Annotated in this window: 42 protein-coding genes and 1 rRNA gene (1 of these 43 running past the window's edge); 22 read left to right on the top strand and 21 right to left on the bottom strand. The window is 43.5% G+C overall.

Features of this window, described 5'->3' with window-relative positions; genetic code table 11:
• Together VRU48_RS10015 and VRU48_RS10010 are read right to left on the bottom strand one after the other, a co-directional pair.
• A protein-coding gene (locus VRU48_RS10015) for an amino acid permease (RefSeq protein ID WP_330107801.1) crosses the window boundary here: on the bottom strand, nucleotides 1–905 show its 5' portion. Its footprint begins 808 nt before the window's first position; 905 of the gene's 1,713 nt are visible here — the first part of the coding sequence; it begins with the start codon at nucleotides 903–905; its stop codon lies beyond the left edge, outside the window.
• 120 nt (nucleotides 906–1,025) lie between these two features.
• On the bottom strand, nucleotides 1,026–3,290 hold the full coding sequence (locus VRU48_RS10010) for a sodium-translocating pyrophosphatase (protein ID WP_330107800.1): 2,265 nt from the start codon (nucleotides 3,288–3,290) through the stop codon (nucleotides 1,026–1,028).
• Between the two features lie 221 nt (nucleotides 3,291–3,511).
• Between VRU48_RS10010 and VRU48_RS10005 the strand changes: the two genes are divergently transcribed.
• The 3 genes from VRU48_RS10005 (at nucleotide 3,512) to VRU48_RS09995 (ending at nucleotide 8,392) form a co-directional block, all read left to right on the top strand.
• Entirely contained in the window at nucleotides 3,512–4,960 is a 1,449-nt protein-coding gene (locus tag VRU48_RS10005; RefSeq protein WP_330107799.1) for an APC family permease, read from the top strand.
• A 187-nt stretch (nucleotides 4,961–5,147) separates the two neighbouring features.
• Nucleotides 5,148–6,095 (top strand): tRNA modification radical SAM protein MnmL/YtqA, encoded by a 948-nt coding sequence (gene mnmL / locus VRU48_RS10000; protein WP_330107798.1) that lies wholly within the window; start codon nucleotides 5,148–5,150, stop codon nucleotides 6,093–6,095.
• Nucleotides 6,096–6,127: 32 nt separating this feature from the next.
• Nucleotides 6,128–8,392 (top strand): family 20 glycosylhydrolase, encoded by a 2,265-nt coding sequence (locus VRU48_RS09995; RefSeq protein ID WP_330107797.1) that lies wholly within the window; start codon nucleotides 6,128–6,130, stop codon nucleotides 8,390–8,392.
• Between the two features lie 357 nt (nucleotides 8,393–8,749).
• On the opposite strand, the gene VRU48_RS09990 is transcribed toward VRU48_RS09995, so the two are convergent.
• Nucleotides 8,750–9,220: an SRPBCC family protein gene (locus VRU48_RS09990; protein ID WP_330107796.1), complete on the bottom strand. Its 471-nt coding sequence runs from the start codon at nucleotides 9,218–9,220 to the stop codon at nucleotides 8,750–8,752.
• Nucleotides 9,221–9,486: 266 nt separating this feature from the next.
• Between VRU48_RS09990 and VRU48_RS09985 the strand changes: the two genes are divergently transcribed.
• From VRU48_RS09985 to VRU48_RS09975, 3 genes are all read left to right on the top strand, one after another.
• Nucleotides 9,487–10,845 carry an ammonium transporter gene (locus VRU48_RS09985; RefSeq protein WP_330107795.1) on the top strand — a complete coding sequence of 453 codons (1,359 nt, stop codon included), beginning with the start codon at nucleotides 9,487–9,489 and terminating at the stop codon, nucleotides 10,843–10,845.
• 122 nt (nucleotides 10,846–10,967) lie between these two features.
• Nucleotides 10,968–12,017 (top strand): porin, encoded by a 1,050-nt coding sequence (locus VRU48_RS09980; RefSeq protein WP_330107794.1) that lies wholly within the window; start codon nucleotides 10,968–10,970, stop codon nucleotides 12,015–12,017.
• Nucleotides 12,018–12,069: 52 nt separating this feature from the next.
• On the top strand, nucleotides 12,070–12,648 hold the full coding sequence (locus VRU48_RS09975) for a DUF4468 domain-containing protein (RefSeq protein ID WP_330107793.1): 579 nt from the start codon (nucleotides 12,070–12,072) through the stop codon (nucleotides 12,646–12,648).
• A 77-nt stretch (nucleotides 12,649–12,725) separates the two neighbouring features.
• Here the strand turns inward: VRU48_RS09975 and VRU48_RS09970 are convergent, their stop codons facing one another.
• A complete protein-coding gene (locus VRU48_RS09970) occupies nucleotides 12,726–13,199 on the bottom strand; it encodes a ribonuclease H-like YkuK family protein (protein WP_330107792.1) in 474 nt (157 codons plus the stop codon).
• Nucleotides 13,200–13,487: 288 nt separating this feature from the next.
• On the opposite strand from VRU48_RS09970, the gene VRU48_RS09965 reads away from it, so the two are divergent.
• On the top strand, nucleotides 13,488–14,795 hold the full coding sequence (locus VRU48_RS09965) for a DEAD/DEAH box helicase (protein WP_330107791.1): 1,308 nt from the start codon (nucleotides 13,488–13,490) through the stop codon (nucleotides 14,793–14,795).
• Between the two features lie 36 nt (nucleotides 14,796–14,831).
• On the top strand, nucleotides 14,832–15,062 hold the full coding sequence (locus VRU48_RS09960; RefSeq protein WP_330107790.1) for a DUF1456 family protein: 231 nt from the start codon (nucleotides 14,832–14,834) through the stop codon (nucleotides 15,060–15,062).
• A 151-nt stretch (nucleotides 15,063–15,213) separates the two neighbouring features.
• Here VRU48_RS09960 and VRU48_RS09955 read toward each other — a convergent pair whose 3' ends face one another.
• Nucleotides 15,214–15,573, bottom strand: a complete 360-nt coding sequence (locus VRU48_RS09955) for a response regulator (protein ID WP_330107789.1) — start codon at nucleotides 15,571–15,573, stop codon at nucleotides 15,214–15,216.
• Between the two features lie 206 nt (nucleotides 15,574–15,779).
• Here VRU48_RS09955 and VRU48_RS09950 point away from each other — a divergent pair, with 206 nt between their 5' ends.
• The 4 genes from VRU48_RS09950 to VRU48_RS09935 all read left to right on the top strand — a co-directional run bounded on the left by VRU48_RS09950 (nucleotide 15,780) and on the right by VRU48_RS09935 (nucleotide 17,730).
• Nucleotides 15,780–16,283 (top strand): GbsR/MarR family transcriptional regulator, encoded by a 504-nt coding sequence (locus tag VRU48_RS09950; RefSeq protein WP_330107788.1) that lies wholly within the window; start codon nucleotides 15,780–15,782, stop codon nucleotides 16,281–16,283.
• A gap of 61 nt (nucleotides 16,284–16,344) precedes the next feature.
• The gene (locus VRU48_RS09945; RefSeq protein WP_330107787.1) at nucleotides 16,345–16,692 is read left to right on the top strand and encodes a hypothetical protein; all 348 of its coding nucleotides are present in this window, start codon (nucleotides 16,345–16,347) and stop codon (nucleotides 16,690–16,692) included.
• Between the two features lie 19 nt (nucleotides 16,693–16,711).
• A complete protein-coding gene (locus VRU48_RS09940) occupies nucleotides 16,712–17,110 on the top strand; it encodes a hypothetical protein (RefSeq protein ID WP_330107786.1) in 399 nt (132 codons plus the stop codon).
• Between the two features lie 236 nt (nucleotides 17,111–17,346).
• The gene (locus tag VRU48_RS09935; RefSeq protein ID WP_330107785.1) at nucleotides 17,347–17,730 is read left to right on the top strand and encodes a hypothetical protein; all 384 of its coding nucleotides are present in this window, start codon (nucleotides 17,347–17,349) and stop codon (nucleotides 17,728–17,730) included.
• 304 nt (nucleotides 17,731–18,034) lie between these two features.
• Here VRU48_RS09935 and ettA read toward each other — a convergent pair whose 3' ends face one another.
• On the bottom strand, nucleotides 18,035–19,714 hold the full coding sequence (gene ettA / locus VRU48_RS09930) for an energy-dependent translational throttle protein EttA (protein ID WP_330107784.1): 1,680 nt from the start codon (nucleotides 19,712–19,714) through the stop codon (nucleotides 18,035–18,037).
• A 142-nt stretch (nucleotides 19,715–19,856) separates the two neighbouring features.
• Entirely contained in the window at nucleotides 19,857–20,090 is a 234-nt protein-coding gene (locus VRU48_RS09925; RefSeq protein WP_330107783.1) for a hypothetical protein, read from the bottom strand.
• A 464-nt stretch (nucleotides 20,091–20,554) separates the two neighbouring features.
• On the opposite strand from VRU48_RS09925, the gene VRU48_RS09920 reads away from it, so the two are divergent.
• On the top strand, nucleotides 20,555–23,092 hold the full coding sequence (locus VRU48_RS09920) for an ATP-dependent Clp protease ATP-binding subunit (RefSeq protein WP_330107782.1): 2,538 nt from the start codon (nucleotides 20,555–20,557) through the stop codon (nucleotides 23,090–23,092).
• Between the two features lie 84 nt (nucleotides 23,093–23,176).
• A complete protein-coding gene (locus VRU48_RS09915; protein ID WP_330107781.1) occupies nucleotides 23,177–23,689 on the top strand; it encodes a CAP domain-containing protein in 513 nt (170 codons plus the stop codon).
• 163 nt (nucleotides 23,690–23,852) lie between these two features.
• On the opposite strand, the gene VRU48_RS09910 is transcribed toward VRU48_RS09915, so the two are convergent.
• The 3 genes from VRU48_RS09910 to VRU48_RS09900 all read right to left on the bottom strand — a co-directional run bounded on the left by VRU48_RS09910 (nucleotide 23,853) and on the right by VRU48_RS09900 (nucleotide 27,290).
• Nucleotides 23,853–24,728, bottom strand: coding sequence for an ATP-grasp domain-containing protein (locus VRU48_RS09910; RefSeq protein WP_330107780.1), 876 nt, complete (start codon nucleotides 24,726–24,728; stop codon nucleotides 23,853–23,855).
• A 135-nt stretch (nucleotides 24,729–24,863) separates the two neighbouring features.
• Complete coding sequence (locus VRU48_RS09905) at nucleotides 24,864–25,937, bottom strand: PA0069 family radical SAM protein (RefSeq protein ID WP_330107779.1); 1,074 nt, start codon at nucleotides 25,935–25,937, stop codon at nucleotides 24,864–24,866.
• A gap of 120 nt (nucleotides 25,938–26,057) precedes the next feature.
• A complete protein-coding gene (locus tag VRU48_RS09900) occupies nucleotides 26,058–27,290 on the bottom strand; it encodes a carboxypeptidase-like regulatory domain-containing protein (protein ID WP_330107778.1) in 1,233 nt (410 codons plus the stop codon).
• 122 nt (nucleotides 27,291–27,412) lie between these two features.
• Here VRU48_RS09900 and VRU48_RS09895 point away from each other — a divergent pair, with 122 nt between their 5' ends.
• From VRU48_RS09895 to VRU48_RS09865, 7 genes are all read left to right on the top strand, one after another.
• Nucleotides 27,413–28,138 carry a LytR/AlgR family response regulator transcription factor gene (locus VRU48_RS09895; RefSeq protein WP_330107777.1) on the top strand — a complete coding sequence of 242 codons (726 nt, stop codon included), beginning with the start codon at nucleotides 27,413–27,415 and terminating at the stop codon, nucleotides 28,136–28,138.
• Nucleotides 28,139–28,166: 28 nt separating this feature from the next.
• Nucleotides 28,167–30,296 carry a tetratricopeptide repeat-containing sensor histidine kinase gene (locus tag VRU48_RS09890; RefSeq protein WP_330107776.1) on the top strand — a complete coding sequence of 710 codons (2,130 nt, stop codon included), beginning with the start codon at nucleotides 28,167–28,169 and terminating at the stop codon, nucleotides 30,294–30,296.
• Between the two features lie 37 nt (nucleotides 30,297–30,333).
• A complete protein-coding gene (locus tag VRU48_RS09885) occupies nucleotides 30,334–30,468 on the top strand; it encodes a hypothetical protein (RefSeq protein ID WP_330107775.1) in 135 nt (44 codons plus the stop codon).
• An 857-nt stretch (nucleotides 30,469–31,325) separates the two neighbouring features.
• On the top strand, nucleotides 31,326–33,011 hold the full coding sequence (locus VRU48_RS09880) for a collagen-like domain-containing protein (RefSeq protein ID WP_330107774.1): 1,686 nt from the start codon (nucleotides 31,326–31,328) through the stop codon (nucleotides 33,009–33,011).
• A gap of 32 nt (nucleotides 33,012–33,043) precedes the next feature.
• Nucleotides 33,044–34,729: a hypothetical protein gene (locus VRU48_RS09875; protein WP_330107773.1), complete on the top strand. Its 1,686-nt coding sequence runs from the start codon at nucleotides 33,044–33,046 to the stop codon at nucleotides 34,727–34,729.
• A gap of 9 nt (nucleotides 34,730–34,738) precedes the next feature.
• Nucleotides 34,739–41,881 carry a hypothetical protein gene (locus tag VRU48_RS09870; protein WP_330107772.1) on the top strand — a complete coding sequence of 2,381 codons (7,143 nt, stop codon included), beginning with the start codon at nucleotides 34,739–34,741 and terminating at the stop codon, nucleotides 41,879–41,881.
• Between the two features lie 3 nt (nucleotides 41,882–41,884).
• A complete protein-coding gene (locus VRU48_RS09865; RefSeq protein ID WP_330107771.1) occupies nucleotides 41,885–43,861 on the top strand; it encodes a fibronectin type III domain-containing protein in 1,977 nt (658 codons plus the stop codon).
• A 150-nt stretch (nucleotides 43,862–44,011) separates the two neighbouring features.
• Here VRU48_RS09865 and VRU48_RS09860 read toward each other — a convergent pair whose 3' ends face one another.
• The 11 genes from VRU48_RS09860 to VRU48_RS09810 form a co-directional block, all read right to left on the bottom strand.
• Entirely contained in the window at nucleotides 44,012–44,788 is a 777-nt protein-coding gene (locus VRU48_RS09860) for an energy transducer TonB (protein WP_330107770.1), read from the bottom strand.
• A gap of 2 nt (nucleotides 44,789–44,790) precedes the next feature.
• Nucleotides 44,791–46,443, bottom strand: coding sequence for a DNA repair protein RecN (gene recN / locus VRU48_RS09855; RefSeq protein ID WP_330107769.1), 1,653 nt, complete (start codon nucleotides 46,441–46,443; stop codon nucleotides 44,791–44,793).
• An 81-nt stretch (nucleotides 46,444–46,524) separates the two neighbouring features.
• Complete coding sequence (locus tag VRU48_RS09850) at nucleotides 46,525–47,979, bottom strand: S41 family peptidase (protein ID WP_330107768.1); 1,455 nt, start codon at nucleotides 47,977–47,979, stop codon at nucleotides 46,525–46,527.
• A 140-nt stretch (nucleotides 47,980–48,119) separates the two neighbouring features.
• Nucleotides 48,120–48,776, bottom strand: a complete 657-nt coding sequence (locus tag VRU48_RS09845) for a DUF6624 domain-containing protein (protein ID WP_330107767.1) — start codon at nucleotides 48,774–48,776, stop codon at nucleotides 48,120–48,122.
• Nucleotides 48,777–48,788: 12 nt separating this feature from the next.
• A complete protein-coding gene (locus tag VRU48_RS09840; RefSeq protein WP_330107766.1) occupies nucleotides 48,789–49,919 on the bottom strand; it encodes a TlpA disulfide reductase family protein in 1,131 nt (376 codons plus the stop codon).
• A gap of 186 nt (nucleotides 49,920–50,105) precedes the next feature.
• Nucleotides 50,106–52,121 carry a M56 family metallopeptidase gene (locus VRU48_RS09835; RefSeq protein ID WP_330107765.1) on the bottom strand — a complete coding sequence of 672 codons (2,016 nt, stop codon included), beginning with the start codon at nucleotides 52,119–52,121 and terminating at the stop codon, nucleotides 50,106–50,108.
• Nucleotides 52,122–52,124: 3 nt separating this feature from the next.
• Nucleotides 52,125–52,502: a BlaI/MecI/CopY family transcriptional regulator gene (locus VRU48_RS09830; protein ID WP_330107764.1), complete on the bottom strand. Its 378-nt coding sequence runs from the start codon at nucleotides 52,500–52,502 to the stop codon at nucleotides 52,125–52,127.
• 138 nt (nucleotides 52,503–52,640) lie between these two features.
• Complete coding sequence (porD, locus tag VRU48_RS09825; RefSeq protein WP_330107763.1) at nucleotides 52,641–53,537, bottom strand: type IX secretion system protein PorD; 897 nt, start codon at nucleotides 53,535–53,537, stop codon at nucleotides 52,641–52,643.
• Nucleotides 53,537–54,733, bottom strand: a complete 1,197-nt coding sequence (coaBC, locus tag VRU48_RS09820; RefSeq protein ID WP_330107762.1) for a bifunctional phosphopantothenoylcysteine decarboxylase/phosphopantothenate--cysteine ligase CoaBC — start codon at nucleotides 54,731–54,733, stop codon at nucleotides 53,537–53,539. The genes porD and coaBC overlap by 1 nt, the downstream gene beginning before the upstream one ends.
• 45 nt (nucleotides 54,734–54,778) lie before the next feature.
• Complete coding sequence (locus tag VRU48_RS09815; protein WP_199140834.1) at nucleotides 54,779–55,105, bottom strand: DNA-directed RNA polymerase subunit omega; 327 nt, start codon at nucleotides 55,103–55,105, stop codon at nucleotides 54,779–54,781.
• Nucleotides 55,105–56,040, bottom strand: a complete 936-nt coding sequence (locus VRU48_RS09810) for an outer membrane protein assembly factor BamD (protein WP_330107761.1) — start codon at nucleotides 56,038–56,040, stop codon at nucleotides 55,105–55,107. Before VRU48_RS09810 ends, VRU48_RS09815 begins: the two co-directional genes overlap by 1 nt.
• Before the next feature lie 1,511 nt (nucleotides 56,041–57,551).
• Between VRU48_RS09810 and VRU48_RS09805 the strand changes: the two genes are divergently transcribed.
• A 16S ribosomal RNA gene (locus VRU48_RS09805) occupies nucleotides 57,552–57,671 on the top strand; the annotation flags it as partial.

Below are 57,671 nucleotides of genomic sequence, written 5' to 3'. Positions count from 1 at the left end.
TGACCTTTAAACAACTCGTAGTTGGCTACGCCGGTCATTACGTGGGCAAATAAGATGTAAAGGATGGTACAGATAAACAACGATACCAAGATACCGATAGGCATGTCTTTCTTCGGGTTTTTGGCTTCTTGAGCTGCAGTAGATACCGCATCGAAACCAATATAGGCGAAGAATACGATACCAGCCGCCCTGATGATACCAGAGATGCCGTACTCGCCAAATTTGCCGGTGTTGTTAGGGATATAAGGTGTAAAGTTTTCGGTGTTGATGTATTTCCATCCCAAGAAGATGAAAATCATTACGATAACTACTTTAATGGCTACAATTAAACCATTGATGATGGCTGATTCTTTGGTTCCTTTGATCAAAATCAAAGACATCAATACCACAATGAATACCGCAGGCAGGTTGATGACACCCGATACGATTGAACCATCGGCCAAGGTAGCGGTATCAAACGGCGACATTACCATCTGCGCGGGCAGGTGTATGTCGAAATACTGCAGGAACTTGACCAGGTAACGGCTCCAGCTGATGGATACAGTAGCTGCACCTACGGCGTATTCCAATACCAAATCCCAGCCAATGATCCAAGCGATAAACTCGCCCATGGTGGCATAAGAATAGGTATAGGCACTACCCGCAACCGGAATCATCGATGCAAATTCTGCATAACATAAACCAGCAAAAGCACAGCCGATAGCCGCAATAATAAATGAAATGGTAATCGCCGGACCTGCGTTGTTAGCAGCGGCAGAACCGGTGATGGAAAAGAGACCTGCACCGATAATGGCACCGATACCCAAGGCTACCAGGTTAACCGGCCCCAGGGTCCGCTTCAGCGTGCCTTCTCCACTTTCCTCCGCCTCTTTTGTAAGTAAGTCGATTGACTTTCTAAAATTCATAGTTTAAGTTTAGTTAAAGTGTTTCAATAAGTTTTTCAGTTTATTAAAGGTTCAAACCTAAATAAAAATAATGTAAAATTAAAGGGGATTTTTCTTCAAAACCCCCTTTATTTGGTAATATTAATGATGTGTTGTTACGTTAGTGCTATTTTTGATAGTGGCAAGCTTTTCACTACCCGAAGCAGCTACGCTCTTTGTTAGCTGCGCTTCCTTGGTAGTTGTGTTGATCGACGCAGTCATTCCGGGTGGCGTTATGCCAACAATATAGGGTGCAATTACTAAAGAAACGATAGACATCAGCTTGATCAAAATGTTCATTGATGGACCTGAAGTATCCTTAAATGGATCGCCGACCGTATCGCCTGTTACCGAAGCTTTGTGCGGTTCCGATTTTTTATAATAGGTTTCGCCGTTGATTTCAACGCCTTTTTCGAAAGATTTTTTGGCATTGTCCCAGGCTCCACCAGCGTTCGATTGGAAAATACCCATTAACACACCCGCTACGGTAACACCGGCCAATAAGCCTCCCAATACTTCTGGGCCAAATGCAAAACCTACAATTATTGGAGTAATCAAGGCAATGGCACCAGGCAATAGCATTTCGCGGATAGAAGCCTTTGTGGAAATGGCCACGCATTTTTCGTACTCTGGTTTGGCTTTATATTCCATAATGCCAGGGATTTCGCGGAACTGGCGGCGAACCTCCTGTACCATGTCCATAGCCGCTTTACCTACCGCCTGAATACACAGGGCTGAGAAGATAAAAGGAATCATGCCACCCACAAACAAACCAGCTAATACAGGTGCTTTGTAGATGTCGATGGCCGAAATACCGGCAATCCCTACGAAAGCCGCAAATAGAGCCAATGAAGTTAAAGCTGCCGAAGCAATGGCGAAACCTTTTCCGGTCGCTGCCGTAGTATTGCCCACCGCATCTAAATTGTCGGTACGCTCACGTACTTCGGGTGGCAATTGACTCATTTCGGCAATACCGCCTGCGTTATCGGCAATCGGGCCAAAAGCATCAATAGCCAATTGCATAGCCGTTGTAGCCATCATACCAGCGGCGGCAATAGCCACGCCATATAAGCCTGCAAAATAATAAGAGGCCATGATACCGCCAGCCAATACCAAAATTGGAATAACTGTCGATTTCATCCCTACGGATAAACCCCCAATAATGTTGGTGGCGTGTCCGGTTGACGATTGTTGAATGATCGAATTTACCGGACCTTTGCCCATCGCCGTGTAGTACTCGGTTACAAAGCTCATAATGGCGCCAACTACCAAACCTACGGTAATGGCATAAAATACGTTAATGCTCGAAAACTGATAACCGCGCAAAACCAAAGTTTCTGGAAGCATCCAGTTCACGATGAAGAAGGAAGCGATCGCAGTAATGATAATGGACGACCAGTTGCCCAAATTCAAGGCGCTCTGAACGTTAGATTTTTCGTCTTTAATGGTCACGAACCAGGTGCCGATAATTGAAAAGATAATGCCCAAGCCACAAATTACCATTGGCAATAGGATAGGCGACATACCGCCAAATTTATCAGTAACGGTAATCTCTTGGCCCAATACCATGGTGGCTAGGATAGTAGCTACGTAAGAACCGAACAAATCGGCGCCCATACCTGCAACGTCGCCCACGTTATCGCCTACGTTGTCGGCAATGGTAGCAGGGTTACGTACGTCGTCTTCAGGAATGCCAGCTTCAACCTTGCCCACTAAGTCGGCACCCACATCGGCCGCTTTGGTGTAAATACCGCCACCAACCCTGGCAAACAAGGCAATCGATTCGGCACCTAGAGAGAAACCGGTTAATACTTCAATGGCGGTTTTCATGTGGATGGTATCGATGCCATCGGGACCAATTACCTTAAACATGGCCAAGAAAACAATAAATAAACTACCTAATCCCAAGATAGCGAGGCCGGCAACGCCTAAGCCCATTACGGTACCACCTGTGAAACTTACTTTCAAGGCTTGCTTTAAACTGGTTCTGGCCGCCTGTGTAGTACGAACGTTGGCTTTGGTAGCGGCTTTCATACCGATATAACCCGCCAAGGCCGAGAAAACGGCGCCGATTACAAAGGCAATGGCAATGATCCAGCTCGAGTGCATCGGACGGCCATTGATTTCTTGAACAGAACCCGAATAGGCCAAAAGACAGCCTGCAATGAGTACAAAAAAGCTCAGAATTTTCCATTCTGCCTTTAAAAAGGCCATGGCGCCATTGGCAATGTGTCCGGCAAGTTCCTGCATGTTGGAGTCTCCTGCATCCTGCTTGCTTACCCATGCGCTCTTAACCGCCATCACCAGGATGCCAATGACGCCCAAAAGTGGAATAGCATAGATTAAATTGTTTTGTAAAAAATCCATAGTTTAATTTATAATTTGGTTGTTTAGTTGTGAAATAAAAATAATACAAGGGTCACAAAAATAATCGTGTTTAGCTAATAACCAAATTTTTATGAAAATGATTGTCAACATTTTCCGATTGCGGTTTGACAACTAAATACATCGTTGGCCGATTATGTGTTTTTTATATATATTAGCCCAATATAAGCTAAACTTAAACCAAAACAAACTAAAAACTGAACATGGAAAAACAAAGGGAAGAAGGTCCTCTGAAGAAGAAACTCGGGCTTTTTGATGGGGCTATGCTCGTAATGGGCTCAATGATCGGAAGCGGTATTTTTATCGTAAGTGCCGATATCATGCGGAATCTAGGTTCTGGCTATTGGCTCATTGTGGTTTGGTTGATTACCGGAGTAATGACAATCGCGGCTGCAATTTCCTACGGAGAACTTTCTTCGATGTTTCCCAAGGCAGGAGGACAATATACTTATCTGAAAGAGATTTTCGGTAAAATGATGGGGTTTCTCTACGGTTGGGGCTTGTTTACCGTGATCCAAACCGGCACTATTGCCGCTGTGGCGGTCGCCTTTGGTAAATTTACGGCTTATCTCGTGCCAGCTTTAAATGACGCCGCTCCAATTTTTCAAAGTGGAAGCTATAAAATTACTTGGATACAGATTTTGGCTATCGCTGTTATTTTGCTTTTAACCTATATCAATACAAAAGGCGTTGAGAGTGGGAAATGGTTGCAAAATATTTTTACTGGATCGAAAATTGTGGCCTTGATTGGTTTGATCATTTTGGGTTTTCTTTTGGTTAAAAGCAATTTCTGGACAGAGAACATGAGCTTGGGATGGAGTGCTTTCAATAACTTGAAAACAGATTCAGGCGGAAGCTTCTTGAAAGCTGGATGGGAATCTATTTCTGGAATGACAATCATGGGAGGGATTGCTGCGGCTATGGTTGGTTCGGTATTCTCTAGCGTGGCTTGGGAAAACGTAACATTTGTTTCGGGAGAAATTGAAAATCCAAAGAAAAATGTAGTGCGCTCTATGGTTTTGGGCACTTCGGTAGTTATGATCCTCTATTTATTGGTGAATTTCGTATACCTCAATACTTTAAGCAGAGATGGTATCGCTTTTGCCCCTAACGACAGGGTTGCTGTGGTAGTTTCAGAGCAGATTTTCGGTAATGGAATTGGAACGATTGTAATGGCTATACTCGTGATGATTTCCACTTTTGGCTGTGTCAATGGAATTGTGCTTGCAGGTGCACGGGTATTCCAAACCATGGCAAAAGACGGGATGTTCTTTAAGTCGGCGCTAGACAACAATAAAAATGGCGTTCCTGAGAAATCACTTTGGATGCAGGGAGTTTGGGCATCAGTGTTATGCCTAAGCGGACAATACGGTAATCTTTTAGATATGATTTCTTTTGTTATCGTGCTATTTTATATGATTACCGTTTTTGGCGTTATCTATTTAAGAATTAAACAGCCTAATTTGGAGCGGTCTTACAAAACTTGGTTATATCCGATTACACCGATTGTTTATTTATTGATTGGTGCCGCATTCTGTATTTTGCTCTTGATTTATAAGCAACAATATACTTGGCCTGGGCTTTTAATAGTTTTATTGGGTGTTCCTGTCTATTTTTACATTAATAGAAATAAGAACGCCGGCGCTGATTAATAGCGAAAACACTTGCGAAGTTTTCAAAACTTCGCAAGTGTTCTTCAATCGTACGCTTTGCGCCATACGCCAATCCCCGTACGCCAAACCCAATACGCGCTACGCTTATCGCATTACTCCATGCACATGACGCAATACGCCGTACGCGCTACGCATTCCGCAACTAATTCCGTACCTTTGTACCTCAATGGGCACAGCATTAGATCTAGGTTTTAAAAGCTACAACAATTACGGCACGCACCTGCGCGAAAAATACAATGGCCAGCGTGTGTTCAAGGTCATTGTTGATGGTGGCTTTACCTGTCCCAATCGCGATGGCAGCAAGGGCTTCGGTGGCTGTACCTATTGCAATGTCGATTCCTTTACGCCCGAACTTTCGCGGAAGTTGCCTACCATAAGGGAACAGGTAGAACAGGGCATCGAAAGAGCACGTAATTCTTATCGTGCCGAGAAATTCATCATCTATTTTCAGCCCAATACCAATACCTATGCACCGGCACATTACCTCAAAATGATGTATGACGAGGCGCTTTCTGTCAACACAAACGATGTGGTAGGCTTTGCCGTAGGCACAAGACCCGATTGCATCGATGCCGAAAAAATCAAGTTGCTCGAAAGCTATACCGATCGTTATGATGTTGACCTGGAAATGGGTATGGAATCCATTTACGACGAAACCTTAACCCAAATCAACCGGGGCTGTAGCCACCAGGAGTTTGTGGATGCCGTAAACCTGGTGCAAAACAGCAAGCTTAACCTTTGTGTGCATACCATTTTTGGCTTTCCGTGGGAAACCCGCGAAATGATGGAGGGCTATATCCACGAGGTTAACCGTTTTCCGCAGATCAAGTTCATCAAGTTCCACCACCTGCATATCGTTGAAGGCTCTATCATGGGCGTTAAGTACAAAAGAAATCCTTTTAAGCTTTTTTCTTTGGAAGAATATACCGATTTGTTGTGTGAATTCCTACCTTTATTAAGACCGGATATAGTGGTACAGCGGCTCTTCGGTATTTCCGATTGGGAATTGTTGATTGCACCAAATTGGGGGCTTAAAAAATCGGCTATCCAAACCTATATGGATAAGGAAATCGAACGCAGGGGCGTGGTGCAGGGGTCGAAGTTCGGCTTGTAGGCTATATCTAAAAACATCTTATCCTATCTAAAATGAAGATAAAATTTTTTATCGCGTTGCTGCTGTGTGTTAAATTGGTAGCGGCTCAACAATCGGCGCCATATGCCATTATCCCTAAACCTGTAAAAATAACCAGTGCTCCGGGAAGTTTTGCATGGAGCGGTTCAACAAAAATTACAATAGCCAAAGGCGGTGCCGACCTGATGCCTGCGCTGAACGAACTCAAGGCCATTGCAGGTGCCATCAAAACCAAAAGCACACAAGCAAATGCTATCGTGTTGCATAAGGATGCTACCATTACAGCCGAAGAAGGCTATCGGTTAACCGTTAACCAAAAACAAATAGAAATACGGGTTGCTGGTTTGCCGGGTGCCTTTTGGGCCATATCGAGCCTCAAACAGCTTATCGGAACAGAAGCTTTTGCCAGTAGTGGCAAAACAATCAAAGTGCCTTGCGTAGCGATAGAAGATCAGCCTCGGTTTGCCTGGCGGGGGATACACTTGGATGTGTCGCGCCATTTTTTCGACTTGCCTTACCTGCGCAAAATGATCGACAGGATGGCTTATTATAAGTTCAACAAATTTCACCTGCACCTTACCGATGATCAAGGCTGGCGCATCGAAATCAAGAAATATCCGGAACTTACCGCAAAAGGAGCTTGGCGCACCCTGAACAACCAGGATTCTGCTTGTTTGGAGCTGGCCAAAACCAATCCTGATTTTGCCTTGCCCGAAAAACATTTCAAAACCATCGATGGCAAAAGAATGTATGGCGGTTTTTATACGCAGGAAGAAATGCGTGCGCTGATTGCCTATGCCTTGGATAGAGGAATTGAAATTATCCCAGAAATAGACATGCCTGGCCACATGATGGCCGCTACCCAGCTCATGCCTTGGCTAACCACGCAGGGCAAAAGTGGCATGGCCAAAAACTTTAGCGAGCCTTTATGTCCCTGCAAGGAAACTACTTTTGAGTTTGCCGAAAATGTATTCTCGGAAATAGCCGCTTTGTTTCCGAGCCGTTACATCCATTTGGGTGCCGACGAAGTAGAAAAGGAAAGCTGGAAGCATTTGCCCGAATGCGAAGAGTTGATGAAAAGAGAAGGACTGAAGAGCGTTGATGAACTGCAGAGTTATTTTGTGCGCCGGATGGAAAAGTTCTTTAACAGCAAAGGCAAGAAACTCATTGGCTGGGACGAAATCCTCGAGGGAGGCGTGTCTTCAACCGCAACGGTAATGTACTGGCGTTCGTGGGTGAAAGATGCCCCGAAAATCGCAGCGGCCAAAGGCAACCGCGTAATCATGACCCCGTCGGCCTATTGTTATTTCGATTACAAGCAAGACAACGGAACCATCAAAACTTTATACGGGTTTAATCCCCTGGCCTTTGGTCTAGATGCCAAAGAACGTGAAAATGTAATTGGCGTACAGGCGAATATCTGGACAGAATATATCCCGACGGAAAACAGGTTGGAATATATGATTTTTCCAAGGATGCTGGCCTTGGCCGAAGTAGGTTGGGGCACAGCCGATGCCGATTGGACAAATTTTAATACCCGTTTGCAGACCCAGACTAAACTATTAGATGCGATGCATATCAATTACAGGATGCCCGACATTTTAGGTTTTACCGAAAAAAGTGTTTTTGTTGATAGTGCTTACCTGTCAGCCCAGAAGCCTTTTGCCGATATGCTGGTTCGTTATACAACTGATGGTACAGTGCCCAACCAATCGTCTAAAATTTTGCCCGACCAGCTGCTGGTCAAAACTTCAACCCACTTTAACGTTGCGGGATTTAGCAAAAGTGGCTATCGTGGCGATATTTATGCCATCGATTATGAAAAACAGGCCTATTTGAAGCCGGAAAATGTAAGCAGCCTGCAAAAGGGCCTTCGCTTTTATTATTATCCAGTCTTTTATAAAAACACTAAGGCGATTAACGAAAAAGATTTGGCTGCCGAGAAAACGACGAAGGCGATCGAAATCCCGGTTGGCCAAACGGCTCCGAGTTTTGCCACGCGCCATGTAGGCTATTTTTATGCGGCAGAAACGGGCGTATATTCATTTGCCCTGCGTTCTGATGATGGAAGTGTGCTCAAAATAGGCAATAAAACATTGATCGATAACGACGGCATGCATTCGTCGGTAGAGAAATCGGCTCAGATTGCGCTCGAAAAAGGCTATCACCCTTTTGAGTTGCTTTTTGTTGAGGGTGGTGGAGGTTATACCTTGCAATTGCAATGCAAAACGCCAAAGGGTAAGCTCGAAGATGTAAACGAAGCTATGTTTTTTCATTAAGTAGCCCTCAAATCTTTGGTTTTTGATAACTAGGCTAAGTGAAATAGATTAACAGATTTTTGTTGCCATATCTGTTGGTTTTAAGCTTAATCTGTCAAGCTGTGGCAAAAAAGGAGTGAGTCGGCTTGTGGTTATAGGTCTGTTAAGGTTGGCCACAGATTAACGGATTTCTTTTGTAGCGTTTTATGTTTGACCTAATCTGTCAATCTGTGGCAAAAAAGTAGTGAATCGGCTAGTGGTTAAAAGTTTGCTGAAGTTGGCCATAGATTGGCAGATTTTTATTGTTAGGTAACTTCGTTTTAAGGCTAACCTGTAGATCTGTGGCTGTTTAATAAGGGGTGATGGCTGGTGTTTTGCTTAAGCCATCACTCCAAAAAGTTCCGTCGTTTTTGCTTTCCTGAAATCGAAAATCTCTTTTAACCTCTTCCTTACAAAAAGACCATGCGCCATTTGTCCAAAAATACCAAGGGGTAAGCCATAGGTTAAAATGTCGGTCATTTCAACGCCGTTGGGTATGGCCCTGAAGTGGTGCTGGTGGTGCCAGAACTTAAAAGGTCCAAAACGTTGCTCGTCTATAAAGTACTTCTCCTGTGCTACTTGGGTAATCTCGGTCATCCAGTTGAGCTTAATGCCCAATAGTGGCGATACCTTATAGGTGATAATCATTCCCGCATACATTTTTTCGTCCGGATCCTGTTTGGAGGTTACGATAAACGCCATATCGCTTGGCGTAATCTGGGCCAGGTTCATCGGCGATGAAAAGAAGTCCCAGGCATTTTCCAGTGAAATCGGAAACCGTTGTTTAAAAGTCAATTGATATGATTTCATGATAAAATAAAGATACGATTAACTTTTTTGATATTGGTTTTTGTGATTTTTATAAAAAGTATAAAAAATTATATATTTTTTGTTTTAAAATTTAGTGTTTTATAAAAATTTACTATTAAAAATGATAAAAATTTATATTTATTCGATATATTTTTATTTTTAAGTATATTTTTTATTGTGTTTATAAATTATTTTTTCATGTTTTTAAAAATTTTATGGTTAATTTTAGGTAATTATCAAAAAATAAACAGAAAAATTGAAAATTTATGGCAAAAATTCTATTTAAACAGTGGGCTCCATTCGCGATTTTAATTTTAATTGCAGTTTTATCTCTTTTTGTGCCCTTGCTTCCTAACTTCGACGAAGGAAAATATAATGCGGCTGATGTTGCATTTATATTGGTTGCCGCCGCGCTGGTGTTTTTAATGACGCCAGGCTTGGCATTCTTCTACGGTGGCATGGTGCATCGCAAAAATGTACTTTCAACCATGATCAAAAGCGTAGTAGCCGCGGGAGTAATTACCGTGCTTTGGGTAGTGGTAGGTTTTAGCCTGGCTTTTGGTACCAGTATTGGTGGCTTTATCGGGGATCCCAAAACATTTTTGTTTTTTCAGGGCGTAAATTCCGGGCCTGCCTGGGGAACTATTCCGCTTTCGCTGTTTGCGGTTTTTCAATTGATGTTTGCCATCATTACGCCCGGACTTGTGGTAGGCGCCGTTGCTGAGCGTATCCGTTTTACTTCGTACATCCTGTTTATTGTATTGTTCGCGCTTTTTGTATATTCGCCATTGGCCCACTGGACATGGTCGCCAAATGGCTTTTTGCTCAAAATGGGCGTGCTCGACTTTGCCGGCGGAACCGTAGTGCATATCTCGGCAGGTATGGCCGCTTTGGCCGGAGCTTTGGTGCTCAAAAGAAGAAAATCGCACTTGGAACATAAAGAAGTGCCGCCAGCCAATATTCCTTATGTGTTAATCGGTACAGGTTTGTTATGGTTTGGCTGGTTCGGCTTTAACGCAGGTTCGGCCTTAAGTGCAAATGCTTTGGCGGTTTCGGCATTTTTAACCACCAATACAGCGGCTGGCGCAGCGGGCTTGTCGTGGATGTTTTTTGATGTTGCCCGAGGTAAAAAGCCTTCGGTATTGGGCTTTTGCATTGGTGCCGTGGTGGGCTTGGTGGCCATTACGCCGGGAGCGGGCTTTGTCAGCATTCCATCGAGTATTTTTATTGGTGTGGCTGCTGCGGTAGTGTCTAATCTGGTGGTTTCGTGGAAACAAAAAACCAGCTTAGACGATACCTTGGATGTTTTTCCTTGCCATGGTGTTGGGGGTATTGTAGGCATGTTGCTGACAGGAGTTTTTGCCACCAAAACCGTAAACAGCGCTGGTGCCGATGGCTTGCTTTATGGCAATGCGGAGTTCTTCTTTATCCAGTTAAAAGGAGCGCTCATTGTAATTATCTTCAGCTTTGTGGTGTCGTTTGTGATCTTCAAGCTGGTTAACCTCATTCAGCCGATCCGCGTAAGCGAAGCCGAAGAAGAGGTGGGGTTGGATGCCTCGCAGCACGATGAAAAATATAGCCAAGGCACTTTGATCGTTGCGGGAAAAGAAGTGGCAAACAACTAGGTAAATCAAACCAAATATTTTGGGCTATCTGCAAAATTGAACCACATTTTGATGTGGATAGTCCGGCTATTGCCTTTTAAGTCGTCAGATAATGGATTAAAATAAACCTCAAACCTAAAATTATGAAAATTAAATCTCTACTATCTACCTTTACCGCCTTAGGATTTACTGCCGCTGCTTATGCCCAAGAATCATCGGGTTCTCCCTTACAGATTTCCGGATCAGTAGATACCTATTACAAGTACGACCTCAATAAGGCAAGCAATATCAAAACCTATTTTGCCAACGAACAGAATTCCGTTTCGCTGGGAATGATAGACCTGGCGCTGAAAAAGGCAACCGGCAAAGCCTCTTTTGTGGGCGAACTGTCTTTCGGGCCTCGAGGCCAATCGCAGTCTGTCCCCAATGCGGCGGGTACCTACGATGAAAAGACCAATAGCTTCCACATCCAGAACCTTTACATTAGTTATGCCTTTACCGACAAATTTAATGTCACTGCGGGCTACATGGGCACTTTTATCGGCTACGAAGTCATCTCGCCCGCGGCTAATTTCAACTATTCTACTTCTTACCTCTTTGGTTCAGGGCCGTTTCAGAATGCGGGCATCAAAGCCAGCTATACGTTTTCGGATAAAGTAAGCCTAATGGCCGGCTTGTTCAACGATTGGAATGTATATCAGGATTTTAATGGCGTATCGCACATTGGCGCGCAACTCACCCTGAGCCCGGTTTCGGGTTGGACGGCTTACCTCAATTTTCTTTCGGGCCGTTCGGCAGGCGTGGCGGGCACGGGCACTATTTTCGATCTGACCACGGCTTATCAAATTACCGATCAGTTTAAATTGGGCCTAAACGCTGCCAATTACACCATTTCGAACAACAATGGAGGTTATGCGGGAGTTGCCCTATATCCGCAATATGCGTTTGCCAAGGCTGTGGCTTTGGGGCTAAGGGCCGAATATTTTAACTATAAAGGCGTAGCCGGTGCCAAAGATGCCGCGGTAGCTTCGTTTACCTTGTCGGGCAATATCAAGTCGGGTGGCTTGACCTTTATTCCTGAGGTGCGTTTAGACAGCGATAAAGACTTTTCGCAAGGCTTTTTAAGGCGAAACGGCATAACCGCGACTAAAAATGCCTCGCAGTTTTCTTTGGCGGCCGTTTATGCTTTCTAGTGTTGAAACCAACGTCGGGCGCAAGTCCGGCGTTTTTTAGGTGCAAAAGCTTATGAAAATTATATTATTGACAGTCCTGTTCTTCTTTAGTTGCAGGGCGGCCATAGCGCAAAGCGAAGGCTTGGCTATTAACGAAAATGGGAAATTCATTTATTACGAGGTGGTGAAACAGGAAGGCACAAGCAAAGATTTGCTAAAAAGCAGGTTAGAGGCCTATCTCAAAAAGCAAAAAAATCTAAAGTTGCAGTCCGTAGGAACAGATAGTACGGTGTTGGCGAAGGGCAAGTTTGTTATCAATAAAACCCTGCTGGTTGTGTCGCATCCCTCTGGCGAAGTGTTGTACAATTTTAATGCGGAGGTGAAGGAAGGGAAGTATCGTTTTTGGCTAAGCGATTTTGGCTTTATTCCCTATCAGCGGGATCGCTATGGAAACTTTGTAGCCACTACGGCCAAAGCCGTCCCGTTGGAAGAAAATCCGGGCAAGCTAAACGAAGGGCAATGGAAAGAATATCGAACGCAAACCGCTCAATATGCCCAAGATTTTGCCACCAAGCTGAAGCAGCATATGGCTAACGAAAAAGAGGCAGAAATTCCTGTGCCCACCCAAAAAGTGGTCAGTAAATCATGGTAGCCAGTCTGAAGTCGTCAGTTCCAAGTCTAGAGTCTAATTCTACTATGGACTATCGACTAAAGACTATTGACTAGGGCCTAATGTACCATCTTATCGGCGCAGGTCGAGCTGGCGAAGGCTTCGGGTTTGGCTTTAAAAATAAAACCCATGCTCAAAATGTAGCCCATAGCCTCGTTTAGAGCCTTGTTGGATTTAAACATCGGATTGGTATTGATGTCGGCATGCACCTCCAAATCTACGTCGTACACATCAAGCAAGTCGCAAACCGAATAGGCAGTTTCGATTGATTTCTGTACTTCGACCAGCATTCTTTCCTTGATACCCATTTTTTGGGTGGTTTTTTCCTGGCTGATGTACATAAAGCCACCATGGTGTTCCCTTAGCAAAACAATGACGGTAGCAAAATCGGTAATGGCGCCTTTAACCTGCGAATCTGTGCCGATGCACACTTTGAGTTTGAAGCCGTTTCCGGTTTCTCTGATAATCGCTTGTTCAACTTCTTCTAAGATTGACGAATGGATTACTTCGCCACTAAATTTTTTCCAGCTCATACGTTGTGGTGTTAAGGTTAACAACCCGTAATCAGGTTTCCTAAATTTAAGCGCTTCATGTGAAATTGCAGTTAACGGTATATTGTTTATTTGCTAACATTTAATTGGTTATCAACAAGATAAGGTTTTTTAGGGAGATGTGGAAGCAAAAATGGAAAAGGGGTTGGTGGGCCGAAGGTAGAAGGAGGGAAGGCAAAAGAATGGAAGATTGGAAACTTTCAAGCCGCTAAACCTGGAACTCTGGACTACAGACTGAGGACTATTGACTAAAATAGCTACCTTTGGACCATGATTCCACAGTCGGTGCTCGATAACCTTAAAATTGCTTCCTTTAACCAAATTCAGGAACAGGCCATAGTGGCCAGCCAAAAAGGAAGTGATGTTGTTATTTTGGCACCTACTGGTTCCGGAAAAACCCTTGCTTTTTTGTTGCCAGTGCTCAATAGGCTTAACAAAGAGGCGAAAGGCATCCAATGCCTTATTCTGGTGCCCTCAAGAGAACTGGCCTTGCAAATCGAATTGGTTTTCAGGCAAATGGCATCGGGTTTTAAAATAACCTGTTGCTACGGAGGCCACGAGGTAAAAACCGAGCTCAACAGCTTAAAAGAAGCTCCCGCGGTTTTAATTGGTACGCCCGGACGGATTGCCTTTCACCTCGATGCGCAGCATTTCGACGAATCGACCATCACCACATTGGTGCTCGACGAATTTGACAAGGCGCTTGAGTTTGGGTTCCAGGCCGATATGGGCTATATCATTGGCGCCTTGCGTTCTTTAACACAACGCATCCTGACTTCAGCTACCAATATGGAAGAAATTCCGGATTTTACGGGCTTGCAAAATCCCGTTACCCTCAATTTCTTAACCCATAGCGAAATAGTACCAGCCGTTACGCTGAAAAAAGTAGCAAGCAAAGCGGAGGACAAGCTAGAAACCTTGTTCGAACTCATCTGTAGCATCGGAAACGAAGCCATGCTGGTTTTTTGCAACCACCGCGAAACGGTCGACCGCATTAGCGATTTGCTCATTGAAAAAGACCTGATCCACGATATTTTTCACGGTGGCATGGAACAAGACGAGCGTGAACGTGCCCTGCTCAAATTCAGGAATGGGAGCAATCTTATTTTGATTACCACTGATTTGGCTGCGCGTGGCCTGGATATTCCTGAGGTAGCGCACATTATCCACTACCAATTGCCACATACCGAAGATGCTTTTGTGCACCGCAACGGACGCACGGCCAGAATGAATGCCAAGGGAACTGCCTATTTGATTTTGGCTCCCGACGAGCAATACCCTTTTCTAAGTGCCGAAATAGAAACTATCGATTTGAAAGGTCCTTACCCCATGCCACAAGATAGTGCCTGGCAAACTTTGTATATTAGTGCCGGCAAAAAAGACAAGGTCAATAAGGTTGATATTGTTGGGCTGTTGCTCAAAAAAGGCGGATTGCAAAAAGAGGAAGTAGGGCTGATCGAAGTGAAAGACCAGGCGGCCTATGTAGCCATCAAAAGAACGCAAATGGCAAAAGTGGTCAAGAAACTGGCCAACGAAAAAATTAAGAACAAGAAAGTTAAAATAGAAGCGGCTTTTTAAGGTCGACGAACTATTTAAGCTGCCAACCATACGATTATGAGCAATAACGATATCATGAAAAAACTAAGGGTAGCCTTATCCTTGAATAGCGATCAGATTATAGAGATTTGCAAACTGGTTAATTTTACGGTAACCAAAAGCGAATTGGGCGATATCTTCAGAAAAGACGATCATCCGAATTTCAAAAAATGTGGTGATCAAATCTTGCGTAATTTCTTAAATGGACTGGTTATTTACAAACGTGGTCCACGCGAAACCCAGGAATAAGGGAGAATTCAGGAACTAAGGAGATGTTTAAAGTTTTAGGCTGCTCTAGGATCTCTATCAAGTTAGCCGCTAAATGGGCTTGCAAAGCAATTGCTTCAAAAAGTTTTAAGAAGCCCCGCTATCAAGAATTAAAAATGGCCAGGTCGGCTTTTTAGTTCACCAGTTTCTCTATTTTACTGAGCAAGACATCCATTTTAAAAGGCTTGGCCATAAAATCGTTTGGGGCGCATTCCATATCCTGTATTTCCCGCAGGTCGTATAATCCAGACATCATCAGGATAGGGATGTGGGTGGTATCTTCATGAGATTTAAGTTGGCTGCAGATAATCCGCCCATCAATTTTACCCAACACTACATCTAGCAATATCAGATCGGGCTCAAACTCGGCGATGCGTTCGAACACGATTTCGGCATCGTTTAAAGGCTCTACATCGTAGCCGCCAATTTCTAAAATCACGGCAATGGTATCTAGCACATCATCATCATCGTCAACAACTAAAATTTTCTTCATAGGTTCAAATATAAAATATTGTACAGTTTAGCTACAGGTTATAACAACTAAAAACCGTGCATGTTTCTTTAAAATTCAATATACAGGTAGAAACTTTAAATCTTGGCCAAAAATAAAATTTTAGCGTACAAAATCGGGGTTTGGCAGGAAATAAAAATATATTTCAATTATTTTTGAAAGTTTGAAAATAAATTCTATATTTGGATATGGATTTCGCTACTGCCAAAAATAAATTTCTGCAAACCTGGGGCGCATTGGGCTCGCAATGGGGCATTAATAAAACCATGGCACAGATCCATGCCTTGCTTATGGTGTCGGACGAAGCCATTTCGATGGAAGACATCATGCAGGAACTACAGATTTCGAGGGGCAATGCCAGCATGAACCTCCGGGCTTTGATGGATTGGGGCATTGTGTATAAGGAAAACAAGCCGGGAGAGCGAAGGGAGTTTTTTATTGCGGAAAAGGATTTAGACGAGCTGGCCACCAAAATTGCCAAAGAAAGAAGCAAAAGAGAGATTAAGCCTGCCTTGAAAATGCTTAAGGAGGTTTCGTCTATCCAGGCCAATGAAACCCCTGCCGAAAAGCATTTTGTGGAGCAGACCAAAAAACTTTACGATTTTGTGGGCCGTGCCGATGAAATGATTGATAAGGTAACTACCTACAAAGACAACTGGCTGGGCAAACTGATGATTAAATTACTGAAATAGGCAAATTTTTTTGATACAAACTTTCAATAATTTCTGAAAATATAGTAAATAAAATATTATTATGAATTACAATCTGCTCGGCTATGCGGTCTTTATCACCTTGATTGTGCTCATCATTGTTTTTGTAGGTCGCAGTTGCTATCGGAACGGCAACCTGTTTGTGGCGGAGCTGTTGCCCGGCCACCTCGATCTTTGCCAGCAAATAAACAAGGTGCTGCTGGTTGGCTATTACCTGGTTAACATTGGCTATTGTGCCATTACCTTGGTTGCCTGGCAGCAAATTACAAGCATGCCCCAACTGGTTGAAGTCATCGCTGTTAAAATGGCCATTATTATCGGTATCATTTCGGTTTTGCATTACCTAAACATCCTTTTATTAACCACCCAGATCCAAAAACTAATCCGCTAACAACTCAATACTCAATAATATGGAAACTACAAAAATTCTGATCGGCTATGCAATTTATGTCCCTGTGGCACTTTTCCTGACTTTTTATGTGTCAAGAACCTTATTCAGGAACAGCAAGGTTTACATGCTCGATATTTTTAAGGGGAGGGAAGAGATTGCCTTTGCCACCAACAAGCTTTTCGAAACCGGTTTTTACCTGCTCAACTTGGGCTTTGCCTTAATGATCCTGCAACTTACGCTCTATAAAAACGACTACCAATCTTTGGTGGAAGCGCTTAGTTACAAAATAGGGACTTTCTCTATTTACTTGGGCCTTATGCTTTTTGTTAACCTCTATTTCTTTTTTAGGGGTAAAAGAAAAGCGAAAGAAAACAGTTTGCCTAAGCCTGGGCCAATGCCTCCAAAATTTGTAGCCTAAAAAGCAAAGGCTCCGCAGTACGGAGCCTTTCTTTGTTTTTTTGCTGTCGTTAATGTCTTTCATCAATGGGTAATATGGGCTTGTTGGTGAAGAACACCAACAAGTGCGATGCGATAAAGAACATCAACAAGAATAATAGCTAGAGCTAGATGCCGAATCGGGATCTATTTGCCATCGTTGGTGTTCTTCACCAGCGATAGGTGGAAAAACAATTAAGGACATTAAATAAAAAATAAATGATAATTAAATTTCTTTCGACGCTTTTATCAAGTATTGTCGGTATTTATTTGTGGGTGACCATCCTCGATTTTTTAACTCCTGTTTACGACTTTAATGAAACATTTTTTGGATTTCTGATTTATTATGGGCCTCTTATGTTTACGCTGCTTGTTTTTACAAAATGTGCGATTTATATAGTTAGGCGTTTTGAAGCTGTCAAAAAATTTCTGAAAAGCGAAACAGGATTATTTCTTACGCTTTTGGGATTAATGAGTTTATTTATCCCGTTGAAAGCTATGATTGTTAATGATTATGATTTCAAAGTCAGTTTTTTGATAGCTTATCTTATTTCTATGCAATTATGTTTTCTATCACAAAAAATCGCAAATAACTATTTCTAAAATAGCAAAGGCTCCGCAGTACGGAGCCTTTCTTTGTTTTTTTGCTGTCGTTAATGTTTTTCACCAATGGGTAATATGGGCTTGTTGGTGAAGAACACCAACAAGTGCGATATTTCGATGCAATTATGTTTTCTATCACAAAAAATCGTAAATAACTATTTCTAAAATAGGAAAGGCTCCGCAGTAAGGAGCCTTTCTTTATTTTTCTTGCTATCGTATTTTTCTTGCTCTTGTTGGTGTTCTTCACCAACGATTTAATTATACAGTTCTTATCGGTGAAAAACACAACAAGAGCTAGTTTTTGCTAGCCTAGTTTTTTATACTTGATGCGATGCGGTGTTACATCGCCGAGGCGTTTCTTGCGGTTTTCTTCGTAGTCAGAGTAATTGCCTTCAAAGAAATAAACCTCAGAATTGCCTTCAAAAGCCAGAATATGCGTACATATACGGTCTAAGAACCACCTATCGTGACTGATCACTACCGCACAACCACCAAAGTTTTCTAAAGCTTCTTCCAAGGCACGCAAGGTGTTTACATCGATATCGTTGGTAGGCTCATCGAGCAACAATACATTGGCACCTTTTTTTAGCGTAATGGCCAAATGCACGCGGTTTCGTTCTCCACCTGATAAAATGCCCACTTTCTTTTGTTGGTCGGCACCATTGAAATTGAATTTCGATACGTACGCGCGGCCGTTAACCGCCTTATTGCCTAACTGGATATTGTCTAATCCATCGGTAATGTTTTCATAAACGGTTTTGTTGGCATCGAGGTCGTTGTGCATCTGGTCTACATAGCCCAAAGCAACGGTTTCGCCTACCCTAAAGGTACCCGCATCAGCTTGTTCCTGTCCGGTAATGAGCCTGAACAAGGTAGTTTTACCCGCGCCGTTTGGTCCGATAATGCCTACAATGCCCGCAGGAGGAAGCGAGAAGCTCAGGTTTTCGAACAAGATTTTATCGCCATAGGCTTTGGTTACGTTGGTAGCTTCGATAACTACATTGCCCAAACGCGGGCCCGCAGGGATAAAAAGCTCCAATTTTTCTTCGCGTTCTCTGCCGTCTTCCGAGGCCAGTTTGTCGTAGTTGGCCAAACGTGCTTTCGATTTCGCATGACGTGCTTTTGGTGCCATTCGGACCCATTCCAGCTCGCGCTCTAATGTTTTTTGGCGTTTGCTCTCGGTTTTTTCTTCCTGTGCCAAACGTTTGGCTTTTTGGTCTAGCCACGAAGAGTAGTTGCCTTTCCACGGAATGCCTTCGCCACGGTCGAGTTCCAAGATCCAGCCTGCTACATTATCTAGGAAGTACCTGTCGTGGGTAACGGCAATAACGGTTCCCTTGTAGTTTTGTAAGAATTGCTCTAACCAGTCGATGCTTTCGGCATCCAAGTGGTTGGTAGGCTCATCGAGTAGCAGCACATCAGGCTCTTGCAGCAACAGGCGACACATGGCCACACGGCGACGCTCACCTCCCGATAGCACGCCGATTTTGGTTTCAGGATCTGGACAACGCAGGGCATCCATGGCTCTTTCCAATTTATTGTCGAGCTCCCAGGCATTAACCGCATCTATTTTGTCTTGCAGTTCGCCTTGGCGCTGCATCAGTTTATCCATTTTGTCGGCATCCGAATAGTTTTCTTCCAAACCGAAAGCCTCATTGATTTCTTCGTATTCTTTTAAGATGGCAGTAATTTCGGCTACGCCTTCTTCTACCACTTCGCGAACGGTTTTTTCAGGGTCGAGCTCTGGCTCCTGCGCCAAATAGCCTACCGAGTAGCCCGGAGAAAACACCACTTCGCCTTGGAAAGATTTGTCTAAACCGGCAATAATTTTCAGCAATGACGATTTACCAGAGCCGTTTAAACCAATTACGCCGATTTTTGCGCCGTAAAAGAAAGAGAGATAAATATTTTTAAGAACCTGTTTTTGTGGCGGATAGATTTTGCTCACCCCCGCCATTGAAAAGATTATTTTTTCGTCTGACATAATTTATAGTGTTTGTGCAAAGATGGTTAAAATGATGGAAAATGTAAGGCGGAAAATGCAAGAGGTGTTTTGGAGGGCTTATCGCATAAAAAAGCCACTTCAATTTTCGAAGTGGCCTTTAAAAGATTTCCGTTCGCTTAGCTTACATGTCTATTGCCGGAGCGCAAGGATCTGGATCGTTCGGCGTTGGATCTACCGGCCTGGCGCATGGGTTCGGTTCGCAAAGGTTAGCCGAGGCATAGGCCAAATAAGCCGATGGATAAGGCCACTCGCACGAACAGATTGGACACAGAGGATGCATCGGCTCTTCGCCGCCACCTCCCAAAACTTTCTTCAGCTCATTTCTGCTGAGTTTTGAAACGGATGATGTTTTCATATTTTATAAATGGTTAAGGTTGAACCTAAATATAAAAAAACAAAACGTGAATCAGGCCGTATGGATACAGAATGTAAAAAAAGTGAACTTTTAAAGCTGGTTGCTGTGGATGCTGATTGAGCCAAGGGAAATGCAACATACTGTCAAAACTGCTCGTTTGCCTATAGCGAATGTAACAATTTGTCAGTTTTTGACGGGAGCTAAAACCTTACAAAAAACCGACAATATCATGGCTCTTTGCACCTAAATTAGATTTTTGATGATAAAAACCTAATTTCTATCGGATTACGTAGATGCTAAAAACAGAAACTTCTTGGCGCAATTTGTTGTTTTTTGTTTAAGCTTGAAGAAACTATTGGTATTATCCACCAAAATGGCGTAATTGTTGATAAAATATAAAAATCTGGAGGCCGTATTTATAAAACAAATTTATAGTTTAGAGTCGTCCCGATTACACACATATTATGGAAGCTAAATTTTCACCACAGGTAAAAGATGTGATTTCTTTCAGCAGGGAAGAGGCCCTGAGGTTAGGACACGATTATATAGGTGCCGAGCACTTGTTGTTGGGCCTTATTCGCGAAGGTGACGGTATGGCCATAAAGATTTTGAAATCATTATCGGTTGATACTTCTAAACTTCGCCGCTCCATTGAAGAGGCCGTTCGCGGTACTTCGAGCGTAACGGTTAATTTGGGAAATATTCCATTGACCAAACAGGCTGAAAAAGTATTGAAGATTACTTATTTAGAAGCAAAAATATTTAAAAGCGATTTGATCGGTACAGAGCACTTGTTGCTGTCTATCTTAAGAGATGACGACAATATTGCTTCGCAGATTTTGTTGCAATACGGCATTACCTACGAAATCTTTAAACAAGAGGTTGAGGTAAACAAAAACGGCTTTAGGGATGAGGCACAGGGAGGCGGTACTTCTAGCGGTGGCGACGACGACTACCAAGAGGAGGAAAGCTTCAGCACGCCTAAAAAAGTTTCAGATATTAAATCTAAAACCCCGGTATTGGATAATTTTGGTCGCGATTTGACCCGTGCGGCCGAAGAAGGCCGTTTAGATCCGATTGTAGGTCGCGAAAAGGAAATCGAGCGTGTTTCGCAAATCCTTTCACGCCGTAAAAAGAACAATCCGATTTTGATTGGCGAGCCTGGCGTTGGTAAATCGGCCATTGCCGAAGGTTTGGCTTTGAGGATTGTACAGCGCAAAGTATCGAGGGTATTGTTCAACAAAAGAGTAGTGACTCTAGACTTGGCTTCGCTGGTTGCCGGTACCAAATACCGTGGCCAGTTTGAAGAGCGCATGAAAGCAGTGATGAACGAATTGGAGAAATCGACTGATGTGATCCTGTTCATCGACGAGATCCACACCATTGTAGGTGCGGGTGGCGCTTCAGGTTCGTTAGATGCTTCGAACATGTTCAAACCGGCTTTGGCCAGGGGCGAAATTCAATGTATCGGTGCCACTACTTTAGACGAGTACCGTCAGTATATTGAAAAAGATGGCGCTTTAGACCGTCGCTTCCAAAAGGTAATGATCGAGCCGGCTACACCTGATGAAACCGTCGAGATCTTGAACCGTATCAAAGAGAAATACGAAGAGCACCACGGTGTTACTTATACGCCTGAAGCCATTAATGCCTGCGTGGCCTTAACTTCGAGGTATATTACTGATCGTTTCTTGCCAGATAAAGCCATCGATGCTTTAGACGAGGCAGGTTCGAGGGTGCATTTGACCAATATCCATGTTCCAGAAAACATTATCGCTATCGAAAGCAAGATAGAAGATATCAAGGTTGAAAAGAACAAAGTGGTGAAGAGCCAAAAATATGAAGAGGCTGCCAAGCTACGCGATACCGAAAAGAACCTTTTAGAGGAACTGGAACGTGCCAAAGCAGAATGGGAAGCCGAAACCAAAACCAAGCGTTACGAAGTAAGCGAAGACAATGTAGCCGAGGTGGTTTCGATGATGACTGGTATTCCGTTGCAACGTGTTGGACAAACCGATAGCGTGAAACTATTGAATATGTACGATACCGTGGCCGAGAAAATTATCGGTCAGGACGATGCCATCAAGAAACTGACCAAAGCCATCCAACGTACTCGAGCTGGATTGAAAGATCCTAAAAAACCAATCGGTTCGTTCATCTTCTTAGGTCCAACAGGGGTTGGTAAAACCGAGTTGGCTAAAGAATTGGCCCGTTTTATGTTCGACAGCGACGATTCGCTGATCCAAATCGACATGAGCGAATACATGGAGAAATTTGCGGTTTCGCGTTTGGTAGGCGCGCCTCCGGGATATGTGGGTTACGAAGAAGGTGGCCAGTTGACCGAAAAAGTTCGCAGAAAACCTTATGCGGTCATCTTGTTGGATGAAATTGAAAAAGCGCACCCTGATGTATTCAATATCTTGTTGCAGGTATTAGACGAAGGTCAGCTGACTGATAGTTTAGGACGCAAAGTAGATTTCAGGAATACCATTATCATCATGACTTCTAACATTGGCGCACGCCAGTTGAAGGATTTTGGTCAAGGTGTTGGTTTCTCTACTTCGGCCAAGGTTAGCCAAAACGATATCCACAGCCGTAGCGTAATCGAGAATGCGTTGAAACGTGCTTTTGCACCAGAATTCCTGAACAGGATCGACGATGTAATCGTGTTCAACAGTTTGGGCAAAGAAGAAATCTTCAAAATTATCGATATCGAGTTGAAATCGCTGTTTGGCCGTGTACACAACTTGGGCTATGAAGTGAAATTGACTGATGTAGCGAAAGATTTCATCGCAGAAAAAGGTTTCGACAGTAATTTTGGTGCCCGTCCGTTAAAACGTGCCATCCAGAAATATTTGGAAGATCCGATTGCAGAAGAAATTCTGAAGGGAGAAATCCACGATGGCGATACTTTGGAGATCGACTACAATAAGGAAAAAGAAGAAATTACCGTAGTGAACAAAAGCAGCGGTAAGAAAAAGAAAAAAGAAGAGGGCGCTTAATACCATGTCAAGCCCCAAATCGTTAAACACCTATCATGAACTTGGTAGGTGTTTTTTTTTGACCTTGCCGAAAGTACTACTGAAATGAAGAGATTTGTTATTTTGTCTGTCGTACTTCTTTGTTTTGCGCTAAGCTGTAAAGACAATAAGGCGGAGGCCAATCCTGATCAAAATGGGGATGCTGATGCGGTAAGTACCAATTTGGATAATGCACTTTTGCTCAAATTGGTCAATCAGGTACGGGCCAGTGGTTGCAATTGTGGTACAATGGCTATGCCTCCGGTACCGGCTTTAAGCTGGAGCAATGTCATTGCGAAAGCCGCTTATCATCATAGCAGCGATATGAACAAAAACAATTTTTTTACCCATGTTTCGTCTGATGGCAAAACCTTATCCGATCGTTTTGATGCGGTTGGTTATCCTTGGAAAGCTATTGCAGAAAATATTGCCAAGGGACAAAAAGACGAACAAACCGTGATGAATTCCTGGCTAAGTAGCGAGGGGCATTGCAAAAATATCATGAGCGCGAATTACAAAGAAATGGGAACTGCCAGAGTTGGAAGTTACTGGACACAGGACTTCGGGGCAAGGCGATAAATGAATAGCCACAGATTAACAGATTATCGGTTTTATGTTGATTAGATTGCAAATCCAAAGTTAGGTAGGTTTAGATTGGGAACTCGGCGAACATGAATAGCCACAGATTAACAGATTTTAATATTTATAACTAATCGGATTTCAAATGCCGACAGGCAAAGGATTAGTTGATCAGCTTTATTAAGGCTTGATAATATCGTTCGCAGGCATTGGGGTCTGTATTTAAAAACAGGAAAGGTTCGATGAGTTCCAGTTCCATCAATAAAAATTCGTCATTTACCACAGTGCCATCAACACGAGCGTATAGGCAGTTGTGGGCAAACTGGTCTACATATTGTTGTGCGTTTTTAAGCAATTGGGTAGGTGCTTCTTGAGGGTGTATGCTGCCACCATGGGCGTGTTGCACCCGGAAATCGCCGGTTTTGGCTTTTTTGAGTAGGGCATGACTAAATTGCTGGTCGAAAAACAAGAACGACCATTCGCCGTTTTCCTCAATCTCGGATAAGAAAGGCTGTACAATAAATGCTTCTTCGTTTATCAATGTGCCCAATTTGACATTAATTTCGTCAACATTGGCTTTGGTTACCTTAAAGGTATTCTTGGCCCCGCCACTTACGCAAGGTTTCACAATGAGTTTTTCAGTCTTAAATTCCTCAAAATAGCTGTTTAAGTTAACAAGGGTATCCTTTTCTAAGAAGATACTCGGCGTAACCAATAATCCTTTGGCTTTGATGTCTTGAAGGTAATGCTTGTCGGCATTCCATTTAACGGTAGCTGTTGGGTTAAGTAACCTCACATTTTTGGCTGTTAGCATTTCCAGCCAGGCATAAAAATCGGTGATGAGGTCGAAATAGTCCCAAGGCGATTTTAAGATGGCCAAATCGTAGTTCTCCCATTGGATTTGAGGATTATTCCAAATTACTTTTTCAATGTTTAAACCTTTATCCTGCAGAAATTCCAACAGTTTGTCGTCTTCGTTTACTACAGTTGGCGAAGCATAGGCTCCTTGATCTTGATAGGTGATTAAAGCAATTTTCATGGAATGGGGTTGAAAATCAAAAGTAGCAAATGGCGGGGTGATGCCCAAGCGGACTTTGTAACGGAATTGCAAAAATGTGGCATGGATTAAAAATTCACAGCTATGGTGGTCGGGAAAGCATTTCCCGACCAGTGGTTAGAACAGGCTCAACTGGCTTTTAGGAACTTTGAACTGGCTACGGTCTAACTGGATTTGTTCCTGGTTCAATCCGTTTAGCCTGCAATGCAATTTAAAGGTATCGCGTATCATTTGGGCAAAATTGCCTTCGCCACGCATCCGCATGCCATAACGGCTATCGTTTACTTCGCCATTGTGGCAGCTTTGTATGGCATGCCACACTTTTTCAAAACGATCGGGGAAATTCTTTTGCAACCAATCTTCAAAAATGGTACTGATGGCTCCGTTCAATCGAACTACGGTATAGCCCGCCGATTTGGCACCATTATCGGCCACCGCCTTTAAAATAGCGGGCATTTCGTGGTTGTTGAGGCCCGGAATCATGGGGGCGGCCATAACGCCAGTAGGCAGACCAACCTTGCTTAGTTCTTCTATAATTTTAAGGCGTTGCTTGGCGGTAGTGGTACGCGGTTCGAGCTTAAGCCTTAGTTTTTCGTTTAAACTGGTTATCGAAACAAATACCATGGCTAGGTTTAGTTTGGCCATTTCCTGCAAAATATCCAGATCCCGTAAAATGAGGGCATTTTTGGTAATCATGGAAATAGGCTGCTTATAGGCCAAGGCAATTTCGAGCAGCTGACGGGTTAGCCTAAACTTGCGTTCGGCAGGTTGGTAGCAATCGGTATTGCCCGATAGGGAGATGGGATAGGCGTCCCATGATTTTTTCTCGAGAAACTTCTTGAACAGTTCTGGCGCATCTTTTTTGACAATGATTTTTCTTTCAAAATCCAAGCCGGCGCTAAAGCCCCAATATTCGTGCGAATTGCGGGCATAGCAGTAAATGCAGCCGTGTTCGCAGCCCTGGTAGGGGTTGAGCGAGTAGGCCATGCCCACATCCGGGCTATCCACCTTGTTTACTACCGATTTGGAAGTGCCGATAATGAAACTTGTTTTGCCACTGGTTTCCTCCCAATCGTCAATAGCTTCTACATGCGCTTTGCTTAAAGAGTTTTTAAGAAACCTATTAACCGTATTGATTTGGGCACCCCGGCCATTAAGATAATCGTCTTTGTTTTCTTCTCCGCTAACCATATTTAAAATTGCTAAAAATATTAGTAATTTTAAATTAATGTTTTCAACAGGGTGGTGAATAACTTTTTGGTAAAAAACACCAACAGATGCTGAGGAATAAAAAGCTTAACAGCTTGGAACCTATTTCTTGATGGTCGAAATGTAATCCATAGGCACCAGGTCGGCTACTTTTTCGTAGGCCCAAAAGCCTTTGTATAAGGTGCTTCGAGGGTCTACCACACCACCGTTGGCATAAAAACGCACAGGAGGTTCGAGCAGGCTTACCACAGAAACCTGGTAGTTTGGCATATCCATTGGTCTGTTTTGCCTGTTTCCCGAAAAATCGTACTCGGGCGTTTCGCGTTCGTTCTTGTAAATCACATACAGCTCGTCCTTAAAGTTCATGGTTTTGATATCGCTGTTGTAGGTTTTGACCAAGGTATCAACCAGTACATCGGCACGGCTAAGCACGCTCATGGTTAGGGGCTCGCGTTTTTGCTTGAGCCAGTAGGCCAGAGAATCGCCACTGGTAAAGGTCAGTGCACGGGTAAGTCCGTTTTGGCCGGTAGTTAGGCGTTTGATGTTGGCATTGATCAGGCTGTCGGGCTTGCGGTTGGTATTGGGAATGGAAACCAGTTTGTTGATCACGAAGCCATCTTGGGCAATGGTATTGTGGTATAAAGATTTAAAGAAATGCTGAATAGAGCCGTTATAGGCTATCTCGCGTGCCTGTTGCCATTTCTTTTGCTTCGATTTGCTGCCCTTCATTTCCTCAAAATAAGGATGTCCTGCATAAAAAACGATTTTTGATCTATAGTTGTATTCAAAATACTCGAGCAGGTATTTAAGTTTATAGCCCAAAGCCTTGTTTTCGATGACGATAAATTCGTTGGTCCTAACGGTCAGCATGCCGTTTTCCCTGTCGTCGTTAATGATGAGCACATCGGTATTCAGTATTTTGCATTGGGCGGCATTAGGCGATTTGCCGATAAAAAAATCCTTAAACAGGGCAATATGCGCCATCCGGTTAGGGTCGGGCTTAATCACTACCTCTTTCAGCATGACGGTATTTTCTTGAAGCAATGCTTCTATGTTTACCGATTTGTCGGCAATGACTACATTTTTTGAATAGGGCAGGTAGCCGATCATCTGTACCAGTACATCGTAGCTTCCGGGAGCCAAATTGGGAATAGAAAACTTGCCTTCGTTGTTGGTTACGGTCGAAATCTTATAGCCGCTGATGTAAATGGCGGCACCAGGCAGGGTTTCTTTTTGGTCTTTTACGGTACCGCTAATGGTATAGGTATTTTGCGCAAAAATATAGTTAGCGCACATGAGCAGCAAAATGAAGCTGGCCAGGAATTTTCTATTCATTCCGTAAATATAACTAATATTTTAGGTGCCTAAAATAAAAATGAACGTGTTCATATCGAAGCAGGTAACATTTTAATGGCTTTTTTTATGTATGTTTATAATAGACAATAGTCCTTTGTTTTATGAGCGTTCCCCTTACTTGCATTATTATTGATGACGACGATTTAGACAGATTGGCGGTAGAGGCCGAGCTTGCTAATCATGGCGATTTAAGATTGATAGGTAGTTTCAGCAACTGCCTAGAGGCCATCTGTTTTTTTAAGCAGCACCAGCCAGACGTATTGTTTACCGATGTAGACATGCCTGAAATCAACGGGATGGAAATGATCAAGACCATTAATCATTTGGGCTCTATCAACGTTATCATTTCTTCCCATCCCGAATATGCCCTGCAGGGTTTCCAGCTCAAGGCTTTTGATTTTATCCTGAAGCCTTTAACCAGCGATCGTTTTGAGGAGAGCATCAAAAGAATTGTAGATTTTACCCAGCTCAAAAGCAAAGCCGATGCCTACGACATTCTGTTCGAAAACGAAAAGATCATCTTTAAGGAAGGGCACAAAATTGTGAATATTAGCGCCAAAGAGGTCATTTATTTGGAGGCCTATGGCGATTATACCAAAATCGTAACGGGAAACAAGGTTTACCTGACCCTGATTACCTTGTCTAGTTTTCTCGAATCGTTGCCGGCAGGCAAGTTTATCCGTATCCATCGCAGCTATGTAATCGCCATAGGCAAGGTAAAATGCCTCAATGCCAAACAGGTTGACATGGGGAACAGCCGTCTGCCCATTGGCAAAACCTACCTGCGCGAAACCCGGGAGGTTTTGAGCAACTACATGGCCAATTGATTACATGGATTGAAATAACAGCTCTTTTATGTTTCCAAACGCTCGTTTTTATTTCGTTTTGTGGTTTTGCTGTTGCTGTCTTCAGTTGCAGGCGAAGCAATCGAATGATGAAAATAAAAAATGGCTGGATTATGCTACGCGTTTTTATAACAGAACTGTTGAAAGGGGCATTTTTAAAGAATTCGACAGTGTAATTGTAGTGGCCCGGAAAGGCGTGGGGCTCACCGCCAAAAACGATTACCATACCCTCTCGGCCTATTCCTTTTTCATTGGCCACACCTATAAGGTACAGCTCAAAAACGACAGCGCATTTTTTTACCTCGAGCAGAGCGCCAGGTACGGCATACTTGGTCAAAATATGGCGTACGAAGTGATGGCACGGCAGCAAATCAATTATTTGAACCGTTACTTGGGCCGTTTTGAAGAAACCAAGCCCCATGTAAAGCGCCTGCATCAATTGCTCCCTTTGGCTAAAGACGATGCCATTAAAGACCGTATCTTATCGGCGTTGAGCGAAGAATATTTAGGCACCGGTGATTATCATAAAGCCATTTCCTATATTCTCGAGTCGCTGCCCTTAAAAGAGAAGATACTGGCTCAAAAGAAAGATTATACCTCGAAAGTAAGTTTGGGTTTGGCCTATGCCAGCTTGGGTAATCTTTACCTGCAGCTGCATCAAAACCAAAATGCCCTCAATAGCTTCAAATTGGCCGCGCCCTATTTTGAACGATATATGGGCGCCAAAATCAGGCTGTACATTAATTTTGAACAGGTTTACCTGAACATGCACAAGGTAGATAGCGCCAAAATCTATTACGACAAGGTGTATGGCGCCATGGTCGATAAAAAACTATTCTATGCCAGGTCCGAATTAAGTGCAGTGAACAGGCTGTTTGCCTCCTATTATTTGGATAAGGATATTGAGTTGGCTAAAAAATATGCTACAAAAGCCTATCAGCTCGGCATGGAATCGGAAAGCAAGGAAGCCATGTTGTATGCGCTCAACCTGATGGGCAACCTGAACTACGAACTGAAGGATTACCACAAGGCCGTAACCTATTTAGAAAAGGCTTTGCCTGGGTCGTATTCCTTTAGCAAGGATGTTTATGCCTCTATTATGCTCAAGCTGGCCCAGAGCTATGAAAAATTGGGCAATAATGGCAAAGCCTTGAAGTATTACAAAGACTACAATGCCTTGTCGAGCAAAATTTACCAAGACAAGTCTGACGAGCAGATTGCCAACATCGAGTTCAAATATAAAAATGCCGAAAAAGAAAAGCAGATTGATTACCTGTCTAACGAACGTTTAGCTGCCAATAAGTTGCTGAAACAAAAGAACCAATTACAATTGGTCCTGATTATTGCCTTTGGCCTTGCCCTGCTTGTGATTATCCTGATTTACCGAAATTATAGAAACAAGAACAAATCAAATGTTTTGTTGCATCGATCCAACGCAGAGCTAGATTTGGCAAACAAAAAACTGGCCGAAGCCAACCAAACCAAGGCACGGCTCTTCGGTATCATCAGCCACGATTTGCGCAGTCCGGTAAGCCAGCTTTTTACTTTTCTTAAGCTGCAGCAAACCAGGGCAGGCTTATTGACCGAAGACCAAATGGCAAGCCATCAAAAAAAGCTGATCCAATCTTCAACCGCTTTGCTGGCTACCATGGAAGACTTGCTGTTATGGTCGAAAACCCAGATGGAACATTTTGAACTCCATCTTTCAAATGTAGCTGTGGCCGATTTGTTTGCCCAGGTGGCTGATTTGCTGCAAAGCCAGGCTGATGCCAAAGAAATACAGCTGGCTCTCGTTGTAGCAAGGGTAGAAAGCATAAGTACTGATGCAAATTTGTTATTGATTATCTTGCGCAATTTAGTTCAGAACGCCATCAATAATTCTTTTGAGCATACAACTGTTGAATTGAAAGCTGGCCTAAACGAAAAGGAGCAAGTTTATATTGCTGTAACTAATAAGGGGGAGGTTATTCCAAACGATCAGCTTCAAATATTAATGGGCAACAAGCAGTTGAAAAGCAAATCTTCGGGTTATGGCTTATTAATTGTTAAAGAGCTTGCAGTAAAAATTAATGCCCAGCTAGCCATGAGCAGCACGGCCGAACATGGCACGGAGATGGTTCTTGTTTTCGGAAAAGAATAGTTATATTTAACTAGTTATAAACTAAGAAATTGATGCTATGAAAAAAAACAACAAATCATTAAAGGCTATTGAAAAGTTCAAGGAAAAAGTTATTGTGTTGACCAAAGATGAACAAAAGAAAATCGTTGGTGGGGCAACTACAACCGAATATGCTATTTTAATAGGCTTGTAAAGTGTTTATGCTGATGAGCATAAAAGCAATTGAACCTTTGATGGCTGGTATCATTACCAGCCATTTTAATAATAACCTTTAAGAAAATTGGTTTGTCGCAAAGGTATTTCCCCTTTTGTCATATGGAACAGACCTAAAATGCATTTCATCTTCTGCAATATTGGATTATAAACGCGAAAATTGTTTAAAGTCGCGTATCAGGGGTATATGAAATAGCCCAACGAAAAGCAAGCTAGTTCTAGGGCAGTTGAAAACGCTGCTTTTTTAGCTTGTAGGTATTTGAGAATCGGATTATCCTGCCAAGCGCTTTGGGCGATACAGCCATTTTATAATTACAAAGCCTTTCAAACTGCCTTAGACTTCGGCAATGAGGCGAAGCAGTTTTTCTAATAGGAAGCTAGCCTCCAGATTGTATGAAGGTATTAATGGCACGTACAAAGGGCCATTTAAAAAGCTTAAACGCTCTTTCAGAGAAGACTAGATAATATGGTTTTGTTGGCTGGTTATAGCAACTTCGGAGAAGCGTTCAATGATCTTGTTGGTTTCATTTCCTAAAAACAGTTTTGCATCATAATAATTATTCAGCAGTAGCGAATTAAAAGGTACCTGTATGCAGGTGCTTTTCGAAAAAGCCTAAGCCAATTTCCCTTTAACGATTATTCCTATCCGTTCGTCGATAATTTGCCGGATGCACCTCCTGGCGGGCTAATTTCATGTATCCGAAAAGATACATTGATGAAGATGCGTTCTCCCATAAAAACAGCCATACGGTTTGCCCCGAGCAACAGGCAATTTTAAGGCTTTATGATTTCGGTTAACGTGTTAAGGCATCAAATTTTTCAAATAAAGGAACCGATATGAAGAACAATTACTTTTTTTTACTGATTTGTTTGGTTGGCATTGTGCTAGGGTCATGCTCCGAGTCGGGTTTGACGGGCCCAGAAGGTCCGGCCGGACCCCAAGGTGCGGCTGGTGCAGCCGGAGCTGTTGGCGCTGCGGGTAAAGATGGCAGTATAATTTATAGCGGTATAGGCACACCTGCCGGAGCCTTAGGCACAACCGGCGATTATTATCTTGATCGTTCTGCAGGAAGTTTGTATGGTCCAAAAACAGGAACAGGCTGGGGCACCCCCATTACTTTGATGGGCGCTGCTGGTACCAACGGCACCAATGGCAGCACTACTTTAAGTGGCAGTGGTACACCGACAGCCTCGGCAGGGGTGGTAGGCGATTATTATTTAGATAAAACCAATTACTTGTTATACGGACCAAAAACAGCCAGTGGCTGGGGCGCACCTATTTTGTTGCGTGGTGCCGATGGTACACAGGGCCCTGCAGGCGCGGCTGGTAAAGACGGCAGCATCATTTACAGTGGCACTGGAGTTCCATCTAATACAATAGGTCTTAATGGCGATTATTATCTGGATAAGAATACGGGCAATCTTTATGGCCCCAAAACAACCGCAGGTTGGGGAGCACCACTTGTTCTTAAAGGCACAAATGGTACAAATGGAACTAACGGTACAAATGGCACCAACGGCAGTACTACTTTAAGTGGCAATGGCGCGCCAGTTGGTGGCATAGGCAACTTGGGCGATTACTACCTGGATAAAACCAACTATTTATTATATGGCCCTAAAGATAATACGGGCTGGGGCGTTCCTATTCTTTTGCGTGGTGCTGCGGGTGCACAAGGTCCAGCGGGTCCGGCAGGTGCAGATGGTACAGTAATTTATAGCGGAGAAACTGCCCCAGATACGGCATTGGGTAAAACCGGTGATTTTTATATTTCTAGACTCCCAGTTATGCTTTATGGCCCAAAAACAGCTGGATTTGGTTGGGGTGTTGGAACGAGTTTAAAAGGCGCTGATGGAAGCAATGGAGCAAACGGTACGAATGGAAATACTTTGCTTAGCGGAACCTACGCACCACAAGACACCACTGGCCGAAATGGAGATTTTTATATCGCGTTATACGATTATAAGATATACGGACCAAAAGCCAACGGAACTTGGCCAGCTGGAGTGTCGTTAAAAGGTGCAGATGGCAATGCCAATGTAATGGCTTTTGAAACTACCGATGCTTCGACATTCGATTTTCCAAGCATTTTTATTGGTGGCTCGTCTAGCATGAATGTGATTTTAAGAATGGACAGGCATGTATTGCCTAACGATACCACCACTGTTTTTAATATTCCGTTAACAGCGGTCGAAGCAGCGAAAAATGGAGTCGTATTGGTTTACATGAGAGTAGTTTCGCCCGGAACAACGAAGAAGTGGGTGCAGTTGTCCTATACCAATACAGAAAGTACTTCAATCCAGTATTATACCTATAAGTTGTTTACCGATACATATTCGGCCGCTGTTCGGATTTATGGAGCCACGGCCAGTACTACAGCATGGCTAAGTGTTGATAAGGTACGGATTGTGGTAACGCCTCCAAGTTCTACAGGGGTACTAAGCCAGGCCAACTTGCAATTGCCTATGCTGCAAACCATGCAACGCCTCAACCTAAAGGAAAGCGATTTTGTAAAACTGAAATAGCTGGCAACCATCCTCAACCATTTAAATAACTAATGATGAAAAGATTAGTGTTGCCTTTTGCTGTTGTGTTTGCCTTGGCTGTTTTGCCAAGTAAGGTGCTCTCGCAAGATTTGGGAACGATAGCCAAGCAAAAGCCCTTTGCGTTGACAGGGTCGTTTGGTTTGGGCATCGGCACCTACCATGTGAGTGGCATACCCGCTAGGCAACGCGAGTTTTCCTATCTTTTGAGCGGTGCGCCTACATTGTCGCTTTATGGTGTTGCTTTTCCGTTTTCGGTAGTGGTTAGCGACCAGCAGAAAAGCTATACACAACCTTTTAACCAATATGGCATTAGTCCAACCTACAAATGGGCAACCTTTCATGCCGGCTGGCGAAGCCTGGAATTTTCGCCTTTTACCTTGGCCGGACATAACTTTTTAGGGGGCGGCGTAGAATTAAATCCTGGCAAGTTAAGGCTGGGATTTATCTATGGCCGCTTTAACAAAGCCATAGAGGCCGATCCCAATCAGCCTTTGGCACTGGCGCAGCAACTGGCCTATAAAAGAACCGGCTATAGTGTAAAGGTAGGCGTAGGCACAGAGCGCAACCACTTCGACCTTATTTTTTTAAAGGCGAAAGACCATGTCAATTCTTTAAGTACTCCACCTTCTGTGGAACTGAGTCCTTCAGAAAACATGGTGCTGGGCTTTTCTTCCAAATTTAGCTTCCTCAAGCATTTTGTAGTCGAAATGGATGCTTCGGGGAGCATTTATACACGTAATGTGTTGTCAGATACCGTACAAAACCTGAAACTTGATAAAATCAGCTTTATTAAAAAACTGATTACGCTCAATGCCTCTACGCAGCTGCTTACCGCGGCACAGACCAGTATCGGCTATAATGCCCAAAATTATGGCATAAAGTTGATGTACCGCAGGGTAGACCCCGATTATAAAAGTATGGGCGCCTATTATTTCGAAACCGATGTTCAAAACTATACCGTAGAAGGCATGTTGAAGCTGATGAAAGGCCAATTGCAAGTGAACGGGAGTTTTGGCATGCAGAACGATAATATTCTGCACGACAAAGCCTATCGCTCTAACCGTAAAATAGGCAGTATCAATGCCTCTTTCAACAAAACAAATTACGGCATCGATGTGCGCTACACCAATTATGGCATTACACAAGACCGCGGCCTCAATCCCATTATTGATATGTTGCGGGTAGCACGTACCAACCATAACCTCAACACGGTGCTGCGGTACAACATCAACCAGGAAAGTATAACGCACGGTTTTATTTTGGTAGGCAATATCCAGTCGCTGGTCGATTTGAACGAATATACCGCGCCAAACAGCAAATCGAACAGCAAGTCGGTTAATTTTTCTTATCAGTTTGGCTTGCCTAAAAAGAGCCTTGCGGCCAATGCCAATATCAATTATACGGTGGCCGATGTAGCTTTTGGCCGTACGGTTTTTTATGGGCCTACGTTGGGCGTAAGCCAAGCGGTTAACCATGGCAAGCTGGGGCTCAATGCTTCGCTCAGTTACCAGTTGCAGCGCAATAACAACCTGAATGCCGGCAATATCTTCAGCGCCAATTTAAATGGATCGTACCGCATAAGTAAGCGCGACGCGGCCAATTTGCAGGTAAACTACCTTAAAAGCAACTCGAAAGACGTTACCCTGCCGTCGTTCAACGAAATCAGGACGAATTTGGGCCTAGTGCACTCTTTTTAAAATACAGCTATGAACAGTTTTAAAAAATATATCGCTTTGTTCGACAGTAAAAATTGGAATCCCTGGTTTGTGGTTTTTGTTTTGGTGCTGCTGCTGTTTTTATGGAATGCCAAAACGGTTTACGCACAAACCAATGCCGTAAACATTACGGTAAACATCGTTCCGCCCTATTCGCCTTATTATTCGGATTATTCTGGGCCCAATGCCAGTAAGGTATTGCTCATTATCCAAAATACCTCGGCAAGCCAATTAAAATTGAAGCTTACCGGTCAGCTGCAGGGCGATAACGGCATTAAAATCTCTACCAAATCTACCTATGTGCCTTTGCAACCTATTATCTTAAATCCCCGGGAAACCAAACAGCTCAATGGATTGGCTTTAAAAGATATTTTCGACCTCAACTCGCTTAATGTTTATGGCATTGACAAGGTAAAATTGGTACAGACTTCGCGTTTGCCAGAAGGCAACTATACTTTTTGTATCCAAGCGGTTGATATGAATACCAACCAGACCGTGTCGGCCACGGCACCTTTGGGCTGTACAACCATCAGCATTGCCTATCCCGATGCACCGGTACTCATCAATCCGTTGGCCAATGCCAGTGTGAAGGCCGTAGATCCGCAACTGCTTGTTTTCAACTGGATCAATGCGGGCTATGCGCCACCCGTTACCCAATATATTTTGCAAGTGGCCGAAATGCCTTTAACGGGCGGAGATCCTAATCAGATCCTGAATTCAACTTCTTTTCCGCTCATCAATAAAACATTGACCAGTACTTCTTATACCTTAAGTCAGCTTGATCCTCCCTTAAGAGTTGGCAAAAGATATGCCTGGCGGGTTCAGGCCATCGATCCAACAGGGCAAACCCTTTTTAAAAACGACGGCAGAAGCGGGGCTCTTGTGTTTACTTATGGCTCGCAGCTTATAACGCAGCAAATTGTAGACGATACCAAGCTTTACTTGATCAATCCCAACGAAAAGGAAAACATCGTTACGGTAACAGAGAAAAGCCCGCTTAATTTTGGCTGGGTGTTGGCCAAGGCAGGCACTTTAGAAGCCTCGGCCCTTAACAATGATAACCTAAAAAGCAAAAGCAAGTCGGCAGAGATAGCTATCGATACCAATCTGTACCGAAAACTAGGTGTTAAGCGCTACTTTTTAATTGTGATGAAAACCAATGCGGCCATTAACGAAGCGCCGGTGCTGTTTACCGCTGTACTAAGGGAAGAGAAAGGCACATTGCTCAGTAACTTTAAAAAATCGAAAAAAGAAGCACTTGCATTGGGCTTTGTAGACAAACAAAAATATACGCTACAGGTACAGGCATTGGATGCAGAAGGCAAGGTGCTTAAAAAATCTGAGGTAATCCCTTTTACCTTTGCAATTGCACAAGACCCCGAAAAGAGATTTTATGTGCAGGTTAAAACCCAATTGCGCTACCGCTTTAAAGATATGGCAGGCGATTATGCCGTAGCCAAAACACCGGTTACGGTTAAGGTTAGCGCAACCATGAAATCGGATAGGGCCATACGCAGCACCTATGTAGAAGGCAGTGCCGAAACCGATGAACAAGGGAATTTGAAATTGGTAGTGGGCATTTCAGAAAAATATAAAGATTGGAACCTTGATGCCTCCATGAGTATTGCCAATGCCTACTATGGCAGCGACAGCCTCAAAAAAATCCCTATTCCGGCCTTTAAATCAGATACCAATTATGTCGATTTGGGCAAGCAGTTTGCCAATGTTTTCGGCTATGGACTTAAACTCTATGTGCAAAAGGAGTTTCCCGTTTTTAAAATCAGTGGACAAGGCAAGTCGTGGCTGGCCGGAGGCAATGAACAAAACGATTTTGGCTATGACGCCGGAGGAAACCTGGTGTATCAGGTCAAAGCCAAACAATACGAAGCCGGAATCAATATCAGGCTATACCGCAAGGGCAAACAGACCTATATCCCGCCGGGAGAAGGCTCGGTCGTAAAATTGGGCCTCATTAAAAAAGAAAATGATGTGTTTGTAGCCGAAGGCAAAACACAGCTGGAAACCGTTGGCGGGGTAACCAAATCATTCGTGAAATTTGAAAAGCTCTTGTGCAATATTTATGAAGGCGACGAATATTATGCGCTGGCCATAGATGCAACCAATGTACTTAAAACGGCTCAAGCTGGCGGTACGAGCAAATATTACATTGCCGATGCCAGCAAGGCTACTTTGGGCGATGGCTATACCGCTACCGAGAAAACCCTTAAGTTTTTGCCTAAGCAAAAGATTGCTTATTCGCAATTTGAAGACACTTACGTTATCTTGTCAAACAAGCCACCACAATCGGTGATAAGCGGCCGTATTTCCTATCAATGGATGGGTAATCCCGATAAGGTGAAAAGAGCCTATGCCAATCAGCATTTCCATGTGGAGGTGGCCTATCGGATGAAATACAACAATGGTAAAACCGAATATATCGGGCCAAATGTAAGCAAGGAGGGCGAAGAGAATTATTTTGTAAAGGACTTTAATGGTGCCGATCAGAGCCTGGTATTGCTGCGCGATGCTGGCGTTGTTGCCGGCGAGGGCATTACCGATGCCACAGGACGCTTTACGCTACAGATAGACAATCTGGGGCCAAAAGGCGATGTTGGAAAAGGTTTCATGAGCCGTTCAAAAAACCCATTGGAAAATTGGCAAAAAAACAAAGAGAAACAACCGCCAAAACCAACTGTAGAGAGCATTTTGGGCCTGTACAACAAAGGTATGGAAGATCCTGATTGGGGAACAATGATTGGAGGCATAGGTGGCATGGTTACCTTGCCGGCCGACGGCCAAGATGCTATGGGCAAAAATACGGGTATGATCACTCAGCTATCAGGAGGGTTGAACATCACCCAAAGTGCAAATACTTTTGGCCAGTACCAAGTTGGAGCGGCTACCAAAGGCGTAAAAGCGGCAAGCCTGGGTGTTGGTGCGCTTCAGAAAGGCGGTCCGGCAAGTGCCGAAGATGAACAGCTATACGAAGAAGGAGCGGGTACTTTAGAAAGGGTATTTATCATTGTGCCCGATAACTACCACTTATGGGAGGCACAAGAACCTTTGGTGGTCCAGCCTTTCGAAGCCAAAGACGGGGGCGAGTTTACTTCGGCCGTTTGGGAAACCCAGCTAAAGGTTTTGGCTAAAGGCAGCAATGGCAACGTACTCAAAGGCATGAAGGTAATTTTCTTCAGAACCAAGGAGCAGAAGTTCCCGAATATGCCATTGGGCGAGGGCAATAATCTATATAAAACGGGCAAGCTGATCAATCCGCAAACCTTTAATGTTTCGAACGTAAACATGAAAGGCAATAAGCTGTCGGCTAACGGAATTTACAACCAGGAGTTCGAAAAGCTTTGGGAGGGAGAAACTCTATCAGACGGTACTTGCCTCATTCCCTATGTATTGGCTGGAACCGATTATTACATGCAGGTAACCAGCGATCCTGCCAAGGGAACAGAAACTTACGAGTCGTACATTACCTACATCGACAGGATATACAGTGATATCAGAAACATGACAGTAGTGCTCAACCCCTTAACCTCGCGTGTGGCAGGGCGGGTACTCGAAGATGGCCAAAGCTCGCAACCTGTAATGGGGGCTGCGGTATTGCTCAATGGCCAATGGTGCAGCACCTCAGATAAAGATGGCTATTTTGAAGTATTAGCCAGTAAAAAGAATTTTCCTTTGCCTGCCAATAAGCTAAAGGTGCTTGCCAATGGTTACGCCGATTATGAAAAGTCAATCCCCCCTATTACCAAAACCACCGGACAGCAATTTTCAGAACCAGTGTCGTTGAAACTGGGTGCATTGGCCAAAGGCTGGGTTGGTAATAGAGACCTGTTTGACATATTTAGCGGCAAACCTATAGGCGTACAGAGCTATATTCGCAGAAAAAATGGAGCAATGGTGCTCAGCGGAATGGATGGGGCTTATGCTATTAATATCAAATCTGGATCGCCTGCCGAAAGACTCGAAATCATTCCATTGGATGTGGCATTTTTCCGTGATACCATCGATGCCCATCCAGACTTGTCGTTCCTAACCGGAAAACGATATTACGACTTGGTGGTTTCGCGCAACCACCGCATGAATTTCGTAACCGCAACGCTCGATGGCAAAGGAGGACTTAAAACCGTTCCAGATATCAACATACAGGTAGACGATTATAAAAAAGTAACCAACAGCAGCGGAAGGGCCGATTTCAATTTCCAAAACGTATCGGTTAATAATTACAATGTGATCCTTACCGGCAACCCGAACGATAACTGGATTCCTCAGGTGTACAATGTTACCAATCAGGAAAGCAGAGACCCGGTATATTATTACATTAGCATGAAAGCCGGAAATACGATCAAAGGCACGGTTACCTTAGATGGCAAACCCGTAGGCAATGCCAAAGTATACCTTGAGTATAAAGCTAACAAAAGCGGTTTGCTGAGCAGCAATGCCACCTTGGTAGAAACGCGCTCGGGCAAAGACGGCAAGTTTACGTTAACCGGTATTCCGATAGATCCTTCGAAAGCCTATGTCATTGCCACTTTGGACACCAATTTTACGGTTACCGGCAATAAACAGCTGGCCTCAAGCAATGGTGCAAACGGACCTGTGTTGGCGCTTACTTCGCTCAAAGGCACCTTGGTTAAATCGTTGCATGGTTTCCCGCTTTCGGTTGAAGAGCTCAAGCCGGGCTCTAACAACGAATTTTTGGTAACCGGTGTGATCGATCTTACCAAAGGCTCTACGCCGTTTAAAATACACCAAGAAGATGCGATGGTGAGGGTGAGAGACGTGCGTTATAAGATTGATGGCGATAAAATGGTAGCCGTTAACAACGAGGTGCCGATAGAAGGCGTGAGCAATATTTCGCTCAAATACTTAAACCGCTATAACGTATTGCTCAGCAAGGCCGGAGGAAGCCTTAACGAACTAACGATCGCCAAAAATGCTGCCGGCAAAGGCGAGATTTTGGGAACCGCAAAAATTATAGACAACTCGTTCAACTATCCGGGTTCTTACCTCAACTTTACCAAGGGCGAAGATTTTTACCTGGCCGATAAGGTGAATGAAACTATCAATACCAAAATTGCCAGCATGACGGCCGTCTCCACAGATGCTGCATACCTGAGCTCTATCAAAAGCGGTATGCCTATTTTTTACAGCATGGTTAAAAAGGATTTCCAGATCAGCAATGCTTTGGGAGCACCAATCAAATTTAAGTTTATAGATTTTGATGCAACCGCCAATCCATTGAATTCTTATGTGGCCACCGATGGAAAAATACACCTTAACGTTAATCTCGATTGCAACATTGCCAATTCTAAGCCCAATAAATTTACGGTCGACCTGAAAGACGTGGTGCTCGACAACGACAAGGTATATCCGGGTACTGGTGCCCCGATAGAACTGACCTTGGAAAACTGGAAACTGATGGTGAACAACTGGACCTTTGATCCTCAAAAAGGAGGAATCTATTCGGCTACTTCGGTTATCAAAACCAATAAAATGGATATTCCGATCAAGTTTTTCAACCTGCGTAGCGATATGATGGCTATTGACGAAATAGATGTGAAGAACTTTGCCTTAGGTGGCGGGGTAACCAAATTGCAAAATATCGACGATAAAAACGCCGTGCTGATTTACGATACCAAAACGGGCAGCGACATGAGTCCGCATTGGCGATTGAGCATTGCCGGCAATACCCCTAAACCCGCCGCTCAGCTCATTGGCCTGCAGGGTTTGGGTAATCTGGATGTAAGCTATGTACAATTGCTCAGCAACGACGAAAGTATTTTGAGCTTGGCGCCAGTAACAAATCCAAGAATGGTTTTAGGCAATAAAATGGCGGCTTTTATGCCGTCGACCGTAACCAACGGCCCTGATTTCTTTGATGTAAATGGTACGCTCGATTTAAAGGCACCCAGAATGGCACCTTTTGCCATGGGGCTTAGCTATGGCAAAAACGGCCTGTCGTTTACCAAAGTCGATACAGAATTTGAAGGCAAAGGCTATGTACACTTTGTAGCGGCCAACAGAAACATTAGCATTACCCAAAACCAGGTAAAAATAGATGGCGACGTACTCGAAAAACCAAATAAAAGTTTCGAAACCATGCCAGCAGCATTCTATGCCGAAAGCAATGGCTACCATGTAGATTTGCAAACCAATTACATGTTGCCTTTAACGCCCGATAAAAACCAGCAGTTCCAGATTGCTTCTGGTGGCATGAAGGTAACCGATAACGATTGGAGCATCCTCTCTTTTACTGGCAAGATGGTTTCGGCTACAGAAGGCGTAAGAGATAACAAAATGACCTTTAACGTGTATGGCGATGTACAAGTTGACGGCGATAAGATCCAAACCGGCACCGACACCGAATTCGGGAAGTTCAAAATGGTTTACGATTTCAAGAAGCAAACCCTGCAGGGATCGCTCAATTTTCCGGAGACAGAATTTGGTGCCTATAGAATGGCTGGCAATTTAGAAATGATGATGGGCTCGAAAGGCTTTTATTTCTTGGGCAGCGGCAAGCTCAATACGGCCATCCCGGTAGTGGGTGGTGGCTATACCGTAGGCTTTTTGGTGAGCAGCTATAACGACAACGGAACGACCATATCGGAAAACACCTGGAACACTTTGCAGGCTTTCCAGCTCAATAAGAACAAGTGTTTTTACGAAAGCCACAAAACAGATTTCAAGGGCTTTTACCTTACGGCCGGCCGGAGCCTGATCGATTACCAGAAAGACTTTGATTTTGTGTTAGTCTCGGGTTTTGTAGAGGCCAAGGCTGCTGCAGAATTGAGTATCTGGGCTACATTTGGCGGAACCACTTCTATTGGTGCATCTATCGGTGCCACTGGAAGATTACGGGCTGGTATGTCGGCCATTACAGGTACCAGCATGTCGGGAGGTTTCGAAGCAAAAGGTGCTGCGATAATGAAATATGAGAATAAAAGCTTTAGCATAGCCGCCGAAGCCGAAGCCAGTTTTGATGCCCATGTTAAACAAAGCCTCCTATTTACCTCAATTAGCATAGATAAACACGTGGCTGCCCGTTTGCACCTCGGTACCGATGGCTATTCGCTCGAATTTTCGTCGGGAACCAAGCTACCCGATTGTCCACCAAAAAATTAGAACATGAGAACGCTAATCTATATTTGTCTTTCCTTCGTTTCCCTTGCTGCGTTTGCACAGCCCTCGGCTAGGCCGGCCAGCAAAGGCATATACCTAAACCTAGGCAATGAGCTACCCGTTAATTTTCGCTATGTGATCAGTCGCAAGGCAACAGGCGATAAAACTTGGAAACAGGTGGGCGAAACGTCTTTCCCCAATTCGAGCATCATGCTCAAAGCGAGGCTGATGACCGCAGATCCGATATTGAGACAGGGGCAATTGATTTCAGACACCGCCGTAAAAGTACTTTGGCGCAGGGCAGAAGGCGCATTGTTTACCGATTCCATCAGGCCCTATCACGAAATGCCATTGTACGCCTCGGCCGTTGGCGTTGGCTATTTAGATACGACTGCCACACCAGGCGCTTACGAGTATCGGATCTACAAACGCGATGCCGACGATGCCAATATCGATTCGGCCACTTTGGCAATAACTTATCGACCGGCAAAACTGCCTAATTACCTAATTCCTGTCAGCTACGAAGCAGCCGACGAAGCGGTATCTATTTCCTATCAATATCCCGGTACCGAAAAACTGGGTGGCATTAAGGTGCTAAGGAGCAGATTTGGCTACAACCAATTTGAGCAGATACCTGTGTTTACCATCTTCTCTAAAGTAAACGATTCGCTGACGGCCCGAATTACCGACCAAACGGCAGCCTACAAAATGGCGTATCAGTATATCGCCATCCCTTTTGACGAGTTGGGTAACGAAGGCGAAAAATCGGATACGCTTTATGTTTACAATAATTCCAGAACGCACGACATCGGTTTTTTTAAAGCCGTAAGCGCAACAGCGGTTGATAAGGATAAAGCCATTGTGCTAAAGTGGAAATTGAGTAGCCCCGGCGATGTAACGGCAGTTAAAATCTATAAATCGTACAGCTGGGATGGAGAATATGCCTTGGTGGGAACCGCAAACGTAAAAGATACCGTTTGGGCCGATATCAAGGTAAAACCGATGGTTACTTACTACTATCGGCTACAGGCTCAAGGCCCCTACAGCAGCTCGGTAGGCAGCACCAGGGTACAGGCCTTGATGAAAGCGCCAAGAAAGCTAGTATTTCCGCCCCGAAACCTTAGCGCAGAATCTACGGGCAATACGGTAAAACTCACCTTTAGAAAAGTAGATCGCGATGCAAGGGGCTATTACGTGTACCGTAGCGAAGGCTATAATGGCATGCCGGTGCAGCTATCGAGGCTGTTGTTGAGTAAAGATTCGCTACTGGTTTATCAAGATACCATCAAAAATAATCTCAGGGCAGGCATCTATACCTACACGGTAGCTACCATCAATACTTCTTATGAAATCAGTCCGCCAAGCGATCGGGCATCGGTTATGCTAAGCGGACAAATTCCGGTGCCGGCGAAAGTGAAGGCACAGCTCAGCAAGGAGCAAGCCTTGGTATTTTGGAACGACATGACCAAAGAGAACAACATTTCGGGCTATATCGTTTACCGAAGCGAGAAATTGGAAAACGAGGAAAACTATGGCGAAATGAAAAAAATGGCCGATTTGTTGCCCGAAACCAATTCGTATGTAGACAGTACCTTGGCCGAAGGGCATCATTATGCCTATTACATTCAATGCAAAGGTATTGGCAATGATGGGGCAGATACCGGAGGATTAAGCCAAGTGGCCACCGTGCATTACAATGCGCAAAAACTGATGCCGCCAAACAACGTCATCGCCTTGGCGCAGACCGATGGTATTGCATTGACCTGGAACAATCCTTTGGGCATACCGCTAACCAAGGTTAAAATTTATAGAGGCAAGGCAAACGGCGAGCTACAATTACTCAAAGAGCTCAGTGCCAACGAAAAAGATTACGTAGATACCGGCATAGAAAAAGAAACAACTTATTTCTACACATTAAGCATTATCGATTCGAGAGGCAAAGAGAGCGTGCAAACCAGTCCCTTGGGTGTAAGAAGTAAATAGAAGTTGCTTAACCCAGCAACTCTCTCGCATTTTGCATTGCCGATTCGCCAGGGTTCTTGCCACTCAGCATTTCGGCAATGGCCATAATTCTTTCTTTTGGGGTTAGTTTGCGAATGCCAGTGGTTGTTTGATCACTGGCTTCATTTTATGTTAATCGGTTAGCTTAAAAGCAATGTCAGTTTGATAAATGGCATGGATAGGCCTTCCGTTTCTTATTCCAGGATTCCATTTTCTGCTTTTTTTCAAAACTTCAAGTACAGCCTCGTCACAGCCATAGCCCAAGCCATTTATAATGCTTGGAAATAATAATGTGCCATCTTTTGCAATGCTAAACTGAACGGTTACTGTACCTTCAATGTTGTTTTTTATGGCATTGGATGGGTATTTTAGATTTTTGTAAATATATTCTTCAAACTTAGACGGTCCGCCTGGATAAGATGGGTTTTGCGTGATGTAAAAAGAGCAGCCTGGAAAATCTGCTGTTTTAAATTCGCTTTTCTTCTTCTGGCTTGTTCTTTTTGCCGAGATAACCAAGGTTTGCGGAGTGGCATATTTCAGCGTGCCTGGCCAGATGGTAATGTTTAAAAACCGGCTTTCCTTATTTATAAAAGTATGTTCTTGATTTAAGGCAAAAAAAGTGAGCGTATCAACAGGCTGGATCCCTTCCAGTTTGAAATTTCCCAAACTATCTGTTATGGTGGCGTATTTTAGATTAGCATAGCTGAGGTTTGGAGATCTGGTTTCAATAACGATATTGGAAAGTTTGGAGCCATCTCCCGCAATTAATCTGCCGGCTACATGGATAGTGTCTAGTTTTACTTTATTTATTTTAGTTTGTGTAAATGCAACCTGAACGAATATAAAAGGAATGGAAAGCAGTACAAGTTTTTTCATATGCAGATGATGAAGGCTGGAATGAAATTCCATAACTAACCCAACAACTCTCTCGCATTTTGCATCGCCGATTCGCCAGGGTTTTTGCCACTTAGCATTTCGGCAATGGCTACAATTCTTTCTTTTGGGGTTAGTTTACGAATACCAGTGGTTGTTTTATCACTGGCTTCATTTTTATACACAAAATAATGCGATTCGCCTTTGGCCGCAATTTGTGGCAAGTGCGTAATAGAAAGTATCTGCATGTTTTGGCCCAAATCGGCAATCACCTCGCCAACTTGGAGCGCCGTTTCGCCCGAAATACCTGTATCGATTTCGTCGAAAATCAAAGTAGGCAAGGAAGTATGTTTGGCCAGCAAAGCTTTAATAGAGAGCATCAGCCTCGACAGCTCGCCACCCGATGCAATTTTGTTGACCGGACCAGGTGCCTGCCCCGCATTGGCGGTAAAAAGCAACGTAACTTGGTCTAAGCCGTCTTTATTGAGTTCGGTCAGTTCTTGTTGGGCCAACACCAGCTTGGCATTAGGCATGCCCACCAGTTTCAAGGTTTTAGTGGTTTCGGTTGCCACCAGTTCAGTAGCCTTTTTCCTGTTTTGGCTCAGTTCCTTGGCTTGAAGATAAAGCACATCGGTTAACTGTTTGATATCGTTTTGCAGGCTTTCAATCTGTTCGTCTGAAGAAAGCAACTGGTTAAGATTGGCTTCAAGCTCCTGCTGTATGGCCAATAGTTCGGCATTGTTGGCTACGCGATGTTTTTGCTGCAAACCGTAAAGTACATCTAAACGTTGCTGTACCTGCTCCAGTCTTTCGGCGCTGTGCGAGGTATTTTCTTCAATACCCGCCGTTTCTGCTACAATATCCTTGATCTCGATAATGCTCGACTTGAGGCGTTCGTACAAGGCACTAATGGCCGGATCGTATTTTTCTACATGGCCAAGTTGCGATGAAGCTTCCTTTAACAGGTCTAAGGCATTGCCCTCGTTTTCGCTGAGCAGGGCATTTGCGCTAAGCAGGCTCCTTTTAATTCCTTCGGCATGGTTGAGGCGTTCCAGCTCCTGTTCCAGTTCTTCCTGTTCGTTGGGTTGCAGCTGGGCCTGTTCCAACTCGTTAAACAGAAACTGTTCATAATCTTGTCGGCTGCGGGCTTCATTGGCTTTTTGGCTAAGTTCTTTAAGCAGCTGCTGATTTTGTTTCAACTGTTTAAATCCGGCTCTGTAGCGCGCCAGAAGTGAAGCGTGGTTGGCTAAAGAATCGACCAGCAACAATTGAAAATCAGGGTTGTTGATTTCTTGGGTGGCATGCTGCGAATGGATATCGATCAACGATTCGCCAATCTGTTTCAAGATGCCCAAATTAACCGGTGTATCGTTTACAAAGGCGCGCGATTTTCCATCGCTCGAGATTTCGCGCCTCAAAATGCTTTCCTTAAAAAAGTCGAGGTCGTTTTCTTCGAACAAGCCTTTTAGCTTATCGTCGGCCAGTACAAAAGTGCCTTCAATCACACATTTTTTATCCTGGTTAAAAAAGTACCTGCTTTCTGCCCGCTGTCCCAAAATAAGCGATAATGCACCTAAAATAATCGATTTTCCGGCACCGGTTTCGCCGGTAATGATGTTTAGTCCCTGGTCAAAATCGATGTCGAGGCTGTCGATCAGCGCGTAATTGCGTATAGAAAGTTTTTGTAGCATACCGATGCTAAATTACTACAAAAGCCCATGGTTTTCAAGAAACCACAGGCTTTAATTCAAAAGTAGCTTGCTCAAACAAAGTTATTTTTGGTTCAGGATTTGGCTGGTCTGTTCAACCCACTTGTAGGCCGGGATGCTTCTGTCCATAAAATAATCGGGCTGTATGCCTTTGGCATCAATGGTAAAATCAGGAATCCGCATACTTCTGGTTAGCGAATAGCCCAATTCAAATTCCTTGCAGGGCGAATCGACAAAATACATGTTCGAAATATCGAGTACACCAAAAGTAGTAGTGCCAAATAGCTTCACCTTTTTGCTTTGCTTGGCGGCCAACAGAAACTGTTCGTCGGTACTGCCATTGCCGTTGTTGATGATGATGCCCACATTTTTAGGGAAAGGCAATACTTTATCTTTCTTCACCAAGCCCACTACATCGTCGTTAAGATTTACAAACTTGCCCAATTGCTTTTCCAATTTGTCGTACGATTCCTTGGCCCATTTTTTGCCTTCTTCGTCAAAGCCATAGTCGGGTTTGCTGATGAAATCGAGCATCCTTTGGTTGTTCAGTTTTGTGGAGAGGTATTCAACGCCAACTTCGCGTATCGGGTTGGTGTAAATAAGCGGAATAAGGCTCGAAAAGCTATTGTCGCTGCCACCGGTTCCGCTTCTGATATCGATAATCAGGTTAGGAGTTTTCAAAATTTTTGCTTTGCTGGCATTGATCACGCTATCTATCGATTTCTTTTGCTGCGGTTGGAAAGAAGGGATGCGCAGATAAAGCGTAGTGGGGTTTAATTGCTCTAAGTAAGGTTTGCTCGAAGAAAGCAGCCTGAAATAATCGGTAAATATCTTGTCGTCTTTCAATTCTGGATAGCTTCTTTTTAAAGAGAAGTTGCCCACTTGCAGGTTGTTCTTGCCGGTCAGCTTCACCGTATTTGATTTGGTGGCAGAATGGTCTCTCATGTAAAAAACGCTGTTGGTCGAATCCTTGCTAGGACTGATTTTAAGTTTAACCTGTCCTTTGGTCCAGCTTGGTGCGCCCGATTCGATGATAAAGCCCATGTATTCGTTGTTCACTTTTTTAATGCCGATTTTATAGGGCGAGGTTTCCCAAATGCCTTCGTAATCTACTTCTTTTTTGTTTTTGAGGTAGGTTTTAAAGCTTTCGAGGTCAACTGCTAAAGTTTCCCAATCCGGAAACTGTTTTTCGGCTGCTGCGGGGGCACTAGCGGCCGGAGTACCTTGGTTCTTTAGCCTGATGGCAATATGGCCTGAGCGGAAAAAAGTTAACCATTCGTACAAAATAGGGGTACAGTCGTTTAACGTCTTGGCTTCTTTTATTTTGGCCAAAATCCGTTTGTTATGGTCTTCGTAGGCTTGTTTGCCCTTGCTGTCGATTACATATTTAAAACCGGCATCGTTTTCTTCGAAGGTCTTTTTTACCCATTCGAAATTGGTTTCGCAGTTGCAGGTTTGCGCTTGGGCCAAATTGTTGGCCAACAAGGCCACGATAAAGAGAAGATAGAATTTTTTCATTTGAGTTAATAGTTGGTATGGTCGTAAACTGCTTTAAAGACGTTGGTGTTTGGTAAAGGTTGCACCGTGACTTAAAATTAATAAAAAAGCCCATCATTTGGTTATGATGGGCCTTGTTCCAAACGTTTTGTCGGTTGGAATTAATTGCCGTTCGCTTTTTTATAGGCTTCTACATCCCATTTCATTTGAAAGCTTTTTTCCAGGTATTCGGCCAAAGGCTGCAGCCCCATGGCTTTTCGCCTTTCGTCTACATGGTCTGGATCATCCAACGGAAAAAGTGATTTTTCGCCCGTTTTGGCATCTGATTTTATTTGACTGCCATAAATCTGTTTTTTGCCTTGCCTCAAAGCCACCCGATCTTCTAAAATGGCCAGGTTGCTCGATAAGATGCGCCCGTCTTTCTCTGCTTTCCTGATCATGGGCAAATATTTTTCTTGCATGGGCAGATTGGCATGTTGGATCACCAAAAACAAAGCCTGGCTACCGTACATACCCACATCTTGAGGGGCTAGCCAGCCATATTTGCTCAGTATGCCTTCTACAAAAAGCTGGTTCAGCGAATCGGTTGCCTTCATTTTGGCAGTAGCGGCTTTTCCCTCGGGCGAATTCTGTTGCTTGGCGTTAACCAGTTTGATATAAGCCATGCGCGTATCCTGGTCTTCCTTGTAAATGGAATCGAGCTGCTTGGCCAATACCTTGTTGAATTTGCTGGTATCGATGTTAAAAGAGGTAACCTGTGCCTTAGCCGCAATGGTGGCGCAAAGGAACAATGATAATAAGAGGGATTTTCGTTTCATAAAATATAGTTCTTAAGGTTGAAGTAATTTGTCGATTCGGTTTGCTAAAGAGCCTTTGCCATTTTCGTCTTTTTCAAAGCCCGAAAAACGCGATTGGATTTTGCCTTCGGGATCAATAACCACGAAAGTAGGAGTGCCGGCTACACCGTATTTAAGCACAATTTCGCTATAGGTTCCTTTTCCGTCCCATAGGCAGGGCCAGGTTGGCTTGTCGCGAGTTAAACCTTCCTTTATGGTCTTTTTATCTTTTTCGACGTAGAAACTGATAATTTGTAACTGATTGGCATATTTAGCTGATAGTTTTTTCAAATCTTCGGTCGATAAGATGCAAGGCCCGCAATAAGTTTCTGTAAAATCAAGCAGTATATATTTGCCTTTGTAATCTGATAGGCGATATTTTTTGCCATTGATATTGTTGGCCTCGAAATCATAAAAACTTTCGCCCTTTTTCAATACGTTGCCTACTTTAAGGTAATCGGCTATGCGCTTGCCAAAAGTGCTGTTTTTAAGTTCGGGGTCAACCGTGTTGAATAGGGCCTCGAAATCAGCCCTTTTGTAGTTGCGCTTTTTGTCATAAAACTCCCGCAGTCCGCTATGCGAATTAAGGTTTTCTTTGATAAAGTTTGAAGTGGCCAGCTCCAACAGGCTGTCGATTTGACTAATTTGTTTGCCTATCGGATTGGTAATGGCTTTGAGGCTATCGGTAGGTGTTTGACCGATATGGGGCCTAAGGAGAAGAACCAGGCTGTCGCGACTTTTCCAGAGGTCCCTGGTTTGGCCGGTCAGTTTATTGGCCACATCCTGGTTTTTTGAACCTGTTAATTGCACATGACGGGGAAAGTCTTTGATGTCGCCTCTGATTGAAATCTTTTCGGGGCCTATTAAAAAAGTGGTATAGCGATAGTCGTTGTTCGGACGTGCAAATAGCCAAAAGGATTTTACCTCAGACGATTTGCCTTTCATGGTAAATTTGCCATCTTTAATTTCGACACTGTCAATAATTATGCCCGCATCGGTGTCTTTTAAATAGAATTTGGTACGATCGGCGAAACCGGTCAGTTCGGCACTTATTACATATTGCTGTGCACGCACAAGAGTTTGGAAGCAACAGAAAATCAGGCAAAAAAGGAAAGTTCTTTTCATTTGAAGCGTTTTTAAAGGGTAAAAAAATAAACTTTAATACTAGACATCAATAAAGAAAAAATGTTGCATGAGTACTTGGTCTGCCCGATTAAAAAAGGCAGGATTGCTCCTGCCCCTTGTTGTTTGTTTGGTTTGGTAAATCGGTTCGAACTAAAAAGAGCACCCGCCTGGGATGCTCTTTAGGTTTTATTTGTCGTTTGTTTTCATTTCTAATGTCATGTTGCCTTCCATTTTGAAGCTGTTTTTGAAAGCCTCTTTGAATTTGGCCGGTGCAAGCTCTTCAAATTTGAAGGTGTTTTTAGAATCCAATACCATTGGCTTAAGTGTGGTGTAGGTAAAATAGCTTTCGAAGGCTTTGGTGCTCGGCAAGAATGACAGGTCGATCGTGTTGTTGGTGTCGAACATCAAAAAGGTTTTATCGGTTTTAATGCCTTTTTTCTTTTTCAGTTCTTCCAAGTCGCTTTCGTATTTTTTTCTCAATTCTTTATATTCAGGCGATTCTTGCAGCTTTCTGTATTGTTCCATTTTTTCTTTCCACTCAGGCGAATTGAATTTTTTCTCGAGTTCTTTGCTGTTGAATTCGATTTTAGCCATTTTGTCTTTCCACTCTTTAGAATTGAATTTTTTCTCTAGCTCTTTGCTGTTGAATTCAAGCTTGGCCATTTTTTCTTTCCACTCAGGCGAGTTGTATTTTTTCTCTAGCTCTTTGCTGTTGAATTCAATCTTGGCCATCTTGTCTTTCCATTCCGGCGAGTTGAACTTTTTCTCTAGCTCTTTGCTGTTCTGCTCCATCTTGGCCATCTTTTCTTTCCACTCTGGCGAGTTGTATTTTTTCTCGAGTTCTTTGCTGTCGAATTCGATTTTGGCCATTTTGTCTTTCCATTCCTTAGAATTGAATTTTTTCTCCAGTTCTTTACTGTTGAATTCGATTTTAGCCATTCTTTCCTTCCATTCTGGCGAAGAGAATTTCTTTTGCAACTCCAAGAACCTGGTCTTGATGCTGTCAGGCATTTCATCTATCGAGGTGTACGTTATCTCTGTACCCCCTTGGTTTGTGGTATACCTGATTTTGCCGGTTTTCTTTTTCGATTTGGCCGTATCGGTATCGGCAACAACAATTAAATGGTTGTTCATGGGTTTGCCTTCGCTAGGCACTACTTTTACGGTGAGCAAGGTTTGTGCCTTTTTGGGTTTGGCAGCTACCGATTTGCTAGGGTTCATCCAGGCCAGCGATACTACTGTTGCAATGGCCAAGGTAAGGATGAAAAACTGCTGTTTGGCATTGATGTAATTGGTCTTCATAGCGGTTATTCGTTTAATACGTTGATACAAATGTTGATTATTGCCCGTGGCCGCAAGTGCCAAAGCAGGCGATTGTTTGTCTTTTAACAGCTCAAGCTTCAAGAGGGCATGGGCATAGGTTATCGGACTGCCTGTGAAATTAACCACCAAGTCGTCGCAGGCATGTTCTCTTTCTATGTGTATGAATTTGGTGGTAAGCCATACAAACGGATTGAAGAACAATAAGGTTTCTATAAAGGTTTTGGCCAGGTTGATCAGGTAGTCGTTTCTGCGGATGTGCGACAGTTCGTGGATCAGGATGGCTTCTACTTGTTGCGTGTCTAATTGGGTTGCCAAGGCAATAGGGAAGAGTACTACCGGTTTAAAGAAACCGATCACTAAAGGTACGTTCACCCTCGACGATAGGTAGAACTGAACTCTTTTTTTGATTTTAAGCTGAGCCAAGGTCAGTTCAAAAATAGGTTTCCAATGTGCAGGAATAGCATCTACATGAGCCTGTTTCAGCTTTTTGAGCTTGGCATAGCTCGAAGAGAGCACTACTAGTTGGAAAAGGATGCCGATGATGTAAACTATTACTACGATCGGAAAATAGGCTTCGGTTTTGGCATTGAGGCTGTTGGCCATGCCGCTTAGGCGTTGATAAATAGCTGGCGTTATGACAATGCTGTTTACTGATGGTGCTGCGCTTGGCCATTGAAAAATGGAACCAAAGGTGAAGCAAAAGCTTGCAAAAATCAGGAACAGCGAGCCAAAGGCAAGGTTATGCTTGATGCGGGCACTTATTTTTGGCCAAATCATTAATACCGCAAATAATAAGGCATAAATGATGGCACCTTGCCATAAAGAGTGGAGAATGCTCCAGCCGATTGCCTTAACGAGATTATTTATCATAGCTTCCATAGCCTATTTGTTTTCAAGTTTGTTTAAATATTCTTTAATCAAATCTATCTCCTCCTTGCTCGCCGTTTTGTTGCCTAGGGCCTGCATCACCAAACGGGCTGCAGATCCGTTAAATACATTGTCGATCATTTTGTTGACCAGTTGTTGCTGGGTTTTTTCACGGTTGATCAACGCTCTGTATACATGTGTTTTCGAACTGGTGTCGCGGTCTACCATTCCTTTTTCGTGCATAATCTGCATGAGTTTCAAAGTAGTGGTATAGCCAGAATCCTTTTTGTTCAGGTCTTCGTGAACTTCGCGAACCGTACAGTGGCCCTTTTTCCAAAGCACCTGTAAGATTTCCATTTCGCCTTCTGTGGGTTTGATGTTGTTGCTGCTCATTTTGTTACACTACGAATTTTTTCGTATTCAAATGTACGAACATATTCGTATAATCAAAATGTTTTAACAAAATTTTAACAAAAAAAATGAAAAAGCCCTCTGCAGTTAAGCGGAGGGCCTATTTTTTAATGGAAAATGTTATTTCGATTTTAATACCTCGTATTTTCCAATGTTTGCCGGATCGATATCGCTCAGCAGGTTGTAGGCTCTGATTTTGTCTTGGGGCAGGCAATTAGACAGTACGTTGGTAATTTCTTCGGCCTTGCTGGCAAAGTAAACGTTGGGGAAAATAGAGCCTAATTTCTGTTTATCCATTTGTTGCAGCGCAGGCAAAAAGCCCAAGATCGTTTTGGCGCCATCGGCTACATTGTCTTGTAGCTTGTCTAGCCCATTGCGGTGATAGTCGTAAATAAACACCCTCAATTCCTTGAATACGTTGTTCAGCAGGTTTTCGTTTAGCCAATAGCGGTTGCGCAAGCCATCAAAAGCTTTCCAGCCTTTATTGCCCGAAGTTTGGGCCACGTTCAATACATTCTGGGCTTTCAGAAAAAAGGGCGTGCCAGCTAGTCGACTAAAGCTGTCTTTGTCTATGCCGATAATGGTGTAGGCATAATAGCCCAAAAGCGAACTCAGGTTGCCGATAAAATTCTGGTCGGAAAAGTCTAGCGATTGGCCGTCGTTATAGTTGAAATCGAAATCCTTGTCGTTGATGTTGAGCAGGGTGCTGTAGTAGGAGCTGCCAAAAACGGGGCGGCTCGATTGGATCTGCGCTTCGGCGCTATAGCCAGAGCTGCCGTCCCAGTTGGTTACGGTAATTACAAAATTGCATTCGATGCGTTCTTGTGGCAAATAGGTTTCGTTTGTCCACTTGTTGTTGTTCAGGAAATCGCGGATGGTATTTTGCAACAGCTCGAGGTTCTTTTTATTGATGTTGGAAATGTTCGGAGCCAGAATCTGTACCCTTGCATTGAGCTCTTGCGCCCGTGTTAAGGCTGCAAAGGCCATTAAAAGAACAATACCTATAATTTTTTTCATTACTTCAGCAATTTGATGATTTGAGCGCAAATGTCTTTGGCCACTTCGGTTTTAGACTTGGTTTCGAAGCTGGTTTTTTCCAAATTTTTATGGAAGATAGTGATTTTATTGGTAGCTGTTTTAAAACCTGCGCCTTTATCGTTCAGCGAATTCAAGACAATAAAATCCAGGTTCTTCTTCTCCAGCTTCTCTTTGGCATAGGCTTCCTCCTGATTGGTTTCCAAGGCAAAGCCCACCAATACCTGATCCTTTTGTTTGAGTTTGCCCAGTTGTGCCAGGATATCGGTTGTTTTTTTGAGCGCTATGCTAAAGCCCTCGTCTTTCTTCTTGATTTTTTGAGTGGCCACGTCAATAGGGGTATAGTCGGCCACGGCAGCACTCATTACGGTGATGTCGCTTTCGGCAAAATGGGCCAGGCAGGCCTCCAGCATATCGGCGGCGCTCACTACATCGATGCGTTGCATTGGGGTGGTGGCCTTTTCAGCGGTTGGTCCGGCAATCAGGGTCACGCTAGCGCCCAGGTTAGCCAATTCGTTGGCTAGGGCAAAGCCCATCTTACCCGACGAATGGTTGCCAATAAAACGTACCGGGTCTATGGCTTCGTAGGTAGGGCCGGCAGTAACCATGGCCTTTTTGCCCAATAGCGGGAGGCCTTTCCTGATCTCCGCTTCCAAAAAGGCTACAATTTCTTCGGGCTCTGCCAAACGCCCTTCGCCATAAAGCCCACTGGCCAGTTCGCCTTTGGCAGGTGCAATAAGGGTATTGCCGAATTCCTTTAGCCTGGCAATGTTCTCTTGGGTACTTTCGTGCTTCCACATGTCGAGATCCATAGCCGGTGCCACAAAAACGGGGCATTTGGCCGACAGGTAAACCGCGGTAAGCAGGTTGTCGCAAAGGCCATTGGCCATTTTTCCGATGGTATTGGCACTGGCAGGCGCAACAATCATATAATCGGCCCACAGGCCCAGTTCTACGTGGTTGCTCCAAACGCCGGTTTCGGCTTCGAAATATTGGGTGTAAACAGGGTTTTTTGAGAGTGTGGCCAGGGTAAGGGGCGTAATGAAATTACTCGCATCCTGGGTAAGAATAACCTTGACGTTTGCGCCAGCCTTGATAAGTGCTCTTACCAAAATGGCCGATTTGTAGGCGGCAATACTGCCACAAACGCCGAGGATAATGTTTTTGTTGCTAAGCATAGTACCTTTGTGCAATTACAAGGTGCAAGTTACGCAAAGCCTTTATTATTTTTGCTCTTTTGAGGGATTTCTGTGGTAAACTTTACCATTCAAGAACTCGTCGATGGCAATCAAAGTAGGCTTAGGCAAACGCTCATAGTGCTTGCTGATCTCGATCTGCTCCCTGTTCTCAAAAATTTCTTCCAAATTGTCGTTAGACGAAGCGAACTCGGCCAATTTGCCGTGAAGCTCTTCTTTCATATTGTTAGAAATCTGATTAGCCCTTTTAGAAATAACCACTAAAGACTCATAGATGTTATCTGTAGCCCTGTCTAAATCGTGCACATTTCTTGTTACCGTTGTGTTCGGTATGGCCGGTTTTGGTGTATTCATTATGATTTGTTTTTAATATCGATTTTATTTGTTGTACTGTCTTTGCGTTTTTCGCTTTTCTTTTCTAGCGCGTTGTATTTGGCAATTTCGGCAGCCTGCTCGGCCAATACTTTTTTGGCGTTTGCAATGCCGGCTTCGCTATCGTCTTTCAGTTGTTTGGCCTCTTTGGCGTATTTGCTGTTCGGATAAGCCTCTATAAATTCGTTGTAGTAGCCTATCGCTTCGTTAAAACGGTCTTCCTGTCTGTTCGGATAACTGTTTTTTGCAAACATGTATTGCGATTTCACGATGAGCAAATTCATTTCTTCGGCAAACTTGATGTCGGGAAACTCGATTTGCGCATTTTTTAGGGCAACCACCGCCGATTTATAGTTGGTAACGTCATAGCCACCCAACTCGTAATACATTTTGGCATTCTCAAAAGCCTTGGTTTCCAGCTTGTTGCGCAAGTTGGCAATGTATTGTGCCGCCTGTACCGCACGGTCGCTTTTAGGGTATAAGTTAATGAACAATTGCAAGGCGTCTATGGCCTTATAAGTATTCTCTTGGTCTAATGACGATTTAGGAGAATCCAAATAATAGCAGTAAGCACCCATATAGCGGCATTCTTCGGCATTTTTGCTGGCAGGATAAGTGTCGGCAAATTCCTTGAACTTGTAACGCGCTGTGGTATAGTCTTTCAGGCGATACAGCGTAAAAGCATAATAATAGTTCAGGTCTTCTGCTTCTGCGGTACCCCTGTATTTTTGGGCCAGTCCCTCAAACAGAATGAGCGCTTTAGAATAGTCCTTTTTGTTATATAGCCTAATCCCTTCCTGGTATTTTCGGCCCACATCGTTGCTTAAACGCAATTTTTCAAAACTGCTTTTGCAACCGGAGGTACCTAATAAAAGGACAGTGAAACTTAAAATGAGTAGGTGTTTAATTTTAAACATTTTGCAAAGATAATCAATAATATAAATAACGTCAATAAAAAACAAATCTGCGCTAAGCTATACAAAGGAAACAGCATGCTGAAATGCTTAACAAATTTTAACATTTGCGATAAATACCGGCGAAGTTTTGAAGTCTTCGTCAATGTTGCTTGCTGATAAAGCCGATAAACCAAGGCAGGCCCGCCCTATCCTTTGCTAAAGCTTTGTACCTATGTAATATAAGAATATACCGGGCTAATTTGCGCTGTTTGAAAAACATTGTCAATGCTTATAGGCAATGGCAGCCCTTCTTTCCGCTTTACGCCATTGCATTCCGTGTTCGCTTCAATAAGGTTTAGCTCATAAAAGATTTTGGTTCTTCGGCCGATTGGGCCCAGTTGTTTAGATGTGCTCATCGGTGCAATCAGAATTGATCCAGATGGAATTGTAAGATGGCAGAAACGTTAGTATAGAATATAAGGCCGGTCGGATGTCACGTGCTGCTTCCTATTCTATATAAGGTGTGGGGCAGTTAATACCAAAACTGCTGCAGGTCGAAGTCTTGTATATATAATATCATACGGCTTTGTCTATGCTATTATATATATGTAGCAACTGGCTAGTCTGTCAAATCGAATAATTAGGTGTAGCTGGTTCTCAATCATGACAAGATAGTTTATATTATAATACTATAGCGTAGCTGCCAGATCGGGGGGGCGAATAAAAGATATGGCAACAGTCTGAACCGGCCCCTGTGGGCTAGTATTATTTCCTATTATATATGTTTAGGATAAGAATAGGATTAGCCAAAAAAGGCTTTATGAAGCCAATTAAGCTGAAGTGTACAGGTAGCTGTTAAATTTTTCTGCAACATTTACAGCGAGTTAGCCATTCGTTGCCACTATTTACTATAAATTGTTTTGCAAAAACGAAAAAGCTTTCTACTTTTGCATCCCGCTTCGGAAGGAAGGGGACACGGTTGAAAGGTTAGATTAAGGGATAAAGAGCGAGAGAATAACCTAAACCATTGAATAGCAGAAAGGGAAAATAAATTTTCAGATTTATTTTTGGGAAACGAAAAAGTTTTCTACCTTTGCAACCCGCTTCGGAAGGAACGGGAAATCCCGAAGGGGATGTTTGAAAGGCGGAAGGGAAAGGGAAAAAAAATAAAATTTTTTTCTTGGAAATTAAAAAGAAGTTTCTATCTTTGCAGTCCCAAACGAAACGGGAAGTTCATCGACGGATGTCGGAAGAACAAAACAAAAAGAAAGATTGAAATAAGCGAGAGGAGTTGAGGAGCATTAAGGCCGACACAAAACAAGCTTAAAGATATAACAGATTGCCGAGAGGTTAAATCGAAAAGTTCATTAAAAGGATATCATTTTTATAACAACGCAGCGAGGCAAACATTAAGTACACAAAGTACATGTGGTCTCGATGTTTCTTAAGTCTAATTCTAACAGACAATTTTTATTAGAATAATAAGACTATTTAGAATAACAAAATAGTCAGAGATTCAAACACAACATTTTACAATGGAGAGTTTGATCCTGGCTCAGGATGAACGCTAGCGGCAGGCCTAATACATGCAAGTCGAGGGGTAGATCGGAGCTTGCTTTGATTGAGACCGGCGCACGGGTGCGTAACGCGTA

The organism is Pedobacter albus, assembly GCF_036324255.1.
Lineage (GTDB): Bacteria > Bacteroidota > Bacteroidia > Sphingobacteriales > Sphingobacteriaceae > Pedobacter > Pedobacter albus.
This window is presented reverse-complemented; position numbering and strand designations above follow the sequence as displayed.

Excerpts from the sequence above, each read along its gene's own strand:
- VRU48_RS10010 (WP_330107800.1), bottom strand. The coding sequence starts at position 3,290 with ATGGATTTTTTACAAAACAATTTAATCTATGCTATTCCACTTTTGGGC.
- VRU48_RS10005 (WP_330107799.1), top strand. The coding sequence starts at position 3,512 with ATGGAAAAACAAAGGGAAGAAGGTCCTCTGAAGAAGAAACTCGGGCTT.
- mnmL (WP_330107798.1), top strand. The coding sequence starts at position 5,148 with ATGGGCACAGCATTAGATCTAGGTTTTAAAAGCTACAACAATTACGGC.
- VRU48_RS09995 (WP_330107797.1), top strand. The coding sequence starts at position 6,128 with ATGAAGATAAAATTTTTTATCGCGTTGCTGCTGTGTGTTAAATTGGTA.
- VRU48_RS09990 (WP_330107796.1), bottom strand. The coding sequence starts at position 9,220 with ATGAAATCATATCAATTGACTTTTAAACAACGGTTTCCGATTTCACTG.
- VRU48_RS09985 (WP_330107795.1), top strand. The coding sequence starts at position 9,487 with ATGGCAAAAATTCTATTTAAACAGTGGGCTCCATTCGCGATTTTAATT.
- VRU48_RS09980 (WP_330107794.1), top strand. The coding sequence starts at position 10,968 with ATGAAAATTAAATCTCTACTATCTACCTTTACCGCCTTAGGATTTACT.
- VRU48_RS09975 (WP_330107793.1), top strand. The coding sequence starts at position 12,070 with ATGAAAATTATATTATTGACAGTCCTGTTCTTCTTTAGTTGCAGGGCG.
- VRU48_RS09970 (WP_330107792.1), bottom strand. The coding sequence starts at position 13,199 with ATGAGCTGGAAAAAATTTAGTGGCGAAGTAATCCATTCGTCAATCTTA.
- VRU48_RS09965 (WP_330107791.1), top strand. The coding sequence starts at position 13,488 with ATGATTCCACAGTCGGTGCTCGATAACCTTAAAATTGCTTCCTTTAAC.
- VRU48_RS09960 (WP_330107790.1), top strand. The coding sequence starts at position 14,832 with ATGAGCAATAACGATATCATGAAAAAACTAAGGGTAGCCTTATCCTTG.
- VRU48_RS09955 (WP_330107789.1), bottom strand. The coding sequence starts at position 15,573 with ATGAAGAAAATTTTAGTTGTTGACGATGATGATGATGTGCTAGATACC.
- VRU48_RS09950 (WP_330107788.1), top strand. The coding sequence starts at position 15,780 with ATGGATTTCGCTACTGCCAAAAATAAATTTCTGCAAACCTGGGGCGCA.
- VRU48_RS09945 (WP_330107787.1), top strand. The coding sequence starts at position 16,345 with ATGAATTACAATCTGCTCGGCTATGCGGTCTTTATCACCTTGATTGTG.
- VRU48_RS09940 (WP_330107786.1), top strand. The coding sequence starts at position 16,712 with ATGGAAACTACAAAAATTCTGATCGGCTATGCAATTTATGTCCCTGTG.
- VRU48_RS09935 (WP_330107785.1), top strand. The coding sequence starts at position 17,347 with ATGATAATTAAATTTCTTTCGACGCTTTTATCAAGTATTGTCGGTATT.
- ettA (WP_330107784.1), bottom strand. The coding sequence starts at position 19,714 with ATGTCAGACGAAAAAATAATCTTTTCAATGGCGGGGGTGAGCAAAATC.
- VRU48_RS09925 (WP_330107783.1), bottom strand. The coding sequence starts at position 20,090 with ATGAAAACATCATCCGTTTCAAAACTCAGCAGAAATGAGCTGAAGAAA.
- VRU48_RS09920 (WP_330107782.1), top strand. The coding sequence starts at position 20,555 with ATGGAAGCTAAATTTTCACCACAGGTAAAAGATGTGATTTCTTTCAGC.
- VRU48_RS09915 (WP_330107781.1), top strand. The coding sequence starts at position 23,177 with ATGAAGAGATTTGTTATTTTGTCTGTCGTACTTCTTTGTTTTGCGCTA.
- VRU48_RS09910 (WP_330107780.1), bottom strand. The coding sequence starts at position 24,728 with ATGAAAATTGCTTTAATCACCTATCAAGATCAAGGAGCCTATGCTTCG.
- VRU48_RS09905 (WP_330107779.1), bottom strand. The coding sequence starts at position 25,937 with ATGGTTAGCGGAGAAGAAAACAAAGACGATTATCTTAATGGCCGGGGT.
- VRU48_RS09900 (WP_330107778.1), bottom strand. The coding sequence starts at position 27,290 with ATGAATAGAAAATTCCTGGCCAGCTTCATTTTGCTGCTCATGTGCGCT.
- VRU48_RS09895 (WP_330107777.1), top strand. The coding sequence starts at position 27,413 with ATGAGCGTTCCCCTTACTTGCATTATTATTGATGACGACGATTTAGAC.
- VRU48_RS09890 (WP_330107776.1), top strand. The coding sequence starts at position 28,167 with ATGTTTCCAAACGCTCGTTTTTATTTCGTTTTGTGGTTTTGCTGTTGC.
- VRU48_RS09885 (WP_330107775.1), top strand. The coding sequence starts at position 30,334 with ATGAAAAAAAACAACAAATCATTAAAGGCTATTGAAAAGTTCAAGGAA.
- VRU48_RS09880 (WP_330107774.1), top strand. The coding sequence starts at position 31,326 with ATGAAGAACAATTACTTTTTTTTACTGATTTGTTTGGTTGGCATTGTG.
- VRU48_RS09875 (WP_330107773.1), top strand. The coding sequence starts at position 33,044 with ATGATGAAAAGATTAGTGTTGCCTTTTGCTGTTGTGTTTGCCTTGGCT.
- VRU48_RS09870 (WP_330107772.1), top strand. The coding sequence starts at position 34,739 with ATGAACAGTTTTAAAAAATATATCGCTTTGTTCGACAGTAAAAATTGG.
- VRU48_RS09865 (WP_330107771.1), top strand. The coding sequence starts at position 41,885 with ATGAGAACGCTAATCTATATTTGTCTTTCCTTCGTTTCCCTTGCTGCG.
- VRU48_RS09860 (WP_330107770.1), bottom strand. The coding sequence starts at position 44,788 with ATGGAATTTCATTCCAGCCTTCATCATCTGCATATGAAAAAACTTGTA.
- recN (WP_330107769.1), bottom strand. The coding sequence starts at position 46,443 with ATGCTACAAAAACTTTCTATACGCAATTACGCGCTGATCGACAGCCTC.
- VRU48_RS09850 (WP_330107768.1), bottom strand. The coding sequence starts at position 47,979 with ATGAAAAAATTCTATCTTCTCTTTATCGTGGCCTTGTTGGCCAACAAT.
- VRU48_RS09845 (WP_330107767.1), bottom strand. The coding sequence starts at position 48,776 with ATGAAACGAAAATCCCTCTTATTATCATTGTTCCTTTGCGCCACCATT.
- VRU48_RS09840 (WP_330107766.1), bottom strand. The coding sequence starts at position 49,919 with ATGAAAAGAACTTTCCTTTTTTGCCTGATTTTCTGTTGCTTCCAAACT.
- VRU48_RS09835 (WP_330107765.1), bottom strand. The coding sequence starts at position 52,121 with ATGGAAGCTATGATAAATAATCTCGTTAAGGCAATCGGCTGGAGCATT.
- VRU48_RS09830 (WP_330107764.1), bottom strand. The coding sequence starts at position 52,502 with ATGAGCAGCAACAACATCAAACCCACAGAAGGCGAAATGGAAATCTTA.
- porD (WP_330107763.1), bottom strand. The coding sequence starts at position 53,537 with ATGAAAAAAATTATAGGTATTGTTCTTTTAATGGCCTTTGCAGCCTTA.
- coaBC (WP_330107762.1), bottom strand. The coding sequence starts at position 54,733 with ATGCTTAGCAACAAAAACATTATCCTCGGCGTTTGTGGCAGTATTGCC.
- VRU48_RS09815 (WP_199140834.1), bottom strand. The coding sequence starts at position 55,105 with ATGAATACACCAAAACCGGCCATACCGAACACAACGGTAACAAGAAAT.
- VRU48_RS09810 (WP_330107761.1), bottom strand. The coding sequence starts at position 56,040 with ATGTTTAAAATTAAACACCTACTCATTTTAAGTTTCACTGTCCTTTTA.